Below are 56,787 nucleotides of genomic sequence, written 5' to 3'. Positions count from 1 at the left end.
ATGACCGACACAAGTTTAATCTTTTAAATTTATCATCACTTTTCTTTCCACCAAGAAACCGTGGAATAGAATGTTCCAATGACATTTCAACATTATCTTTTTCACACAAAAAGCATTTCATACTTAGCTCACTATTATAAGAAAAACGTTATTTACTCCCCAAACAACCCCGCCACATACCCTACCGACCTATCCCTCTCCATCAACTTCGGCTGACAAACCTCCACCAACGAACAGGCTTTGCAGCGTTTACCATATTCGGGCAGCGGGGTGATGCCGCTTTCCAAAAGCTCGCGTACTTCACCAATCACCGTAAGCGTTTGTGCCCGCAGGCTACCTGAAAAGACAACCGGCACGCGGTGGCAGGTTTGCCCGTACCACAATACGCCCTCTTCCACCGCTTGCCCTGTCATTTCCTCCAAGCACAAGGCTTGGGCGCAGAGCTGGATTTCGTCGAACGGTTCGGGCTTGGGTTTGCCGCGTTTGTATTCGACGGGTTTCAGACGGCCTGTCTGAATATCGCGCTCGACCATATCCAATACACCATGCACGCCCAAGTTCTCCGCCGACACATGCACGCTGCGCTCGAAGCGCACGCCCTTGCGCGTTTCCGGCTCGCCGCCGTCCACCCGCTCATGCAAAGCACGGCCTTGTGCGGTCAAAAAATTCTCCGCCCATACTTGCTCGTTATGAATCAAGGCACACTGACGCGGACAAAAGGCGTAGTGTTGCAGGGCGGAGAGTGGGATACTTGTCATGGTATTTTTTCTCATCCATAAGCGCTTATATTGATAAAAAACCTCTATATAAAGCGCTTTATAAGATCTGTTTTTATCACCAATAAGCGCTTATTACGAGAATTTTTATCACAACAGTTCTTCTACGGTTACACCCTTCAGGCCGTCTGAATCCACGCTGATGCGGTAATCGCTGAATGCGGCAGCGGGTGTGCCGCTTTCGCCGTGGATGCGCTCGACTTTGACGGCTTCAAACAGTTTATGCGCCGGTTCATTGCCGAGTGCGCTGTCGTGCTTGAAGACGATGAGTTTCCGGGCGGCCATTTCGCCACGGGCGGCGGAGCGGTCGTGCTCGAACATGAGCTTTAAGGCGTTCCACAGCTGTTGCAGGTCTTCATCGGAGAAACCGGTTTTGGCGGCAAGGTTGGCGGAAACGAAGCCATGTACGCGGTAGAGTGCGTAGGGGACGATGTATTTGCGCCCCATGGTGCGCTCTTTTTCGAGGTCTTTTTCGTTGGTTACGGCCATGCGGGTGATGGATATTTCCAGCGGCACGATAGGGTCGATGGATTGGGCGAAAGCGAGCTGTACGGGGCCGCGCACTTGGCCGCTGTTAACTTCGGTGGTCATCACTGCGCCGAAGGTGCGGATATCGAAAAAGTTTTTGCACATCCATGCGGTGATGTCGCGGGCTTTGGCTTCGTCTTTGGGCAGTTTTTTCTCTTTAGTATTAGGCTCAATACCGAGGGCTTCGTAAGCGCGTTTGTTTTGCAAGTTGAGCACGCTTTTTTCTTTCACATAAATTTCATAGCCTGCTTGGTTTTCGTTGGCCAGTTCGACAAAGTTGCGGATTTTGCGTTTCAGGCACACATCGGTTACCAAGCCTTTGCTGGATTCGGGATCGAGGCGCGGCATATTGCCTGCATCGGGGTCGCCGTTGGGGTTGCCGTTGCTTACGTCGAAGAAAAACACGAATTCATAGCGGTTTTGAATAGACATTTTCATTCTCCTTCATGTGATTGGGTTTCTGCGGAATCTTTCTTGGCGAAATAGCTTTGTTTTTGGTGGTAATAGCCGATGGCGAAGCGGCCTTGTTCTTCTATGCTCAAATGGCGCGGAAAGGTTTCAGGTAGCCCTGCGATGATGCCGCCCAAATCTTTATCCAAGTTCACGGCCATGCCTGCCTTGTCTTTGCGCAGGCGCGACAGATGATGTTTTGCGCCGCTCAATAAACGCGGAAATACGGAAAACGGTACGGCGGAAGCGGAGCCGTAATAACGGTCGGCAATACCGGCATTCAAATCGCCCAATGCCTGATTTTGAATGCGCTCCAGCACGGCAAACAACCTGCCGAGCAAATAAGCCGTGTTGCGGTTTTCGGTTTCCAAACTCATGGGAATCTCCTCTTTAATCAAACATTTTCTGAAACGCCGCTGCAACACAGCCTTAATCATGGCAACGCGCAGGCTGTTGGCATCGCCGTCGGCACGGATGCGGGCAATCAGTTGTGACAACAAACTCATGGGATAGGGTGTGCCGCCGATCACGGCGCGGGTCATCTCGCCGGCCAACACGGGAGATATGTTTTCGCTCTTACCCAAAGGAGCCGTCTGAACCAGCAAACGCCAAATCGACGGCGGCGTTTTCCATGCACGCGGCTCAAGTGCCAAATCCCGCCAGTGCTGCTCCAAATGTTCCGCCAGCTTGCCAAACGTGGTATCCAGCCAAAAACGGATGGAAATGCGCGAGGCATTGAGTGCCAAGCCCAGAATGTAAAAGCGGGTTTGGTCGTCCAAATTCGGATCGATTTCCCGAAGCGGGCGCCCTTTGGCCACTTGCGCCAAAATATTGAAGATTTTTTGGTTTTCTTGCTCGTCGTCAGGCGGATCAAGCATATCGGCAAAACAGGCTTCGGCAGCGGCGGCTTGTTCGGGGGTATTGGCCTCCGCCCAAAAAACGGTGCTAGCATCGCCGATGGTCAGGCAATGGCCGTTTTCACGGCGCAACAAGTAATTGAGTGCGGTGGTATAGGCAAAAGCAGACACTTCCGACACCGGCGCATTTGCGCCCTGCTCTTTACCGAAAGAAGTGAACGATTCTTTATTGAACGAGATAATCGAGCCGCCCGAACTCTGCCCGCCGAACACGCCCTTAATCGCCGGATGCAGCCGCGCAATCGGCGCTGACTCGCCGCTAATCAAACACAAGCCCTGCTCCGCTTCATCGTTTTTCAGACGGCCTGCCCACAATGCCTGTGCCGCTTCGCGCTGATGGATATAGCCGTGCGTGCCATCCAACCTGAATACCACGTTGGCATCCAGCATGTCAGGCTGGCACGGCGGATGGACAAACTGCTCGGGCTGCCAGCGCTCCAAAAAACGGCGCAAGGCCAGCAAGCCCTCATCCTGCGTGTCTTTCAGGGCTTCCAAATGCAGCTCGCGGAAAGCGGCAAAGGTTTTTTCAGACGGCCTAAACGGCTGCTCTTTGGCCGTGGCTTTATCTTTATTGGCTTCTACACCCAGCGCATAGGCGGTTTTGTCCCACAAAAAATTGGGCTTCACGCCCGACGTGCGCTTTTCAGGACGCGGTACACTCATCAAGCGGGGCTGCGTCTTTTTGCCCTCAGTCGTAAAATGCGGCACCATATCCACCAACAGGCCGTCTGAATTGAGCACCAGCACCCAGCCGATTTTTTCCTCGCTAAACCCATAAGGCGGCACTTTCGGATTGCCCGCCACATCATTTTCAGCCGCCAAACGGCGGTAATAACGCACAAGAGAGGTCAAAATCATCTTTTCACCTCCTCCGCATCAAACGGCGGCACCTCAATCACCCCGTTTATCATTTCCGCACGAAAAAAATACGGCGTATTGCCGTGGTCGAAATCAATATCGTGCAACATCCAGCCCAAATCGCGGTCGCGCTCGTTTTCAGGTAGCTCCGACTCCGGCAGTGAATCCTCATCCACCCACGCAAAATGCGCCGGAAACTCACGCACACCCATGCAAGGTTGCTGGAAGCACTGCCCTTTTGTGGCGCGGCGCTTGAACATCTTGATATGCTTGGCAATCGTTTCGCCCTCGCCCGCCTGCGGCGTTAACACGGCATGCGCTTCAATCACATAGCCGACATCCTTCAACACCGTTGCCGCGCGCTGCTGACGTTCTGAAGGATCATCGGCTAATACATATAAGCCTTCCACACTTTTGCGTCGCATCGCCCCGCTGACCTTGCTGGCCGAAATCTTGCTGCCCAGCTCATTGCGCCGCACCGACTCAAAGCGAATCGGCTTCAACACATGAATGCGGTCAATCACCCAACGAATCGCCGGCTTCCAATGCACCGCCGCCAAAATCCCCCGCGCCGCCGACGGCGTGATCACATCGTAAGAGACACGCTCCACTTTCATTTCCGGTCGGGTAAAGCAGGCGTAATCGCCCCAGATGTGTAAGCGTATTTTGTTTGCCATAGATTCTCCGTTTTTCTTTGATTGATACACATCTTAATTTTTTAGACGGCCTCTAATCACACCACAACAATCCGATCATCTCTTCAATGGATTGCTTTAGCTCTTCTACTGTATAAGGTGTAGCCTGCATGGTTCTATTTTCAGGATGATGTATATGATTGCGGATAAATGTTTGTAGCGTTACATTTTGTGGGGTTTGTGCCTTTCCTTCTCTCTCGCGAATCCATTGTTTAGAACATGAGATATTTTGCCCATTAAGCCACTGTTCAAAATCCCTCTCAAAAAATTTGCCGCTTTTTTCCTGTAGTCGACCATACAATTCATTATGCAATTCTACTGTGGCCAATTTATACGCCTTAAAATTAATTTCCCCCCAAGTCGGACTCCATGGGAACATTGGCTCCAATGAAGCGTCCTCAACAACATTACTAATACCTTCTTTTCTAAAAATAAATAAACCAACATTTCTTAGATTTGGCGTAGCCAAGAAATATGGTGAATGAGTAGTTAAAAATACCTGTTTAGTTTTAGATATTTCCAGCAAAGCTTCAAGCAATTTTGTTTGTCCTTTCGGATGCAAGCAGATTTCAGGCTCATCAATAAACAAGTAAAAAGGTTTGGTTTGATTCTGCTCAGAATCATGAGCCAATTCTTCTGCATAAACTTGAAGCAATGCCAACGCAACCGAACGCTGCATTCCATTACCCTTCTCCGACATAGGAATATCAACACCATCATTGATAAATATTGAAGCATTCTTAAAGAATGAATCTATTTTTAACTCATCAAATTTAAAATAAATGTCTGCTTGGCCAAATTGCTCGGTAAAAATACGCTTAACTTTTTGTTCGACAACAGCAATCTGTTGGCGCAACTCTGATTCAGAAGAATTGAATACTCGATTAAAACTGTCTTGAAATTCTCTATATTCAGCTGAATCAATGTGAGCCTTAGCAATTTCTTTCAATAACATTCCGCAAAGTGTTGTAGAGCCAAACGCTGCCTCATCGCTAGGATTGGTATCTGCCCAAATAAAATTTGTTTCAAAAAGAGTTTTAAAAGGTGCGTCAATTCCACTAGGATTAGTATACGTTTGTGCATCGTCATCCCATAAGTCTAATTTCTTGAATGTAGCCGTATTCCGTTTAGCTCTTAACTCTTGGCTTTGATTAATTAAATTTACAAAAGAAGCCTGCTTATTTCCCGGAACAAAGCAAGAGATTGTATTTTGAATATTTCCACAAAAAGTTAACTCTACATAAGCATCATTAGGCTGCTCGCCGCTTTCTAACTTGCTTTTCACAAAATGAATCAAATCCTCCTTAATGCCATTACGCAAAAAATCAATAGCCTCAAAGATGGAGGATTTACCCGAATTATTTTCTCCAACAAAGATATTTAATCCACTACCCGCTGTTTCACCATCTGGAATCTTGAAGTTCATTTGATGGTTATCCCCAATAAAACCTTTAAAGTTGGATAAACAAAGACTTTTAATGAACATAACATTCTCCTTTTTAGTTAACTAATAGAAATAGATAAGTAAAGAGGCAATAAAAACATTTACCTTTTACTAAAATTACGAACAACTGATTCAATTCAAAACACCAATTCCTCCACCCTAAAAAACCCCACATCCTCCCAACTCAACCCCGCCACTTCATCATACAAATCCAACCCAATCAGGCTATAAAACTGTTTCCCAAACCGCTTTTCATTAACCGTTTCTATCCGCCCTGCTTTGAACAGGGCTTGCAAGGCGTTTTCGGGGATTTGTACGGTGTAATATTGAAGTTCACGCAAAATGCTGCCGATTTGGTCGGTGTGGCGCAGGCTGTCGATCAGGCGTTCGGCTTCTTGGTCGAACGGGATAATCAGCGGCTGCATATGGGTTTCGATCATGCGGAATTTTTGGGTGATGGTTTGGAAGGGGAAATCGAGGCTGTTGCCTGCCTTCTTGTGCATTTCAAGAATGCCTTTGCCATCTAACTCTTTGCCTTTTTCTTCGTAAACGCGCTGGAAATAGCGGCGGATGGCTTGTGGCGACAACAGGTCGTCCGCGTGGTGGCGAACGACTTCGCGCATGGCGGCGGAAAGCAGACCGATTTCGGACGGAGCTTTCCATTGTTCTTCGGGTTTGAATACCCAAACGAAGCTGCTTTCAGACGGCCTTTTGCCTTCGCGGTTGCAGCGTCCGGCGGCTTGGGCGATGCTGTCCAATCCGGCTTCGGCACGCATCACCAAGGGGAAATCGACATCTACGCCGGCTTCGATAAGCGATGTGGCGATCACGTGGCAGGGTTCGCCATTTTTCAGACGGCCTCTGATGGTTTCTAACACTTGGGAGCGGTGTTTGGCGCACATCAAGGTGGTGAGGTGGAAAACGCCCTCAAGCTGTTTGGCGCTGTCGTACAGGCTGCGGGCGTGGCGGCGGTTGTTGACGATAATGAGGATTTGCCTGTGCTGTGCGAGCTTTTCGAGCAAATCGGCATCGGTTTGTGTGCCGATATGTTGCACGGTGGTGCGGCGCAGCGTGTCGAACAGCTCGGTGGGATTGGGGGCAAGCTCGCGTGTGTTTTCCAAGCCTCGGTAAAAGCCGTGTTCGGCTTGAATGGCGGGCTGGGTGGCGGTACACATGACCACGGAGCAATGGTAGTTGCGCGCCAGCTCTTTAACGGCTTGCATGATGGGCAGCAAGAGTTGGAGCGGCAGCATTTGTGCTTCGTCGAGAATAATCACGCTGCCGCTGATGTTGTGCAGCTTGCGGCAGCGGGAAGAACGGTCGGCAAACAGCGACTCGAAGAACTGCACGGCGGTAGTTACGATAACGGGCATATCCCAGTTTTCGGAAGCTTGGCGCAGTTTGTCTTTGCTGTGTTGGTCTTTGAGTTTGCTGTCGTCAAATGTGCTGTGGTGCTCAAGCACGGAAGCTTCGCCCAAATCGCCAAAAGTCTTGCGGAACTCGGCGGCGTTTTGCTCGATGATGCTGGTAAAGGGAATCACATAAATCACGCGGCGCATACCGTGCTGCTTGGCATGTTCGAGAGCGAAGGCCATCGAAGTGAAGGTTTTGCCGCCGCCGGTGGGTACGGTAAGGGTAAACAGCCCCGGCGCTTGCTCCGCCTGACTCACGGCGTGGTCGAGAATGTCGCTGCGCAGGCGGTTTAGGGCGGCATTGCGCTTTTCTTCTTCTGTGTGCTGCGGCTTTTCGGCAATATGCCGTCTGAAATCGCCGATAAAGCGGTTAAAATGTTGTTGCAGTTGCAATAAATCGGGATGACCGCCGCGCTGCACGGTTTTGCCTTCCAGCCCCGCATAAAAGGCTTCGGTGTCGAGATAATCGGCATCGACCAAGCAGGAATACAGCATGCGGGTAAAAAAAGCCACGCTGAAGGACTTGGCATATTGATCTGCAGAATCGGCATCGCCAAACTTGACGCCCGGCATCGCCAATTTTTCAGGCAGTTGAATCTCTTGCCGCCATACTTCATCCGGCTCGGGAATATCGTGAATGCCTGTGCCGAACGGCACGGCCAAGCGTTGGGTTAAGGTGCGGCGGTTATCGCCCTCGCCGTCTCCGTTGGCCAAGCCTGCGTGATGGCCGGCGATGCAAAACGCCATCAATTTGCCCGACAACCCCCAACGCTCGAAAGCGATTTTTGCACCGGCGGTAGCATGGTCAACCGATGGGCCGCCATGCAGGCGGCGGTTGAATTGCGGCGTGTATTTGCCCAAATCGTGCAATTGGCCGGTATAACGCGCCATTTCCTGTGCGCCAAAAAAAGCGGCAAACCCTGCGGCCGCATTCACCCACATTGTGGGCATGGCTGCGCATGGTTTGCCAGTATTCGTAAGGTTGGTTTTCAGCGGAATGGGCGTAGTAAGTTTGGATAGTTTGATTATCCACAGACATTCTCCAATGTATTTTTTATTATTTCTGCATTAACTACCAAGTGAGAAATATATCATAACAATTGAGAAATTTGCACACCCTTTCACTGCAAAACAAAGGCCGTCTGAAAACAGCTTTCACCCGATTGGGAGCTGTTTTCAGACGGCCTCTGTTATAGGCAAAACCTAACAAATTAATGCTGCTGCCGGTAATGCTTTTTAACGATTTTCCGTACTGCGCGATACCAGCGTTTTTGGGTGCGCAATGTCGGGCGGTCGGCGGCGTAGAGCCAGTGTTCGTATTGTTTGAGCAGGCGGGTGAGTTCGGGGTTTTCGATGCCGTTGCCGTCGAGCAGTTTGTGCAGTTCGCCTGCGCTGACGGCGGGGGCGGTTTCGTCTTCTTCGCCCAGTAAGGCGGTTTTGAGTTGTGCGAAGCCTTCGTTTAGGTAATCGCGTTCGCGGTTGCGGTTGCCGAACCACCATTTCAGCAGGGGCAGCAATGCCAAGGCGATGCCCGCAGGCAGAACGAGCAGCAGGGTTTTCCAGTTGAATCCGCCCAATCTGAGCAGCTCGAAGAGGTTGTTTTGTTTGCTTTGGTCGTAATTCACCACCCATTGCTGCCAGTAAAATTGGCCGGTATCGCGCCAGCGGGCGAAGAGGCTGTGGCCGTCTGAAACCATATTGCGTTCGGCTTCGGGCAGGGCTTGGCTGATGCCGCTTTCGGCACGCACGGAGGATACGGCAGCGGTGGGGTCGACGCGCAGCCATGCTTGTTCTTGCGGCAGCCACACTTCCGCCCATGCGTGTGCGTCTTTGGAACGGATTTGCCAGAAGCCGGCTTGTTCGTTGTATTCGGCTCCTTGATAGCCGGTAACGACACGGGCAGGCAGGCCGACGGCGCGCATCATCACCACGAAACTTTGGGCATAGTGTTCGCAAAAGCCTTGCTGCGTGCGGAACATAAATTCGTCGATGCCGTTACGCCCGGGGGTGCGCGGCGGTTGCAGGGTGTAGCCGAACTTTTTGCTGCGGTAGTGATGCAGCACTTTGTCGATAAACTGGCGTTCGTTGGCAGACTGCTTGGCCAATGTGTCGGCGAGCAGGCGGGTTTGCAGGTTGCCTTCGGGCAGGCGGGTGTAGAAATCGTGTTCGTTTCGGCTGAGGGCATGCGGTAGAGTGTCGCTTAACGATGCCTGCAAGGTGATGCGGCGCAAACCTTCGAGGCTGCGGTGGGCGCGTACAATCTGCCCCATGCGTTTGGTGAGGCTGCCGTGCAGCTGGCCGACGGGGTAGTCCAAAGCGGGTAGCGCACCGTTTTGGTCGCGGATAATCATTTGATATTCAACGGTGCGCGCGGGGTTGGCTGCGCTGCGGGCTTCGTCTATATAGGTGTTGTCGAGTGCACGCCAACGCACGCCGTCAAAGTCGGCCATGATGATGGCGCGCCAATACATGTCGCTGCGCTGCGGCTTGAGGCCGTCTGAAAAGGTAATGTTCGCCACCCATTCGTCGCTCTGCACCAGATTGCTGATGCTGCCCGGCTCCATCGAGTCGGACAAACCGGTTTTGGCCTGCCCTCGCTGCGGCTGAGGAATGCGCCACAGCGGTTCGCTCAGGCGCGGCACGGCGGCAAACAGCACGGCGGCCAGCGGCAAGGTGAGCAGCAGGGCCAGGCCGGTTTGTTTGGCGGCTTCTTTCACATTCAGACCGCACAACACGGCAAAGCATACGCCCACCATCGGCAAGGCCAGCAGCAGCCACAGGCCGACGGCGAGGCTTTGGTCGAACAGCACCGACGAACCGATTAAAAACAGCATCGCCAACAGCAGCACCTGCCAATCACGGCGGGTATTGCCTTCAAAAGCCTTGAGCATCACCATCAGCAGCAGAAAAGACACCCCGCCGTCGCGCCCGATTACCGTACCGAGCTGCTGCCACACCAGCGCGCCGCCGATGACCATCAATAAAATCAATGCCGGCACGGGCAGCTTGGCAATGCCCAAACGCAGCAAAACCAAGCGCAGCAGCCACATGCCGCCGAACAACGCCATGATCACAACTGGCAGTGAAGACACCAGCGGCAGCGCAGTCCACAACAAAGCGAGAAGCACGGCGAAAGCAACAGCGCGTGGCGGCGGCTGTTTGAGAAAAGAAGGGGTAAGAATCAGCATGATGTGTTTGAACGTAATGTGAGCATTATGGATGGCGGATAGCCGGTGTTTGTATACACGGCATCCCGTATTCTATGTTGTGTATGTAATCACTTCTCTTCTAAAGAGGCCGTCTGAAAATATGTATGTGTCTTTTCAGGCGGCCTGCAAAGGTATCTCCAGTTTATTTCCATACTTTCAATGCCGGCTCGGGTGTAACCGTGTACCCTTCGCGACGCAGCAATTCGATCAAACCCTCTCGTGTCATCAAATGTGCGATACCCACGGCGATCAAGGTTTTCTGCCGTCGTGTAGCCTCTTTGATTTCCGGCAGCCACGCACGGTTGCGCACAACAATGCCGTCCTGCTCGATCCAACGGCGGATGGCGGCTTCATCTTCAGGCTTCATGCGCCCTTGCGAAAATGTTTGCGGCAGCCAGCCTTGCAATTCGCGAAAACGGCCTTCTGCATACAAACGATGTATTTTGCGTGTGTCGGCTTCACCCGCTTTTTGGTGCTTCAACATGCTTTTAACCGCTGCCAGCGCTAAATCGTCGGGCAATTTGCGGAAAAGGCGGCTGCTTTCCTGCATGCTTTCTAAGCTGCCGCGTGGTTTTCCGGCTTTTTGTGCGGTTTGGGAAAGCAGAATATCCACTCCGCTCTGATAGCTGTATTCCTCAGGTTGTAAATTCAGCGTCAGCATGACCACTGCCCACGGTTTCATAGAATCCAGCAACGGTTCCCAAACCGCCGTATGTTCCGATTTGCGGAAATATCGCGACAATGCGGCAAAATCTTTCTTACCCAGAGCGTTACGCAATGATTTCGGCGACATCATCTGCCTTGCCAGTTTTTCCGTTTCCGCTTTCATCCGGCTTTCATCCGATAGCATGTCTACTTCGGTAAGCAGCAAATCGGTTTTTCCTAACAAGGCTTGCGCCCGACTGCCCAGTTGATCGCCGCTGCGCCCGAGATGTATCGTGCCCAGCAAATAAGAATCCGGCTGCCCTGCTTTGCTGATTTTCCAAACATTGCTGCTCAATTCCGGCTGCCGCCAGTCAAGCAGTACTGCTTCACCAGCCCACGCTGGGAAAACGGCAATCCAACAACCGAAAAGGCATATACATTTGAATAAAAAATGCAGAAATTTTTTCAAAATTATCTTCCTTTTTCCGCGATAGGCTTTCAGACAGCCTCTTTGAAAACATCATCCAGACCGTCTGAAAAATCCTGATTACCACAATCCCAAGGCCGTCAGGCAGATTTCGCGCTGCCCTTTCTGAGGGGCAATCACCCGTTGCGGCAGTTCCAGCGTGTAAATCTGCCCGCGGCGTTCGGCCTCCAAAACGCGGAAACACAGCAACCCTGCCAAGCGGTCTTTAGATGTGCCGGCGGGGTAATCCAAATAAGAAATCACGGTATTGCGGACGGCGGTTTGCGGCTCTTCAAAGCGTTTATCCAGCATTTGGCCGGTTTTTGCATAGGTTTTCCAGGCCACATGCTGCAACGATGCTCCTTGCTGATGAGGCTGCAAATAAGACAAATCATCGCCGCCTTGCACGGGCGGGCGTTTGCGGTCGGTTTCACCGCCGTGCTCACGGCCGTTGGGTAACTCATGGGGAATCGGCGCGGGAAACACCACCGCATCACTCGGCCAATGCCACACACACTGCACCATGCTCATGCCGAACGGTGCAACGGCGGCGGTACGCAACGGCGGTACGCGCAAATAGCCTCGCATCAATGCAGGAATTGGCCATTGGTGCACAGAGAGGCCGTCTGAAACAATATGCCAAGGCTGCCAGAGTTTGTCGTCTGTTTTGTCTGCACGGAGAAAATCGTCTTCGCTGCACAGCCACAGCCAGCGGCGGCGGGTGTTGTTTGTGGCGGTGAGCGACAAAACTGCCGTGCCACCGGCAAACACTTCATCCGGCATGGAAACGTCTATCTGCATATCGAGCAGTTGGCGTAAATTAAGCAGCACGGCTACCGCCAAGAATCCTGCCAGCCAAAATGCGGCGGCGTAAGCCAGATTCGCCTGATAATTCAGCCCTACCAGCCACAACAGCAAAATCGTTACCAGCAGGCCGGTACCCAAACGGGTAGGACGGCAATGCAGTACAGCCAAATCTAGTGAACGTCCTATCGCTGCCGGCTGGGGCGGTTTACGCGACGGCCACATGATTGAGTAAATCCGCCAGAATCTGTGTGCTGGTCATGCCTTGCTGCACCGGCTGCAAACGGTGGTTCGCCACCGGCACCCACACGGCTTTGATGTCTTCCGGCAGCACATGCCCGCGCCCCTGCATGAACGCCCACGCTTTGGCGGCATTGACTACGGCCAAGCCTGCACGCGGACTTAAACCCAGCACAAAACGACCGGGTTGGCGTGTGGCATGTACCAAACGGTATACATAATCGGCAGCGGCTTGGGCAAATTTCACCTGCGCCGCCTGCTGCTGCCACTGTTGCAGCGTTTTCCCGTCGCACACCGCCTGTAAAGCGGGAAGCGCTTGACGGCGATCACCTTGAAAATAAAGCTGTTTTTCGGATTCAGCAATAGGATAGCCCATGCTCAGGCGCATCATGAAGCGGTCGAGTTGGGATTCGGGCAGCGGAAACGTACCCAACTGCTCGGTCGGGTTTTGCGTTGCCACCACGATAAACGGCTCGGGTAAAGCATAGGTTTTACCGTCCACCGATACCTGATGTTCCTCCATCGCTTCCAGCAAGGCGGATTGCAGCTTGGGGGATGCGCGGTTGATTTCGTCGGCCAGCAAGAGAGAGTGGAAAACGGGGCCGGGGTGAAACTCGAAGCGACCCTCGTTCGGGCGGAACACATTCACGCCGAGCAAATCCGAAGGCAGCATATCGTTGGTAAACTGCACGCGGCGGTAATCCAACCCCAACACCGCAGCCAAGCCGTGCGCCAATGTGGTTTTACCGACACCGGGCACATCTTCGAGCAGCACATGCCCGCCGGCCAGCACGGCGGCCATCAATTGTTTTAAAACGGTTTCCTTACCCAGAATCAGCGAGTTAAGCTGGTGTAATGCGTCTTGTACGGATGGATTCATGATTATATTTTCTATTAGGATTTCAGTGGTTTATCAGGCATAATCAGGCCGTCTGAAAAAGTTTTCAGACGGCCTTGCCCCTTTGGGTAGAATTTTAGCATAGGCTGTCCGAACTGCTTTGAAACACAGCCAAATAATCACTTTAGATAAAACAATTGTTGTGAAATGGTAAATAAACCAAGCACAAAAAAACATCCGACAAAAACACAAACGGCTATAAACCTGCCACCCTTACATTTTCAGACGGCCTTTAATATCCTTTAATGTTAAAATATCTATTTTACAGGCCGTCTGAAAAAACCAACCATGCAGAACATATCTCCCGAAATCCAATCCCGTGCCGCCAAAATCAAGCTGCTGATTATGGATGTAGACGGTGTACTCACCGACGGGCACATTTATATCCGCGACAATGGCGAAGAAATCAAACCTTTTCATACGCTCGACGGCCACGGCCTGAAAATGCTGCAAGCCAGCGGCGTTCAGACGGCCATTATCACTGGCCGCGATGCGCCTTCCGTCGGTATCCGCGTCAAACAGATCGGCATCAACCACTACTATAAAGGCATTCACGACAAGCGTGCTGCTTATGCCGATTTACGTGAAAAAGCCGGTGTGGAAGAGCACGAATGCGCTTTTATTGGCGACGATGTGGTCGACCTGCCCGTGATGGTGCGTTGCGGTCTGCCCGTAGCGGTGCCCGAAGCGCATTGGTTCGCCTTGCAACACGCCGCCTACGTTACCCGCAAAACTGCCGGAAAAGGGGCGGTGCGTGAGTTGTGCGATTTAATCATGCAGGCGCAAGGTACGCTTGAACCTGCTTTACAAGAGTACGTTAAATGACCAAGAAATGGCGTTACGGCTGGCTGTTCCCGCTTATCTTAGCGGTAAGCCTCGGCGGTTTGTCCGCATGGTTGGGGCGTATCAGCCAAATTGATATTGAAGAAGCTGCGCTGAATCCAAACGAGCCACAATATGCCATGCAAGGTATTGACGGCAGACGCTTCGATGAAAGCGGCCGTCTGAAAGAAAACCTGAGTGCGGAGTCGGCATGGCAGTTGCCCAAAAGCAATGATGTAACATTCAACAAACCGCAGCTATCACTTTACGGCAGCGGCAGGCTGCTTTATAACGTGAAAAGTGAAACCGCCCGCTACAACACAGACAACCGCCAAGTAATATTCCAGCAAGATGTTGTCCTAACCAAAGCCGCCGATGCCGAACGCCCCGCCGGTGTTCTGAAAACCGGTAACCTCACCGTCGACACCAACACCGAAACCGCCCGCACCGATGCTCCCGTGCATTATCAATACGGCGATTCGCACGGCACGGCGAACGGTTTGGTTTACGACCACAAAAAAGGATTCCTGAATCTGCCTTCACGAGTGAAAGCGACTATTTATGACCCGAAACATCATTAACACCGCCGCCCTTGCCGCCTTGATTGCCGCCGCACCCGCCTATGCGCTGGAGAGCGACCGCAAGCAGCCCATTCAGATCGAAGCCGATCAAGGTTCTCTTGACCAAGCCAATCAAGTAACCACCTTCAGCGGCAACGTCATCATCAAACAAGGCTCTCTGAACATACGTGCCGCAAGCGTGCGCGTATCGCGTAACGACAAAGGCGAACAGTTTATGTCTGCAAGCGGCAGCCCTGTGCGCTTCGGCCAAACACTTGACGGAGGCAAAGGCACGGTAAACGGGCAGGCCAACCAAGTGGAATTTTCATCCGCCACCGGCATCGTGAAACTGACCGGCAATGCCAAAGTACAACGCGGCGGCGACTTGGCCGAAGGAGCCAGCATCGTCTACAACACCCGCACCGAGGTTTATACCGTTAATGGCAGTAAGGGTAGCAAAGGCAAGGCCGGTAAACGTGTAACCGTTGTCATCCAACCCGGCAGCACCGGTAAAAGCAAATAACCTCGAGAGGCCGTCTGAAAACATTCTTCAGGCCGTTGAACGGATCGGACAACAGCCCGCCACCAAGATTTTTTCAGACGGTCTTTGCTTTATGTCAAATATTTACACATCATAATATAAACAATGAGTTGTATCATATTTGCCATATAAACACCGTTCAGGCCGTCTGAAAACACCTGCCTGCCTTCGAAACCGCAAACAACCTTTTCAGACGGCCTGCAAAAAGATTACAATAGTAACCATAACTCAAAGGCTATACCATGAATCACCACAGCCGCTTAAACGTACAAAACCTACAAAAGAGTTTCAAAAAGCGCCAAGTCGTCAAAAACTTTTCGCTTGATATCGAAAGCGGTGAAGTAGTTGGCCTGCTCGGGCCCAACGGAGCAGGCAAAACCACCAGTTTTTATATGATTGTCGGCTTGATTTCCGCCGATGCGGGCAGCGTAATGCTCGACGACAAAGAAATCCGCCACCTGCCGATTCACGAACGCGCTCGCTTGGGATTAGGCTATCTGCCGCAGGAAGCATCGATTTTCCGCAAAATGACGGTCGAGCAAAACATCCGCGCCATTCTGGAAATCAGCCTGAAAGACAAAAGTAAAATCGACAGCGAGCTGGAACGGCTACTTGCCGACCTGAACATCGAACGCCTGCGCAACAACCCCGCTCCGTCGCTTTCGGGAGGCGAACGCCGCCGTGTAGAAATCGCCCGTGTGCTTGCCATGCAGCCGCGCTTTATCCTGCTCGACGAACCGTTTGCCGGAGTCGATCCGATTGCCGTTATCGACATCCAAAAAATCATTGAGTTTCTGAAATCGCGCGGCATCGGCGTACTGATTACCGACCACAATGTGCGCGAAACCCTGCGCATCTGCGACCGTGCCTACATCATCAGTGAAGGGGCCGTACTCGCCTCGGGGCATCCTGAAGAACTGGTCAACAACGAACAAGTGCGGGCAGTATATCTGGGCGAAAACTTTAATTATTAACAGGCGGCAGACACACCTTACCGAACCGACACATTATGTATTACTCTCTATAAAACAATAATATGAGCCAAAATTTTGGACTAAAACTCAAACAAACCCAGCAGCTGAACCAACACCTTCAGCAGTCGTTGCGTATACTGCAAATGTCCGGGCTGGAACTTGAGCGCGAAGTAGACGACTGGTTGCAAGACAACCCTCTGCTGGAGCGCCCCGAGCCCGCCGATGATGCGGGCGATACCGAATTTTCTCAAATTTCCGCCTCTCTGCCGAGGAGCAACCAAATCGGCGGAGATGATGCCGAAGACGTATGGGCCACCATCGCCGGCGAAGACGACTTCAATGCTTTTCTGCACAAACAAGTTTGCGAACATCCCCTAAGCGAAGAAGAAGCTGCACGGATACATATCCTCATTGATTTTCTCGACGACCAAGGTTATTTCACCGACAGCTTGGGTGAGGTAATCGACCACACCCCGCTGGAATGGATGCTCAACGAAAACGATTTGCAGGAAGCACTCGATCTGCTGCAAACCTTCGATCCCGCAGGTGTAGGGGCCTCAAATTTAACCGAGTCTCTGATGCTGCAACTCTTACGCTTGCCCGCCTCTCCTGAACGCCAACTGGCTGCCAAAATCGTTCAACAGTCGCTGGACAGCCTAAGCAGAAGCCGCCAGCAAAATCTGGCCAAAGCCCGCAAAATGTTTCCTGATTCCGATATCGATACCATTCAGACGGCCTTAGACCTGATATCGAAACTCAATCCCTACCCGGCCTATGGATTTGCTTCCGCCGAGCCGACAGCCTATGTACAGCCCGATGTATGGGTGAAAGAAACCAAAACCGGCTGGACGGTCATCGGCAACGACAACGCATGGCCGAAAGTACAGCTCAATCGTGAATATTGCGACCTGTTGAAAGAAGCTGGAGAAGTCAGCCCGGAGTGGAAAGAAAAATTAAGCGAAGCGAGGCAGAAAATCGACAGCTTGGAACTGCGTAAAAGTACAGTAATCCGTTTGGCAGAGTACATTGTTGAAAAGCAGGAAGATTTTTTCGTATTCGGCGAAATCGGCCTGACACCCATGCTGCTGAAAGATGCCGCTGCCGAACTCGGGGTAGCTGAAAGCACCGTATCCCGTGCCGTCAACCATAAATATTTGTCTTGCCCGCGCGGAGTGTTTGCGTTACGCTATTTCTTCACACAGGCCGTTTGTGCTGAAGACGGCGAGGGGGTGAGCCAAAATGCGGTCAAAGCCGTAATCACTCAGTTGGTCGAGTCGGAAGACAAATTCAAACCGCATTCTGATGAAATGTTGAGTAAACTTTTGAAACAGCAAGGCATCGATATCGCCCGCCGCACCGTAGCCAAATATCGAGAATCATTGAACATTCCGTCTGCCACACAACGCAGACTATGATTAACCATTTTTCAGACTGCCTAAATCAGGCGGTTTAACTTAACCGAAGGAGTAAAGCCATGAACCTGAAAATCACCGGCCTGAATTTCGACGTAACCGAAGCCATCAAAAATCATGTCAATAGCAAGTTGGAGCGCATCAACCGTCATGCCGCCAATTTGATTTCTGTAGCCATCACCCTTTCGGTAGAAAAGCTGAACAACAAGGCTGAAGCTGATGTGCACTTGGCCGGTAAAGACCTGCATGTGGAAACTGTTGAATCCGATATGTATGCTGCGATTGATGTGCTCATGGACAAAGTTGACCGTGCCATCTTGAAACATAAAGAAAAAAGCAACGATGTGCGCGCCACTCCCAAACCGGAACCCGATACCGAATAATTTGTTTTAACAAGATTCAACACCCCGTTTTGCGGGGTGTTTTTTGTTTCTCCGTCCGGCTCTTGAAATAGCGTAGCCCGGCTAAAAACAACAGGCCGTCTGAAAAACCGGTTTTCAGACGGCCTTTGCACGGTTGCGGCTTTATTCATTTGATAAATCTGTTCATAATATCACTTATTCTATTTCAGGCCGTCTGAAAAACAATTTTCCAAAAACAATTTACGATAATAAACGAGCGGGTAAATGAAACGTACTCTTTCCTCTTTCGACCGTCTGATAGGACGGAAAATTTCCCATAAAATCAAACAGACTCAACGCCTTTCACGAAAAACGGCCGCATTCGGCTTTCTACTGGCCGGTGCGGCGCTGGTGACATTGGTGTCACTGGCATTTGCAAAAATGGCAGACTGGGCATTGGAAGAAAATGCCCGACTGGTGCAGCAATACCCGTGGTTCGCATGGGTGGTGCTGCCGCTCGGGTTGCCGCTGATTGTATGGCTCACCCGAAGGTTTGCCCCTTACACGGCAGGCAGCGGCATCCCACAAGTGTTAGCTTCCCTATCACTGCCTTTCGGTGCCCAGAAAACACGGCTTTTGCAATTACGGCAAACCATGTTGAAAATCCCCTTAACTTTTTTGGGCATGCTGGCGGGGGCCTCTATCGGACGGGAAGGGCCGTCGGTGCAAGTAGGAGCCGCAGTAATGGCAGCGTGGGGGGCATGGTGTAAAAAACACAATCTCGCCTTTAAAGGCATGCAGGAAAACGATTTGATTGCAGCAGGCGCGGCAGGTGGTTTGGCCGCGGCATTCAATGCGCCGCTGGCCGGCGTGGTGTTTGCGATTGAGGAATTGGGACGCGGCATTCTGCTGCGTTGGGAACGCCAGATTTTCATCGGTGTGTTGGCTGCAGGTTTTATCCAAGTGGCCATACAGGGCAACAACCCTTATTTTTCGGGGTTTAACGGAAGCGAATTGCCCGACATGCTGATATGGGTGCTATTGAGCGGTTTGGTATGCGGCGTGGCCGGCGGCTTGTTTGCCCGCTGCCTCTATAAAGGTACAGCGGCATTTGCGCCCGAAAAATACCGCAACTGGATACGCAATCATCCCGTTTTACTCGCTGGCACCATCGGCCTGCTGCTGGCTTTAATCGGTACGCTTTATCAAGGGCAAACTTTCGGTACGGGCTATCACGAAGCGTCTGCGGCACTGCGTGGAACACATGATGCGCCGTTCGGTGTGGCTGCGGCCAAATGGGGAGCAACCGTGTTGTCGTATTGGGCCGGCATTCCGGGCGGCATTTTCACCCCCTCTCTTACCATAGGGGCAATGATTGGACAGCATATCGCGCAAATTGCTGATGTTCAAACAGGTGTGAACGTATTGGTGCTAATCTGTATGACTGCCTTTTTGGCAGCTGCTACACAATCTCCCTTAACCGCCAGCGTGGTGGTAATGGAAATGACGGGCGGGCAGAATTTGTTGTTTTGGTTACTGATTGGTGCTATTTTCGCTTCTCAGGTATCGCGCCAATTTTCACCGAAACCGTTTTACCATGCGGCAGGAACACGCTATCGGCAACGGGTTCAAGAAGAAGCAGCCACACAGCAGGCAGATGCTGTTGATAAGGAGAAATAGATGGCAGTCAACTTACGAGAAAAAGATGCGGCGGAATTATTACCGATAGACGGTGTGCAAGTATTTGTCGGACAAGCGGGCATCAAAAAATCCGGCCACAACGACATCACACTGATGGTTTTCAACCCCGACAATACCGTCGGTGCCGTATTCACACAAAACCAATTCTGCGCCGCACCCGTGCATGTAGCCAAGCAGCACCTTTTCGATGAAGACGGCGTACGTGCGATGATTATCAACACTGGCAACGCTAACGCCGGCACCGGAATAAAAGGACGGGAGGACGCTCAAGCAGTGTGCGAAGCTGTAGCGAAACAAATCCGCTGCAAAACTTCACAAATACTGCCGTTTTCCACCGGTGTTATTCTCGAACCGCTGCCCGCACAAAAAATCATCGATGCCCTACCCCGTGTCAAACCTGCGTTTTGGAACGATGCCGCCCGTGCCATTATGACCACTGACACCGTACCAAAAGCTGCCAGTCGTGAAGGGAAAATCGGTAACCACCATATTGTACACGCCACCGGCATTGCCAAAGGAGCAGGCATGATATGCCCCAATATGGCAACCATGCTCGGCTTTATCGTATGTGATGCCAACATAGCACAACCGGTTTTACAGATGCTCACACAAGAAATCGCCGACCAATCGTTTAATGCCATCACGATAGATGGCGATACCAGCACCAATGACAGCTTTGTTATCGTCGCTACCGGCAAGTGCGGTCAGAATGAGATCGACAACATCGCTGATCCACGCTACGACCAACTTAAGACCCTGCTTGGCAGCCTCGCACTGGAGCTTGCCCAAGCCATTGTGCGCGACGGCGAAGGAGCTACCAAATTCATTACTGTTCAAGTCGAAAATGCAGGCGATCGTACTGAAGCGCGGCAAGTGGCCTATGCCATCGCCCACTCACCTTTAATTAAGACGGCCTTTTTTGCTTCCGACCCCAATCTCGGCCGATTATTGGCTGCTATCGGCTACTCAGGTCTCCCCAACTTCGACACCGAAAAAGTACGCATGTGGCTGGGTGAAGTGCTGGTCGCGGAAAACGGAGGACGGGCGGACAGCTACACCGAAGAAGCCGGCCAAATGGTAATGAATCAACCCGAAATCACTGTTCGTGTTGATTTGCAACGTGGTCGTGAACGTGCCGTTATCTATACATGCGATTTATCACATGATTATGTATCGATTAACGCAGATTACCGCAGTTGAATTACACCTTCTAAAAAGGCCGTCTAAAAAAGTTTTCAGACGGCCTGAGTATTAAAATTGAGGTACTTATACTTTCATACCTAAACAGGTGTTATAGAAATAAACTTATTTTTGATACAAAACGACAAGCTGCAAACAGTACAAGTAGTACGGAACCAATTTTGTTGCCCAGCGGCTCATAAGATCGTTCTCTTTGAGCTAAGGCTCAGCAACGCCGTAACAAGTTAAGTTTATTTGCTATATTTTTTTAAGGAATGATTTTATAAATTATCAAACATTATAGTGCTTCTTGATACTTTACGGCATTTGGGCAATCTCCTCCCCTAAGAAAGGATCTCTATACAAAAGAGAAAATGTACATGTCGCTGCTATTTCCGACATCAATCCCTACAAGCCTGCTAATAAAACAGCCGAAACGCTTTTTAGCATTTCGGCTGTTTTATTAGCAGGCTTGTAAAAATTCAATCCGCTTAATGTTCACGCAAAATCTTACGAATCGCAGCCAACTGGCGGCGGCTTACTGCAAGCGGTTTATCCACATCCAGCACCCGCGCGCCCCAAGTTGCATTGCTCTCATCTTCGTCTCCGCCATCCAAACGAATCAAACAGTCTAAAGTATGGCGGAACACCAAAGCATTACGATGGATGCGGATAATTTTATCCCCCAACAGCTCTTCCCAATAAACCAAAGTTTTAGGTAATTCATAACTTTGGCCGTCTCCCGTGAATAGAAATACCGTTTTATGTTCAGCCAAGAGATAACGCACCTGCTGCCATGGAATCTCTACCATACGGTTACGGTTAAACACCTTAAAGTGTGTAAAATCATCAGCCTTTTCTTTATGTTTTTCATTCAACCGCTCCAAAGCAGTTTGCAGCCGCGATACTTTAATGGGCTTTAATAAATAATCGGCCGCAGCCAACTCAAATGCACGTAAAGCATGCTCTTCATAAGCAGTCGTGAAAATGACATCCGGCTGCTTTTTGGCAATGCGTTTAATTCGCTCAACCAAATCCAATCCGGTAATTTCCGGCAGACCAATATCAGCAAATACAATATCTACTTCATGCACACTCAGCCAATCCAAAGCCGGCTGCGCATGATGGAATATTTTTAATAATACGACGTTGCACTCTTCCAGCAGAACCCGCAAACGCTCTGCTGCCAACACTTCGTCTTCAACAATAATGGCACTCAGCATATCTTGTCAGTCTGTTGGTTGTTATTAGCCGTATCGTATCCTGAACAATTACTTATATCAATATTAAGCCATGAAAAAGTAAGGAGAAACAAAACGGATGCCAATAAATTATTATTATAATTTGCTACTTTTTGGGTTTTTAATTTCCAGAAAAGATATATTTTTAAAATTAAAAACTAAATATACTAAAAATTAATCTTAAAAAAATTAAGAGAATAATAATATAAAAAATATGACAAATGTAATTTAAATTATAATTTTGTAAGATTAATACAACGTATGTTTATTTTTGAAAAAAATAAGCACCCACTAATGATGGATGCTTTATTTTATATTTTGGTTGCGGGGGCAGGATTCGAACCTACGACCTTCGGGTTATGAGCCCGACGAGCTACCATGCTGCTCCACCCCGCGTCAGAAGATTAAACTATACAGATTGATTTACATCTTGTCAATCATTTTTCCCAAATAAACCCTCTGCATAAGAATCAGCTCTATCTCCTCTACTATTCTTGCTTTTACGTAGTGCTTACATCTATCAACAGATACACCGAATTATGATATAACTCCAAAACCATACATAACATAAAATATTTATCTCATCTTTTTATTTTCCTAACTCTCATGTCCCGTATCGTTATTGCCTCCATACTAGCACTATTATCACTCGGCTTTTTAGCCGTGATGGTCATTGCTCCTCTTATTGCGCTGGCTACCTATGAAAATGAGAGTTTGGCATGGGCGGTACTGCAAGATGACTATATTCAAATAAAGATTGGCTGGACAACACTCCAAGCCGCCATTACCTGCATTTCTACCCTTATCCTCGGCGTGCCGATAGCTTGGGTATTAGCCCGTGTCGATTTCCGTGGAAGGCTCTGGATTCTCCGTTTAATAATGCTACCATTCGTGATGCCCACATTAGTTGCGGGTATCGGAGTATTAGCATTATTCGGCCCTCATGGGCTATTATGGCCCGGCTGGGAAGATTCTCCATATTTACTGCTCTACGGCAATATTTTCTTCAATCTCCCCGTATTAATACGTTCGGCGTATCAAGGTTTTCTACAGGTTCCTGCTACTCGTTTGTACACGGCACAAACGCTGGGAGCAGGAACATGGCAACGTTTTTGCCATATCGACTTGCCTGTATTGAAACCTTGGCTGGCAGGAGGACTGTGCCTGGTATTTTTGTATTGTTTTTCGGGCTTTGGCTTAGCCTTGCTGCTTGGCGGCAGCCACTATACTACTATCGAAGTAGAAATCTACCAATTGGTTGCATACGAACTGGATATGGCACAAGCGGCCGTTTTAGTATGGATAGTACTAGCAATTAATGCTCTGGCAGGATTTCTATATGCATACCTTAGCCGTCGCACCGCTTCCGATAAAAACATTTATCCCCTCTCTCCCAAACCGGCTCAAACCTATATAGAAAAAATCTTATTGACGGTTGCCTTAGTATTACTATTCGCTTGCTGTGGGCTACCACTGATTGCCATATTGTTACAAGCTGCACGGGCTGGTAACTCATGGGGTGTTTTACTGGAAATCGACACCTTGCTCGCAGTTTGGAACACCTTGCGGTTTACATTTTTTGCCATGCTGATTGCACTCTTACTCGGTATTCTACACACCTGCCTTGCCCGTTTAGTTCCTTGGGTTCGCAGCCTGACATTTTTACCATTTATGGTCTCACCGATCTGTATTGCTTTCGGTGTCTTACTACTCTATCCGGAATGGACAGCTTCGTTACCGCTACTTATTTCTACTTATGCCTTACTTGCATATCCTTTTATTGCTAAAGATTTAATTTCAGCATGGGATGCGTTACCGCAGAGTTATACGTCAGCCGCCAGAAGCATAGGAGCAACACCTTTTCAGACGGCCTTATACGTAACCATTCCATTATTACTTCCTGCTTTACGTCGCGGCCTTACCCTAGCCGCAGCAACCTGCGTTGGTGAATTTGCCGCCACTCTATTTCTATCTCGCCCTGAATGGCAAACACTTACCACCTTGATTTACCGCCATCTCAGCACAGCAGGCTCTGATAATCACGACAGAGCAATGGTTCTAACCGTTTCCTTAATGATTTTGGCATTATCCGTGTTTATGTTATTAGATAACGCGGATAGAACAAACAAGGTATCCACAAAAATCATTTGATTTCAATATTCTTCTTTTCAGATGGCCTCTGATAGGCCAACCGTAAAGGAATTATTACTATGCTCGAATTGAAAAATATCCATAAACAGTTTGGTAACAAGACCGTTTCCGACAATATCAACTTATCTATAGAAAACGGTAAGATTCTTGCAATCCTTGGCCCATCAGGCTGTGGTAAATCAACTCTACTTAATATTGCTGCAGGCCTTGTGCAGCCGGATAGAGGTGAAATATGGATAAATAGACAAAACCATACTTTTACACCGCCAGAAAAACGAAATATCGCTATGGTTTTTCAAGATTATGCCCTTCTACCTCATCTTAACACTTTGGATAACGTTACTTTTGGTTTAAAAATGAGGGGTATAAATGCTCAGGAAGCAAAAAAACGTGCCGAAGCGGCATTGGAAGAAGTAGGTTTATCTGGGGAAAATATACGGAATATTAATAATCTATCCGGAGGAGAACAACAGCGCGTCTCCCTCGCTCGCGCCCTAGTCACAGAACCAAAGCTCCTTCTACTGGATGAACCATTTTCAAGCCTCGATACAGGATTAAGGCAACAATTACGACAACAAACCTCACAACATATACAAAGGCACAATATTCCTGCCATATTGGTCACACACGATCCGAAGGAAGCTTTTGATATAGCCGACCATTTAGCCTTAATGCAGGGAGGACGTATCGTTCAGTACGGCACATCTAACGAATTACTCACTGCACCCACTAATGCTTGGTCCGCCCGCTTAATCGGGGCAATTAACGTTAAGGAAACATACTATATCCCTCAACAGGCGTTGCATTTTCAACATTCTCAAGGTGCTCTTTCCCGCATTCTTCATATTTTTCGACAACCCGAATACTGTCGCTTTACCTTACTTCATCCTGAACATGGGGAAATCATATTAAATTTGACTTGGGAGTTCGCTATGCAATATAACTTACAAATAAATGATGAGCTAAATCTATTAATTGACGAAGATAAAATAATATATTTTAAATAATAATATTACTATTTTTATCCTCTCCAAATCTCAAATAAATTATCCTAAATCATTGATTTTAAAAAAACATCAAAAGCATCTATTTAATCAACTGAGTATTGGTCTATTTAAACATTCCCTATCGGCGTACTTATCTATTATGAAATCCACTAAACTTTAAATCACAATGTAGCTTATACATAACTAATATTTTTTAAAGTTTTAACTGATAAAAAATACTTTACCCTTACATACAAAATCAAACAAAAAATAAGCTAATAATTTTCAACCTCTTAAAGAGATATAAGGAAACTTATATAATTATTATTGGCAAACTTAATTCTTGTTTCCTCTCTTCTACAAAAATACTATGTCTACTCGGAAAATTCATACCAACAGAGAAATAAATATTTTAAATATTCGTAATTTCTACCATTATTAACTGAATTAAAACCAATTAAAAAAATGTATTTATGAGACAAGGCCGTCTGAAATTTATTTTCAGACGGCCTTTTCAAGATATAAACATATCCGTGTAACAAACTACTCCAACACCTCACTTAAACTTATTTTTCAGCAGCAGATTCAGCTTTTTCAACAAGTTCAACTAGAGCTAATGGAGCATTATCACCTTTACGGAAGCCATATTTTAAAATACGTACATAGCCACCGTTACGAGCTGCAAAACGCGGACCTAATTCGTCAAACAATTTCACAACAACTTCACGATCACGAGTGCGGTTAAACGCCAAGCGACGATTTGCCAAAGAAGGCTTTTTACCTAAGGTAATCAACGGTTCCACAACGCGACGCAGTTCTTTAGCCTTAGGCAGAGTAGTTACGATAGTTTCATGGCTTAGCAAAGAATTCGCCATATTACGTAACATTGCAGCACGATGGCTGCTTGTACGGTTCAATTTACGATTACCATTACGATGACGCATGTCATAATCCTTTAATGTTCAAACTTACGGCTTTTCTAAGCCCACCGGTGGCCAAGCTTCCAATTTCGACCCTAATGTTAATCCTTTAGAGGCCAATACTTCTTTAATTTCATTCAAAGATTTACGGCCTAAATTAGGAGTCTTTAAAAGCTCAGTTTCAGTACGCTGAATTAAATCGCCAATATAATAAATATCTTCAGCTTTAAGGCAATTAGCTGAACGCACAGTCAATTCCAAATCATCCACTGGACGAAGCAAGATCGGATCAATAGGAGGTGCTTTCTCTTCAATTTCCTCAACTGGTGTGCCTTGCAAATCAGCAAAAATGGACATTTGGTCAATCAAAATACGTGCAGCACTGCGAACAGCTTCCTCTGGTTCAATGGAGCCATCTGTTTCAATATCTAAAACAAGACGATCCAAGTCCGTTCGCTGCTCTACACGTGCAGGCTCAACCTCAAAGCTCACTCGATTAATGGGCGAAAAGCTCGCATCCAACTGAATTGCACCAATCTGTTTGTTTTCATCTCGCATCACGCGACGGCCAGAAACAGACTGATAGCCACGACCTTGTTCAACTTTAATTTCCATCTCAATCTGACCATCATCAGAAAGATGGCAAATTACATGTTCAGGGTTAATAATTTCCACATCGTGTGGCAAGCTAATATCACTAGCCAACACAGGACCTGACCCTGATTTTCTCAACGTTAATTGAACCTGATTCCGACCATGCAATTTAAATACTACCCCTTTAATGTTCAAGAGAATATCAACAACATCCTCTTGAACACCATCTACAGTGGAATATTCATGCAATACACCGGTAATAGCGACTTCAGTAGGTGCAAAACCATTCATGGATGACAGTAAGATACGACGCAAAGCATTACCAAGAGTATGACCGAAACCACGTTCAAATGGTTGCATAGATACTTTGGCACGAGTAGCCGAGAGTGTATCCACATCAATTTGACGAGGTTTCAAAAATTCGGAAGTGCTATTTTGCATTTAACTGTCCCTCACTGAGCTAGTATTATTTAGAGTAAAACTCTACCACCAGCTGTTCATTAATATCGCCAGTCAATTCTGAACGATCAGGCATATTTTTAAATATACCTTCCATTTTGTTTACATCAACTGAAACCCAGCCAGGTAAACCAATTTGTGTTGCTAGTCCCAATGCTTCTTGAATTCGGACTTGTTTTTTTGCCTTCTCACGAACGCTTACAATGTCGCCCGCTTTAACTTGATAAGAAGGAATATTTACTACTTGACCATTCACAACAATTGCTTTGTGAGATACCAATTGACGTGCCTCTGCACGAGTAGAACCAAATCCCATTCTATATACTACATTATCCAAACGAGATTCCAAAAGTTGCAATAGCAATTCACCTGTAGAACCTTTTCTACGCGCTGCTTCAGCGAAATAACGACGAAATTGACGCTCTAAAACACCATAAATACGACGAATTTTCTGTTTTTCTCGCAACTGCAAACCATAGTCTGATAATCGGGGCTTTTTAGAACCATGCTGACCAGGAGCAGAATCCATTTTACATTTTGATTCCAAAGAGCGGCGTGCACTCTTTAAAAATAAATCTGTACCTTCACGACGTGCCAATTTACATTTTGGGCCAATATAACGTGCCATATCTTAAATCACTCCAAATATTAAATACGACGTTTCTTAGGTGGACGGCAACCGTTATGAGGCAACGGGGTAACGTCGGTAATACTAGTAATTTTGAATCCAAGAGCATTAAGCGCACGTACAGAAGATTCACGACCTGGACCTGGGCCTTTAATACGAACCTCTAAATTTTTAACGCCATACTCTTGGGCAACTTTACCAGCGGCTTCCGCTGCTACTTGAGCAGCAAAAGGTGTACTTTTACGAGAACCTTTAAAACCAGCACCGCCAGAGGTAGCCCAAGATAATGCATTGCCTTGACGATCGGTAATAGTTATGATGGTATTATTAAAAGATGCATGCACATGCACAATACCTTCACTCACGGTTTTACGTACTTTTTTGCGTACACGTGAAGCTGTGTTTGCTTTAGCCATTAATCAAATCCTTAAAAATTATTTTTTACCGGCGATTGCTTTGCGCGGACCCTTACGAGTACGTGCATTAGTGCGAGTACGCTGACCACGACAAGGTAATCCACGACGATGTCTAAAACCGCGATAGCAGCCCATATCCATCAAACGTTTAATACTCATTGTTACTTCACGACGTAAATCGCCTTCTACTTCATAATTAGAAACTTGTTCACGCAAAGCTTCTAACTGAGACTCGTCTAAATCTTTTACTTTGATACTTGGCGCAATATTTGCAGCCTCACAAATTAATCTAGCACGAGTAGAACCAATACCGTAAATAGCTTGTAAACCAATTACGATATGGGCATTATTAGGGATATTTACCCCTGCAATACGAGCCATATTTTTTCCTTTACGGGCAAAATTTCGTCACTATACCACAAAATCAAATCTAAATAAAATACAAACTACCCTTGACGTTGCTTATGACGAGGATCAGTACAAATTACACGAACTACACGATTACGACGAATAATTTTGCAGTTACGGCAAATTTTCTTTACAGAAGGTTGCACACGCACTTTATTTCCTTTCTTAATTTATCTTGCTCGAAACACAATGCGTGCACGAGTCAAATCATACGGAGTTAGCTCAACAGTTACCTTATCTCCAGGAGAAATACGAATATAATGCATTCGCATTTTCCCTGAAATATGCCCTAAAACAACATGGTCATTTTCAAGCTTTACTTTAAAGGTTGCATTTGGCAAGGTTTCAAGAATCTCTCCCTGCATCTGTATGGTATCTTCTTTAGCCATAATTTTTTACTTACGTGATAATGATTTCATATCAGGTTGCTTAATTAAATGTTCATACTGCTGAGTCATCCGATATGATGCAATTTGAGTACTAAAATCCATAGTAACAACTACAATAATGAGCAAAGAAGTGCCTCCTAAATAAAAAGGAACATTCAATGCAGTAGTCAAAAACTCTGGAATTAAACAGATAATAGTAATATATAAAGCTCCAAAAAAAGTTAACCTTAATACTACTTTTTCCAAATACCTAGATGTTTGCCCTCCTGGTCTTATACCAGGTACAAATGCACCACTTTTTTTTAAGTTTTCTGCCATTTCTTTAGGACTAAATACTAGAGCTGTATAAAAATAACAGAAAAATATAATAGAAGTTGCAAATAATAAAATATAAATAGGCTGACCATGCTGTAATAAACCAGAAACCTTATGCAACCAACTATCTATATCCCCAGAACCAAACCAACTCAATAATGTAGATGGGAATAAAATAATGCTAGAAGCAAAAATAGGAGGAATTACCCCTGCCATATTTAACTTAAAAGGCATGTGAGTGTTTTGTCCATGAACCACTCTATGCCCTAATTGACGCTTAGCATAATGAATTGGTATTTTGCGTTGAGCACTTTCAAAATATACAACAACATAAACGAGTAATAATGCCCCTAGCACTATTGAAATAGCTGTAAGCATACTCATAGAACCCTGACTGATTAATGTCAGTAACTGAGCAATTCCAGACGGAATACCAGCCGCGATACCTGCAGTAATGATTAAAGAAATGCCATTACCCACCCCACGCTCAGTCATCTGCTCACCCAGCCACATCAAAAACATGGTGCCAGTTACCAAACAAACTACTGTTGAAATATAAAACTCTAATTGAGCAACAACCACAATATTTTGTTGATAAACAAAAGTGGCAACACCAAAGCTTTGGAGAATAGCTAATAAAACCGTACCGTAACGGGTATATTTCGTAATAATTTTTCGTCCAGCTTCACCTTCCTTCTTTAAGGCTTTTAAAGAAGGAAGAATTTCTGAGGCCAATTGAACAATAATTGATGCTGAAATATAAGGCATAATACCAATAGCAAATATACTAAAGCGCTCCAGCGATCCTCCAGAAAAAATATTCAGTATGCCTAGAATACCACTACTGGCGCTTTCATATAGTTTAGCCAAAGCAATTGCATCAACACCTGGTACAGGAATATGTGCACCAATACGAAAAACAATTAATGCACCCAACAAAAACAGCAAACGCTTTCTTAAGTCACCCAATTTTGTCAGTCCTGATAAAGATTGTTGATTAGCCACTTTAATTCAAGCCTTATTCTTCTATTTTTCCACCTGCAACTTCGATAGCAGCTCTAGCACCTTTGGTAGCTTTTATACCCTTTAAAATAATTGCCTTTTCAATAGAGCCAGAAGCAATTACTTTAACATTCAGTACATTAGCACCCACCAACTCTAATTGTTTCAAGACCAATAGGTCAATCTCATTCACAGCAACTAAAGCCAGTTCACTTAAACGAACCTCTACGTTGTTAGCAGACGACAATGATTTAAAACCTCGCTTAGGAAGACGACGTTGCAAAGGCATTTGTCCTCCTTCGAAACCTACTTTATGGAACCCACCTGAACGGCTTTTTTGTCCTTTATGACCACGACCACCTGTTTTACCTAAACCACTGCCAATACCACGGCCTATACGACGTTTGATATGTGTAGCACCCTCAGCAGGCTGAATAGTATTCAAATACATTTTATACCTCCACTCTCAAAAGGTAGCTGATTTTATTAATCATGCCTCGATTTTGAGGAGTATCCAATACTTCTACCGTATGCTCACGGTAACGTAAACCCAAACCACGAGCACAAGCTCGATGGGATTGAAGAGTACCAATTAAACTCTTAGCTAAGGTTACTTTAATTTTCTTCTGCTCAGTCATTGTTGACTCCCAAAATATCTTCAACCGTCAAACCGCGTTTAGCAGCAATATCGGACGGAGTATATAATTTTGCTAATCCATCCAAAGTAGCACGCACAATATTGTATGGATTAGTAGATCCGTGAACTTTTGCAGATATATTATGAATACCCATTGCATCAAACACTAAACGCATTGGACCACCTGCTTTTACGCCGCTACCTTCTTTTGCTGGTTGCATAAATACGCGAGTAGCACCATGACGACCAATTACTTCATGATGAATAGTACCTTTTTTTAATGGTACTTTAATCATAGATCGACGAGCTTGATCCATTGCCTTTTGCACTGCAACAGGAACTTCTTTGGATTTCCCCTTGCCCATACCAATACGGCCATCACCATCACCAACCACAGTCAAAGCAGAAAAAGCCATAATACGACCACCTTTAACTACTTTTGTTACACGATTAACAGCAACCATTTTTTCAATAAAGCCATCACCGCGTTCTTCAATTTCATGTTTTGCCATCTGAAGTCTCCGAAATTTTTAGAAGCTTAAACCATTTTCACGTGCAGCTTCGGCCAAAGCTTTCACACGACCATGATATTGAAAACCAGAACGATCGAAAGCAACTTTTTCTATACCGACAGCCTTTGCCTTTTCAGCAATACGCTTACCTACTACAGCAGCAGCTTCAACATTACTACTTGATTTCAAATTATTACGAACCTCTGCTTCCAAAGTAGAGGCTTGTGCCAAAATTTGATTGCCTTCCGCATTAATAACCTGAGCATAAATATGGTTATTTGAACGGAATACACACAATCTAACCATTTTTAAATCCGCAATACGTGCACGAGTTTTACGAGCACGACGAAGTCGGGTTATATGTTTATCCATGAGTAAACCTCAATTATTTTTTCTTAGTTTCTTTCATTACTACTACTTCGCCCACATAACGAACGCCTTTACCTTTATAAGGTTCTGGTGAACGGAAAGAACGGATTTCAGCAGCAACTTGACCAATAACTTGTTTATCAGCACCTGTCAAAATAATTTCTGTTTGACTAGGTGTCTGAACGGAGATGCCTTCAGGCATTTCATAGACAATCGGATGAGAAAAACCCAAAGATAAGTTCAATATTTTACCTTGAGCCTGAGCACGATAACCAACACCAATTAACTGCAGCTTCTTCTCAAAACCCTCAGCAACACCTTTAACCATATTATTAACTAATGCACGCACAGTACCAGACATAGCACTAGCATACTTAGTATTATTTCTTACAGTAAAAGTCAATTGGTTATCATTTAATTCAATAACCACATCAGATGTCAATGGAAGTGATAACTCACCATTTTTACCTTTGACAGTCAACAAATCTGTTCCAAATTTAACTTCAACCCCAGCAGGAACAGTCACTGGATTCTTAGCTACGCGTGACATAATATTCTCCACTAGGAAACAATGCATAATAACTCACCACCCACTCCTTCAGAGCGAGCTTTACGATCAGTCATTACACCTTTAGAAGTACTCACTATTGCAATACCCAGCCCATTCATTACACTAGGAATTTCACTTGAAGCTTTATAAATACGCAAACCAGGTCGAGAAACACGCTTAATTTGCTCAATTACCGGGCGCCCTGCGTAATATTTTAATTGAACTTCTAATAGAGGTTTCACATCAGTGGAAACTGCAAAATCTTCGATATAACCCTCTTCCTTCAAAACTTTTGCAATTGCACACTTCAATTTAGAAGAAGGCATAACAACGGAAACTTTATTTGCACGTTGCGCATTTCGGATACGAGTCAACATATCGGAAATAGGATCATGCATACTCATAATTATTACTCCTATTACCAGCTAGCTTTAACAACACCTGGAATTTCACCACGCATAGCAATTTCACGGATTTTAGTACGACCCAAACCGAATTTACGGAAAGTGCCACGGGGACGACCAGTCAATGCACAACGACGACGTTGACGAACTGGAGCAGCATTACGAGGAATCGCTTGAAGTTTTAAACGCGCCTCAAAACGTTCCTCATCTGAAGAATTTGTATCATTGATAACAGCAAAAATGGCCTCACGTTTAACGGCATATTTTTTCGCTAATGCAATGCGTTTCAATTCGCGATTAATAAGTGCTTTTTTAGCCATGATTATCCTTTAAACGGAAATTTGAACAATGATAATAATGCTTTTGCTTCTTCATCTGTTTTAGCAGTAGTAGTGATCGTAATATTTAAACCACGCAAAATGTCAATTTTATCATATTCAATTTCTGGAAAAATTATTTGTTCGCGAACGCCCATATTGTAATTACCACGACCATCAAATGATTTACCACTTACACCACGAAAATCACGAACTCGAGGCAACGCAATAGTAACCAATCTATCCAAAAATTCGAACATTTGATTGCGACGTAAAGTCACTTTACAACCTACTGGATAGTTATCACGAATTTTAAAACCTGCAATCGATTTACGAGCCACTGTTACAACAGGTTTTTGACCTGCAATTTTTTCCAAATCTGCAACTGCATGCTCCATTACTTTTTTATCAGCAACAGCCTCACCAACACCCATATTCAAGGTAATTTTTTCAATCCGAGGCACTTCCATAATTGACTTATAACCAAACTGTTTCATTAACTCAGGAACCACAGTATCGTTATAAAACTGTCTCAAACGAGCCATACTACCTCCCTATACACCAATAACAGAGCCGTTAGATTTAAAAAAGCGAACACGTTTTACTTTGCCTTCACTTTCTACCAACTTAATACCCACACGGTCTGCTTTATTTGTTTCAGGATTAAGAATAGCCACATTTGAAATAGCCAAAGGCATATTTTTTACAATGATACCACCCTCAACACCACGCAAAGGATTAGGTTTTTGATGGCGTTTTACAGTATTCACGCCTTCTACGATAACCTTATCACCCAAAACTCTTAAAATCTGACCCTGCTTACCCTTATCTTTACCGGCAATAACTACTACTTGATCGCCTTTAATAATTTTGTTCATCGCCGTTATATCCTTATAAAACCTCAGGTGCTAATGAAACAATCTTCATAAAGCGCTCTGTACGCAACTCACGAGTAACCGGACCAAAAATACGAGTCCCCAAAGGTTCAAGTTTGTTATTTAATAACACTGCCGCATTATTATCAAACTTAATCAATGCACCATCAGGCCGACGAACACCTTTAGCGGTACGCACCACAACAGCGTTATATACATCGCCTTTTTTTACACGACCACGAGGAGCCGCATCTTTAACTGCAACTTTAATAATGTCGCCAACCGAAGCATAGCGACGCTTAGATCCGCCTAAAACTTTGATACACATCACACGACGGGCACCAGAGTTATCAGCCACATCTAAGATGGTCTGCATCTGAATCATGTTATTACCTTTAAATAAACCAACTTAATTTACCCTTTTCAGAGATGACCTACAATAATTTTCAATTATTGCAAACCAATTCTGAAACCTACAATAAGGTTCTAGCAAACCAGTCTTGGATCCCGAAGGGAAGAAACTTTCAAAGAGAAATTGAAAGATAAGAAACGAAGTTTACATGCAAATCCTCTTTGCTGCAAGACTTCGTTTCTTTAATAAGCAACTATACTGTACCAAAATTTAAACAGTACGTGCTTTTTCCACCAACTCTCTTACTACCCAAGATTTGGTTTTTGACAATGGCCGAGTTTCTGCGATAACTACCACATCACCAGCACCATATTGATTTTGCTCATCATGAGCATGGATTTTAGTCGAACGACGGATGATTTTACCATAAAGCGGATGTTTAACTTTGCGTTCTACTAAAACAGTTACTGTTTTATCCATTTTGTCGCCAATAACTTTGCCTTGCAAAGTACGAACATTTTTTACTTCGCTCATTACTTGGCACCCTTTTCAGTTAGAATGGTCTTAATACGAGCAATATCACGACGTACACGTTTCAACTCGCTAGATTTACCTAATTGACCAGTAGCATTTTGCATGCGTAGGCCAAATTGAGTTTTCAACAAATTAAGCAAATCTGCATTTAATTGCTCAATAGATTTGTCTTTTAATTCATTCGCTTTCATTATTGACCTACCTGTCTTACTACAAATACCGTGGGAATAGGCAGTTTAGCAGATGCAAGTTCAAATGCTTCACGAGCCAAAGTCTCAGGAACTCCATCCATTTCATACAACATTTTACCCGGTTGAATTTCGGCAACGTAGTATTCAGGAGAACCCTTACCGCCACCCATACGAACTTCTGCAGGCTTAGATGTAATCGGTTTATCAGGGAATACTCGAATCCAAATGCGGCCACCACGTTTAATATGACGAGTCATTGTACGACGTGCTGCTTCAATTTGACGCGCTGTCAAGCGACCACGACCAACGGCTTTTAGCCCAAACTCACCAAAACTAACTTTATTGCCACGTGTAGCAATTCCTGTATTACGTCCTTTGTGCTGTTTACGGTATTTAAGTCTAGTTGGCTGCAGCATGACGACCACCTGCCTTTCTCTGTTTCTTTTCTTGTTCGGATTTTACTTGTGAAGTTTTTTCATTTCCCTCACCTGTGTAAACCCAAACTTTCAGACCTAAAACACCATAAGTTGTATGTGCCTCACTAGTAGCATAATCAACATTAGCACGCAATGTATGCAGGGGAACACGGCCCTCACGATACCATTCACTACGAGCAATATCAGCACCATTCAAACGACCTGAAGTCATGATTTTGATACCTTTTGCACCAACACGCATCGCATTTTGCATTGCACGTTTCATAGCGCGGCGGAACATAACGCGTTTTTCCAACTGAGATGCAATGCCATCAGCAATAATTTGCGCATCCAGCTCAGGCTTACGAATTTCTTCAATATTAACATGAACAGGAACCCCCATCAGAGCTTGCAAGTCACGTTTTAATATTTCGATATCTTCTCCTTTTTTACCAATCACAACCCCTGGTCGAGCCGAGTGAATGGTAATGCGCGCAGATTTGGCAGGGCGTTCTATAACCACTCGACCTACAGAAGCATTTGCCAACCGTTTACGCAAATAGTTACGAACATCAATATCTTGTTTCAATACAGTCGAAAATTCGTTGCTTTTAGCAAACCATTTTGAAGACCAGTCTTTAGTTACCGCCAAGCGAAAGCCGGTAGGATTAATTTTTTGTCCCATAGCTTTTCCTTAATTACCTACTGTCACATTAATGTGGCAAGTTTGTTTTTCAATGCGGTTACCACGACCTTTGGCACGAGCTTGAAAACGCTTCAAACTTGGACCTTTGTCAACAAAAATGGTCACCACTTTCAACTCGTCAATATCAGCACCTTCGTTATGCTCTGCATTTGCTATTGCAGATTCCAGCACTTTCTTAACAAGCTCAGCGCCTTTTTTAGGGCTAAATGCCAAGATATTCAAAGCTTGGGCAACGCCTTTACCACGAATCAAATCTGCCACTAAGCGAGCCTTTTGTGCAGAGATACGGGCATTTTTATGTTGTGCACTTACTCTCATGATTCACCTTATTTCTTTTTAGCCTTTTTATCAGCCAAATGGCCTTTAAAGGTACGGGTCAATGAGAACTCACCCAATTTATGACCAACCATATTATCACTGATAAAAACAGGAACATGAGTACGTCCATTATGAACAGCGATGGTTAAACCGATAAAATCAGGCAAAATAGTAGAACGACGCGACCAAGTTTTAATCGGACGCTTATCATTACTTGCACGAGCCACATCTACTTTTTTCAGCAAATGCAGGTCTACATATGGACCTTTTTTTAATGAACGAGCCATATTAATTAACCTTTATTTGAGTAACGGCGGCGAACAATCATATTGTCCGTGCGTTTATTGTTACGAGTACGGTAGCCTTTAGAAGGTGTACCCCATGGGCTAACAGGTTCGCGAGCTTCACCAGTACGTCCTTCACCACCACCATGCGGGTGATCTACAGGATTCATTACAACACCTCGAACAGTCGGGCGAATACCACGCCAGCGGTTTGCACCAGCCTTACCAATTTTCTTCAGACTTTGCTCTTCATTACCAACTTCACCAATGGTGGCACGACAGTCAACATGAATCTTACGAACTTCACCTGAGCGTAAACGCACTTGGGCGTAGATTCCTTCTTTAGCCAACAATACCGCAGATGCACCGGCAGAACGGGCAATTTGAGCACCCTTGCCAGGCTTCATCTCAATGCAATGAATCGTAGTACCAACAGGAATATTACGAATCGGAAGAGTATTACCTACTTTAATTGCAGATTCAGCTCCGGAAACCAATACCGTACCGGCTTTAATACCACGCGGAGCAATGATGTAACGGCGTTCACCATCCGCGTAGCATAACAACGCGATATGCGCAGTACGGTTTGGATCGTATTCGATGCGCTCTACTTTAGCAGGGATACCGTCTTTATTACGTTTGAAGTCTACGATACGATAATGATGTTTATGCCCACCGCCTTTGTGACGGGTAGTAATATGACCATTATTATTGCGACCAGCAGTAGAATTTTTCTTTTCCAGCAGTGCAGTGTACGGAGCACCTTTATGCAAACCTTCAGTGGTTACACGAACCATGCCGCGGCGACCAGCAGAGGTTGGCTTCATTTTTACAATAGCCATGTCACTTATTCCTTATCTGCAGCTGCAGCAGCGGCTTCCAAATCTAATTCTTGCCCGGCAGCCAAGCTTACATAAGCTTTTTTAACATCACTGCGGCGACCGATGGTACGACCGAAACGTTTGGTTTTACCTTTAGTGGTAACAGTAGTTACAGAAGCAACTTCTACACCAAACAAAAACTCCACAGCAGCCTTAATTTCCTGTTTAGTTGCATTAGGCAATACTTTAAAAGTCATCTGATTGCGTTTTTCTGCCAACAGATTACTTTTCTCAGAGACAACAGGAGCCAAAATCACTTGTGTTAAACGTTGTTGATTCATACCCATTGCTCCTCTAACTGCGCTACCGCTTCTTTAGTGATGACTACTTTTTTATAACGCAGCAAGCTATATGGATCAATTTGCTGAGCTTCCAAAACTAGCACATTAGGCAGGTTGCGCGAAGCCAAATAAACATTTTCATCTAACTGCTTAGTTACAAACAAAACTTGTTCCAGACCCAAATTTTTCACTTGTTCAGCAAATTCTTTGGTCTTAGGCGTTTGTGCGTTAAGCGTCTCAATAACAAACAAACGTTCGTCACGAACCAACTGAGACAAAATGGTTGCCATGCCGGCACGGTACATTTTGCGGTTTACTTTTTGAGTAAAGTTCTCATCTGGTTTATTAGGGAACGCGCGACCACCCTTTCTCCACAGCGGAGAAGAAGTCATACCTGAACGGGCACGGCCTGTACCTTTTTGACGCCATGGTTTTTTAGTTGAGTGATTAACTTCTGAACGTGTTTTTTGAGCACGATTGCCTGAACGGGCATTCGCCAAAAATGCAGTAACCAGCTGATGAACCAAAGATTCATTGTATTCACGGGCAAACAATGCATCAGAAGCAGCCAAGCTGCCTGAAACCTGCCCTTTAGCATCAATTACTTTTAATTCCATTACGCACCTACTTTCACGCTAGGACGCACCACAACATCACTGTTTACCGCACCGGGAACAGCACCCTTAACCAGCAGCAGCTGACGCTCAACGTCTACACGCACCACTTCTAAGTTTTGAACAGTAGATTTGGTGTTGCCATATTGACCAGCCATGCGTTTACCAGGAAATACGCGACCAGGATCTTGAGCCATACCGATAGAACCGGGAACACGGTGTGAACGCGAGTTACCATGAGAAGTACGTTGCGCACCAAAATTGTGGCGTTTAATCGTACCAGAGAAACCTTTACCTTTTGAGGTACCGGTTACATCTACCAACTGACCAGCTTCAAACATATCAACAACGATTTGATCGCCAGCTTTCAGTTCGCTCAGCTTTTCTTCAGTTAAAGCAAATTCAATCAAACCACGACCGGCCTCAACACCTGCTTTCGCAAAGTGCCCAGCTTCGGCTTTATTAATGCGATTTGCTTTTTTCTGACCAAAGGTAACCTGTACTGCTGTATAGCCGTCGGTATCTTTGGATTTCACTTGAGTGACGCGATTAGCAGACATATCCAACACAGTTACCGGAACAGAAGCACCCTGCTCGTTAAACACGCGTGTCATGCCAACTTTGCGCCCAACCAGACCTAAAGTCATGATTTTTTCCTTATGAACAAAGGGGCTGATTACGATTGATCAGCCATTAATTACACAAAAATGGACTTGGCAAAATTGCCAAGTCCATTACTATACAATATTTTTCCAAATTAAATCAAGAAAATCTTTTAATCTGGCGTAAATTATTGTACTTTAATTTCAACATCAACGCCTGCAGGCAAATCTAATTTCATGAGTGCATCAGTTGTTTTATCTGTCCAATCCACGATATCCATCAAGCGAAGATGTGTACGGATTTCCAACTGCTCACGTGAAGTTTTATTTACATGAGGAGAACGAAGAATATTGAAACGCTCAATTTTAGTAGGCAACGGAATTGGACCTTTTACGACAGCTCCTGTACGCTTTGCCGTTTCTACGATTTCCTGTGCAGAACGGTCAATCAGGCTGTAGTCATATGCTTTCAAGCGAATGCGGATTTTTTGATTAGCCATTTATTTAAGTATCCTTCTATTAAGACCATTAAGATTAAGCGATAACAGAAGACACCACACCGGCACCTACCGTACGACCACCTTCACGAATCGCAAAACGCAGACCTTCTTCCATCGCAATCGGCGCAATCAATTCAACAGTAATCGCCACGTTCTCACCAGGCATTACCATTTCAACTCCCTCTTCCAGTGTAACCGCACCAGTAACGTCAGTTGTACGGAAGTAGAATTGAGGACGGTAGTTTGCAAAGAACGGTGTATGACGACCACCTTCTTCTTTACTCAACACATACACTTCAGCTTTAAATTTAGTGTGCGGAGTGATGGTACCGGGTTTTGCCAATACTTGACCACGCTCAACTTCTTCGCGCTTAGTACCGCGCAGCAGTACGCCCACGTTATCACCTGCTTGGCCTTCGTCCAGCAGTTTGCGGAACATTTCCACACCGGTACAAGTGGTTTTTTGAGTATCTTTCAAACCAACGATTTCAATCTCGTCACCTACATGAATGATACCGCGCTCTACACGACCGGTAACTACCGTACCACGCCCAGAAATCGAGAATACGTCTTCAATCGGCAACAGGAACGGTTTGTCTACTGCACGCTCAGGAGTCGGAATGTAGCTGTCCAATGCATCAGCCAATTCGAAGATTTTTTCTTCGTAAGCAGCATCGCCTTCCAACGCTTTCAATGCAGAACCTTGTACGATCGGGCAATCGTCACCGGGGAAATCGTAGCTTGACAGCAAGTCACGAATTTCCATCTCAACCAATTCCAGCAACTCAGCATCATCAACCATATCACATTTGTTCATGAATACGATGATATAAGGTACACCTACTTGGCGGGCCAACAGAATATGCTCGCGGGTTTGCGGCATAGGACCGTCTGCAGCCGAACATACCAGAATAGCACCATCCATTTGGGCGGCACCGGTAATCATGTTTTTAACGTAGTCGGCGTGCCCCGGACAGTCTACGTGAGCGTAGTGGCGGGTTGCCGTTTCGTACTCTACATGCGAGGTGTTAATGGTAATACCACGGGCTTTTTCTTCCGGGGCATTGTCAATTTGGTCGTAAGCTTTGGCCGCACCACCGAATTTTTTTGACAAAATTGTTGTCAGTGCAGCTGTCAAAGTGGTTTTACCATGGTCAACGTGACCAATGGTGCCAACGTTTACGTGCGGCTTGCTCCGCTCGAATTTCTCTTTAGCCATGAGCTAATTCCTTTATAAAGAACACAATTAAGTAAAGAACATCAACGGAGGCCATCTGAATCTTTCAGACGGCCTGATCATACATTAGCCTTTACGGGCCTCTGTTACTTGTGCAGCTATATGCGCAGGAGCTTCAGCATATTGCTTGAATTCCATTGAGTAAGTTGCACGACCTTGGGTGGCAGAACGTAAGTCAGTAGAGTAACCAAACATCTCTGCCAAAGGTACTTCGGCGCGAATCTTCTTACCGCCAATACCGTCATCATCCATACCCTGAACAATGCCGCGACGACGATTCAAATCACCCATCACATCGCCCATGTACTCTTCTGGAGTTTCTACCTCTACAGCCATCATCGGCTCAAGCAGAACCGGAGAGGCTTTTTTCATACCTTCTTTGAAAGCCATAGAAGCTGCCAATTCAAAGGCGATTTGCGAAGAGTCAACATCATGGTATGAACCGAAAATCAAACGAACACGCACATCCACAACAGGGTAACCTGCAACAATACCATTTGCCAATGTATCGCGAATACCTTTATCACAAGACGGGATAAATTCACGTGGAATCACACCACCTTTAATCTCATCGATAAACTCGTAGCCTTCACCACCCGGTTCCATCGGCTCCATTTTAATGACAACGTGGCCATACTGACCCTTACCGCCAGATTGTTTAACGTGTTTGGCTTCAGCTTCGACTTCTTTACGGATGGTTTCACGATAAGCCACTTGAGGTGCGCCTACGTTTGCATCCACTCCGAATTCACGCTTCATACGGTCTACAATAATTTCCAAGTGCAGCTCACCCATACCGGAAATAATTGTTTGGCCTGATTCTTCATCAGTACGCACTCGGAAAGAGGGGTCTTCTTTTGCCAAACGGTTCAAAGCAATACCCATTTTTTCTTGGTCTGCTTTAGTTTTGGGCTCGACAGCAACGTGAATAACCGGTTCGGGGAACTCCATGCGCTCCAAAATAATCGGAGCATCTTCTGAACACAAAGTTTCACCGGTAGTTACATCTTTCAGACCGATAGCCGCAGCAATATCACCCGCACGCACTTCCTCGATTTCAGTTCGGTCGGCAGCAGTCATTTGCACCAAACGACCAATACGTTCACGCGTACCTTTTACTGAGTTGATTACGGTATCACCAGATTTAACGACACCAGAATAAACACGGATGAAAGTAAGCTGACCTACATATTTGTCATTCAACATTTTGAATGCCAATGCAGAAAACTTCGCTTCATCGCTGGCTTCACGGCTGGCTTTTTCGCCATTAGGTGTTTCACCTTGCACAGGAGGAATATCTACCGGAGATGGCAACAATTCCACTACGGCATCCAACATACGTTGAACACCCTTGTTTTTGAAAGCGGATCCACACAACATTGGCTGAATTTCACCTGCCAACGTGCGCTGACGTAAACCGGCAATAATCTCTTCTTCAGTCAGCTCTTCACCGCCCAAATATTTATCCATCAGCTCTTCGCTAGCTTCCGCAGCGGCCTCAATCATGTTTTGACGCCATTCTTCAGCAGTAGCAAGCAAATCAGCAGGGATTTCACCGTATTCAAATTTGGTACCTTGAGAAGCATCATCCCAAATGATTGATTTCATTTTGAACAAATCAATCACACCACTGAAGCTATCTTCTGCACCGACCGGAATAACAATAGGCACAGGATTGGCACGCAGGCGGGTTTTCATCTGCTCAACTACACGGAAGAAATTTGCACCTTGACGGTCCATTTTATTCACAAAAGCCAAGCGCGGAACTTGGTATTTGTTAGCTTGACGCCATACGGTTTCAGACTGAGGCTGAACACCGCCTACTGCACAGTAAACCATTACCGCACCATCCAACACACGCATAGAGCGCTCCACCTCTACGGTAAAGTCAACGTGCCCCGGGGTATCAATAATGTTGAAACGGTGTTCTTTAAACTGACCGCCCATACCTTTCCAGTAAGAAGTTACGGCAGCAGAAGTAATGGTAATACCGCGTTCTTGTTCTTGCTCCATGTAGTCGGTAGTTGCCGCACCATCATGCACTTCACCAAGTTTGTGGGTCAAACCGGTATAGAACAAAATACGTTCGGTCGTAGTTGTTTTACCTGCATCGATATGGGCTGAAATACCGATATTGCGATACAGTTGAATAGGAGTTTTACGAGCCATTTTGGTCGCCTTTCTAAATCTGGATTAGAAGCGGAAGTGAGAGAATGCTTTGTTGGCTTCGGCCATGCGGTGTACTTCTTCGCGTTTCTTCATTGCACCGCCGCGACCTTCGGCTGCATCGATCAATTCACCCGCCAAACGCAAATCCATTGATTTCTCACCGCGTTTACGGGCAGCATCACGCACCCAGCGCATTGCCAAAGCCAAACGGCGTGAAGGACGAACCTCAACAGGAACTTGGTAGTTGGCACCACCGACACGGCGGCTTTTCACTTCCACGATGGGTTTGGCGTTAGCAATGGCTTCGTTGAATACTTCGATAGCTGCTTTACCGGTTTTTTTCTCGATTTGCTCAAGTGCACCGTAAACAATGCGCTCGGCTACTGATTTTTTACCGTCAACCATCAAAACATTCATGAATTTAGACAACTCAACGCTACCGAATTTCGGATCCGGCAATACGTCGCGCTTGGGGACTTCTCTACGTCTTGGCATTTTAATTCCTTAATATCTATTCAGTTGGGCATTTCCCATGAATATCCAAAAAGATATTCACTTACTCGACAGCTTATTCGGCTGCCTACGTGCCTAATCAATCCTAATAAATTACTTAGGACGTTTTGCACCGTATTTAGAACGGGCTTGTTTACGGTCTTTAACACCTGCGGTATCCAAAGAACCGCGAACAGTGTGGTAACGCACACCCGGCAAGTCTTTTACACGACCGCCGCGGATCAGCACCACGCTGTGCTCTTGCAGGTTGTGGCCTTCACCACCAATGTATGAAATGACTTCAAAACCGTTGGTCAGGCGTACTTTACATACTTTACGCAATGCAGAGTTCGGTTTTTTCGGAGTAGTAGTGTACACACGGGTGCACACGCCGCGTTTTTGCGGGCACGCTTCCAACGCGGGTACTTTATTAACGTACACGGGCTTTTGACGGCCTTTGCGTACTAATTGGTTAATAGTTGGCATATTTTCTCGTCCTGTTGAGTGAAATACTTGCCGACACCATGTCGACAAGAGCGGAATTATAGTTTTCATGCAACTATCCAGTCAAGCCGAGAATATAAAAAACCGTTTTGTGTGCGGCATTTATGTTTCTTCATATTGCTTATTAAACCGGGTAGAAGGCCGTCTGAAAACTGAAACCGGATTTCATTGAAGTAAGTTCTGCCAACTATCAATTTTCGGCTACATTACAGCCCAATTACAATAAAGTTCCCTGATAAACGCTATAAAATGCCGATTATTTGACCAACATGAAAGAAAACAACATTTATACAAATTGTTATATTACAGTCTTTGGGGCTGGTGGGGCTGTCAGGTATAATCCTGATTTTATTAGCTCTGTTGCGAGCACAGCCATTGTTCAGAAAGCGGCCTATGTTAGTTTGCAATCCTTATGAAATCGTGATTCATGGCACAACCAGTAAAGGCAAAATTTTCCGCCCGAGCGATTGGGCGGAGCGTTTGTGCGGCATTTTGTCTTCTTTCGACAAAGGGAACCGGCTTTCCTACCATCAATGGGTGCGTCCTATTTTGGTGGATAAAGTGCGCTGTGTGGCGGTTGATAAGAAACTTGAAGAAATCAACCCGTCGATGTTCCGTTTTTTGATGGATTTTGCTGCCGATAACGATCTGCGTGTGATGGACTGCAAATCACTGTTGGATGAGCGCAGCAACCAAGACAGCACGCCCGAGGCAACTTTGCAGGAACGTGTTTTGCTGGCAAAAGCCATCGAAGAAAAACAGGCGGCGGAGCAGCGTTCCCGGGTTGAAGCGGCCGATATGATTGAAAGCGTGTTACGGGAAATCGGTGCGGACGAAACGGCCACTGCTTTTGCAGCTTTAAGTGTATTGCGCCCTACTATTACTGATGTCAGCCGTTTTGTTGAACAGGTAAACACACTTCAACGCAATCAAGGATACCGGTTGTTGGGTGTCTTTGAAGAAGGCAAAGCCAATGCCGTGGCTGTATGCGGCTTTCGGGAAGAAGTCAATTTGGCCAGCGGCCGCCATATCCACATCGACGATATCGTAACCATTCCGCAAGCCCGCAACAGAGGTTATGCCGAGCGGCTGCTTGCCGAGGTACAAAAAATTTCAAAAGCAGCCGGCATCCGCCAAATTCATATCGATGCTAATGTAGGCTGCGAACGCACACCTGCCCACCGCCTGTATTTTAAAAACGGCTTTGAAATCGGTGCACATCATTTTGTAAGGAAATTCGAACCATTCTGAGTTTGGTAGAATCGTAATATTAGGAGGCCGTCTGAAAAGTTTTCAGACGGCCTCTTGGCTTTTGCTCAAATAATCAGGCAGCGATTCCCTCTCAACCGCAAATGCAAAACAAAACGTAACAAGATGCAAGCATAGACATCACCTCACGTTAAACACCGCAAACAAACACTAACACCCAAACGCACGGCAAATAGTGATTTATCAAAAGCAATGACTCATCAATCTGTTACTACCGTTTGTAAACAAGCTACGGTATGGGTGGATGTGCCTTGCAGCACGGGTTTGGTTTCGGCGCAGCCGTTGTCGGCCTGCGGGCAGCGTGTGCGGAATACGCAGCCGCTGGGCGGGTTGATGGGGCTGGGCAGGTCGCCGGGCAGAAGTTGGATGACTTTGTTGCGCTCGGCTTCCGGGTCGGGCAGCGGTGCTGCAGACATTAGGGCGCGGGTGTAGGGGTGGGCGGGGCGGTCGTACACGGCTTGGTCGGTGCCGAGTTCGACGGCGTTGCCCAGATACATTACCAGCACGCGGTCGGAAATGTGTTTGACTACCGATAAATCGTGGGCGATGAAAATCAGCGTCAACCCCATTTCTTTCTGCACTTCTTTCAGCAGGTTGACGACTTGTGCCTGAATGGAAACGTCGAGTGCGGACACGGGTTCGTCGCAAATAATCAGCTTGGGCTTGAGTATCAGCGCGCGGGCGATGCCGATGCGTTGGCATTGGCCGCCTGAAAATTCGTGCGGGTAGCGGTTGATGAGGTTGGGCAGCAGGCCGACTTTGGCCATCATGTCTTTAACCTGTTGTTCGATTTCGGCTTTTTTGAGCTTGGGGTGAAAGGTTTTCAGCGGTTCGGCGATGATGTCGCCTACCGTCATGCGCGGGTTGAGCGAGGCCAACGGGTCTTGGAAAATCATTTGGATTTCGCGGCGTTTCAGGCGCATGGCGGCGGGGGAAAGGGCGGTTAAGTCTTCGCCCTGCCAGATGATGTTGCCGCTTTTGGCTTTGACGAGGCCGATGATGGCGCGGGCAAGAGTGGATTTGCCGCAGCCGGATTCGCCGACGACACCGAGAGTTTCGCCGGCTTGAAGGTCGAACGATACGCCGTTGACGGCTTTTAAGGTGGCGGGTTTTTGCCAAAACCAAGCGTTGTCGGCTTTAACGTCGAAGGTAACGTGTAAATCGCGTACGGATAATAGGGTTTCGCTCATGCCTGTGCTCCCTGTAAATATTCAGACGGCCTGTGGCAGGCGCGTTTGCGGTGGTCGTGCAGGATTTCTAATGCCGGTGCTTCGCGGCGGCAGATGTCTTCGACGTGCAGGCAGCGGTTTTGGAAGGGGCAGCCGGGCGGCAGGCTGGTGAGGTTGGGCGGGTTGCCGGGAATGGTGGACAGGATGTCGGCGGTTTCGTCCATGCGCGGCACGGCACCGAGCAGGCCGATGGTGTAGGGGTGGCTGGGGCGATAGAAGATGTCGTCCACTTTGCCGTATTCCATGGTGCGGCCGGCATACATCACCAACACTTGGTCGCAAATGCCGGCGACAACGCCTAAATCGTGGGTAATCATGATGATGGTGGTGCCGAAATCGCGTTTCAAATCATTGAGCAACGCCATGATTTGCGCCTGCACGGTAACGTCGAGCGCGGTGGTGGGTTCGTCGGCAATCAACAGTTTGGGGCGGCACAACAAGGCCATGGCAATCATCACGCGCTGGCGCATGCCGCCTGAAAATTCGTGCGGATACATGCCGATGCGCTTTTTGGCTTCGGGGATTTTCACGGCTTCGAGCATACGCACGGATTCGGCCCATGCTTCGCTTTTGCCCATGCCTTTGTGCAGGCGCAGCACTTCGCTAAGCTGGTCGCCCACGCGCATATAGGGGTTGAGCGAGGTCATTGGGTCTTGGAAAATCATGGCGATTTGCTCGGCGCGGATTTTATTCAACTCTTTAACGGGCAGGCCGAGGATTTCGCGGCCGTTAAACAGCGCCGAACCTGAGGTTTGGCCGTTTTTGGCCAGCAAGCCCATGATGGCGAAGGCGGTTTGCGATTTGCCGGAGCCGGATTCGCCGACGATGCCCAGCGTTTCGCCTTCGTGCAGATCGAAATTGAGTTTGTTGACCGCGGTAACGAGGCCGTCTTCGGTTTTGAAGCGGACTTCGAGGTCTTTTACTTGCAGTAAGGGTGTGCTCATTGTTTTTTCCTTTTCAGACGGCCTCAAGCATCAAGAGGCCGTCTGAAAATATTGATTTTTCTTGGATTTATCTGTCTTTCGGGTCTAACGCGTCGCGCAGGCCGTCGCCGATGAAATTGAAGCAGAACAGTGTAACCACCAAAAACACGGCGGGCACGAGCAGCTGCCACGGCGCAATCTGCATGGTATTCGCGCCGTCTTGCAGCATCGCGCCCCAGCTTGTCATCGGCTCTTGCACGCCCAAGCCCAAGAAACTTAAAAACGATTCAAACAGAATCATGCCCGGCACCAGCAGCGAGGCGTAAACCACCACTACGCCCAGCACGTTGGGCACGATGTGGCGGAACACGATGTGGCGGTTGGATACGCCGCACACATGGGCGGCTTCGATAAATTCTTTACGTTTCAGGCTCAAGGTTTGGCCGCGCACGATCCGCGCCACATCGAGCCACGACACCATGCCGATGGCCACGAAGATGAACGCCAGATTGCGGCCGAAAAACGTAACCAGCAGAATCACGAAAAACATAAACGGAAACGCGTTCAGAATTTCCAAAAAGCGCATCATCAGCATATCGGTTTTGCCGCCGAAAAAGCCTGACACCGCGCCGTACACCACGCCGATAATGACGGCCACCAGCGCACCGGCCACGCCTACCATCAACGAAATGCGTCCGCCCACGGCCACGCGGGTAAACAGGTCGCGGCCGAGCGAATCGGTGCCGAAATAGTGTTTGTTGGCCCATTCGGGCGGCATCTGCATCGCTCCCCAGTCGGTGTGGGCATAGTCGTAAGGCGCAACGAGCGGCGCAATCAATACGAACAGGCAGATCAGCAGCAACACCAACCCGCTTGCCAGCGCGGCGCGGTTATGGCGGAAACGCCGCCATGCGTCCTGCCACAGGCTGCGGCCTTTTACATCGGGCAGGTTTTGGTCTTCCAGGGCGGCGGCTAATGCGGCTGCCTGTTTTTTACTTACCATCATGGTTGTGTGCCTTATGGTTTTTTTATTGGATAGATCAACACATCAGGCCGTCTGAAAACCTTTATGCTGTTTTCAGACGGCCTCTCAAATCAATAACGGATTTTCGGATCAATCACCGCATACAGAATATCGACCACGGCGTTGAACACAATCGTGAGCACACCCACGAGAATGGTCAGGCTCAACACCATGCCGTAATCACGGTTGAGTGCGCCGTTCACAAAAAGCTGGCCGATACCGGGCAGGCCGAAAATGGTTTCAATTACAATCGAGCCGGTGATGATGCCCACAAACGCCGGGCCGAGATAAGAAATCACCGGCAGCATGGCGGGGCGCAGGGCGTGTTTCCACACGATATAGCGGGTAGGCAGCCCTTTGGCGCGGGCGGTGCGGATAAACGGGCTGTTCATCACTTCGATCATCGAGCCGCGCATAATCCGTGCAATGCTCGAAATATAGGCAATCGCCAACGCCGCCACCGGCAGCACCAGATTGCTCACGGCTCCGTCGTTCCAGCCGCCGGCGGGCAACCATTTGAGCCAGATGGCAAAAATCAATACCAACAGCGGTGCTTTCACAAAGCTGGGAATCACCACGCCCGTCATGGCCACGCCCATGGTGAGATAGTCGAGCCATGAATTTTGCTTCAAGGCGGCCAGCACGCCGAGCAGCACGCCGACAACCAGCGCGATGATGAAGGCGTACAGGCCGATTTCGAGCGACACGGGAAAGGCTTGCGAGAGCAGCTCGTTAACGGTGTAGTCTTTGTATTTGAACGACGGCCCGAAATCGCCGTGGGCAAGCTGTTTCAGATAATTGAGATATTGCAGCCAGATGGGGTCGTTGAGATGGTATTTGGCTTCGATGTTCGCCAGCACCGCGGGCGGCAGGTTGCGCTCGCCGGTAAACGGGCTGCCCGGAGCCAAACGCATCATGAAAAACGATACGGTAATCAGAACCAGCAGCGTGGGTATGGCTTCCAACACGCGCCTGATGATGAATTTCAACATAAGCGAACTCTAACGGTGGTTTGTACTTTCGGCCCGGCCGTTTCAGACGGCCTGTGGTTGTTATCTCTGTATCTATAATGGTGTATTTAAGCAGAGGCCGTCTGAAAACAAGCATATTCTGTTTTCAGACGGCCTCTCCGGTTTAGTGTTTTAAAACTTTCCAGTGCTTAATCTGCCAGTTGTCCATCGGGTCTTTTACAGAGTAATTGCCGACATACGGCTTCACCAAACGGGCATTTACATAGTGGAAAACGAAAATGGTTGCCGCATCTTTATCCATCACGGCTTCTGCTTGACGGTAAAGCTCGCCGCGCTGTTCGGGCGTAATATCGCTACTGAGGGTTTGCAGCATCAACTTGTCGAATTCGGCACTCTGATATTTGCCGTAGTTGCTGCTGTTTTCAGACTTGAACGCATTCAGAAAAGAAGAAGCCTCATTGTAGTCGGCACACCAGCCGCCGCGCGCCATTTGGTGTTTTTGGTTGCGGCGGGTATCAAGATAGGTTTTCCACTCTTGGTTGACCAGACTCACATTCACAAAGCCCAATGCCTCTTTCCACAACGCAGCGGCAGCCACGGCATTTTTCTTGTGGTTTTCGTTGGTGTTGTAGAGCAGTTCGAAATTCAAAGGCTTAGACTCGCTGTAACCAGCTTCGGCCAGCAGTTTTTTCGCCTCTTCAATGCGTTTGGCCTTATCCCATGCTTTCCATTCCGGCACAAATTCTTTCATACCCTGAGCGGCAGGCGGCGTGAACTGGTAAGCCACGGTTTCGCCGCGTCCGAGCACTTTTTCCACTAGCGTATCGCGGTCTAACGCAAGTTGGAGAGCCTTGCGTACTTTTTCATTGTCAAACGGCGGTTTGTTGTGGTTGAACTCGTAGTAATAGCTGCACAGATAGGGCGCAACTTTCATTTGATCACCCATTTCTTGTTTCAGCGACTTAAACTGCTCGGTCGGAATATCGTTGTAAGTGAACTCCACCTCGCCGGCTTTGAAGCGGCTCATATCGGTAGGCGGTGAAGAAATCGGCAACAAAGTGGCTTTAGTGATGGTGGTGTTGGCATCGTCGAAATAATTCGGGTTGCGCTCCAACACGATTTGGCTGTTTACGTCCCATGCTTTCACTGTATAGGGACCGTTTACGACGATATTGGCGGGAGAAGTCCATTTGTCGCCGAATTTTTCCACTGTGGCTTTATGCACGGGTTTCACGGAAGTGTGAATCAACATGTCGGGGAAGTAAGGCACCGGCTCTTCCAGCGTGATTTCCAGCGTTTTCGCATCCACGGCTTTCACACCCAAGCTGTCGGGCTTGGCTTTACCTTCGACGATTTTGGCTGCATTGGCTACTTTGGCATCAGCCAGATAGCTGGCATAAGGCGATGCGGTGGCCGGGTCGGTAACGCGGCGGAAACTGTACACAAAATCCTCAGCGGTTACAGGGTCTCCATTACTCCACTTGGCATCACGTAGCGTGAATGCCCATACTTTGTTATCGGCACTTTCCCATTTTTCAGCCATGCCCGGAACGGTATTGCCGTCGTTGTCGGTAGAAGTGAGGCCGACCAAAATCTGGCGGATAATGCCTGATTCGGGTACGCCCGATACTTTATGCGGATCAAGCGATTCCGGCTCGGCACCGTTATTAATAACGATCTCCTGTTTTTCAGCCGGTTCGTCGGATTGAACACGGCTGATATTTGAAGTATTTTCCCCGCCGCCGCAGGCAGTTAACCCGAACGCCACTCCTAAAGACAAAAGCAAGACACTTCGCGTGAACATCACTCGCTTAGACATAGTTAATCCATCTCCTTAACCGGAATCTTATTTGTTTCAGTACTTTCAGACGGCCCGGTTGTTGTTAATATTTTTCAAAAATAAGATTGTTGCATTGCAACTATGTAAACAAATGCAATGACGGTCTATTTTTTAGAAGATTCTACGCTTCTGTCAAGCAATTTTATGGCAGCAGGAAAAATGTGAACCGCACCTAAAAATATTGAAGGAAAAATTGGCTTAGCATTTACCGTACGAACTTGATGTTATCGTATTCTGCTTCGTCGAATATTTAAAAAGCATTTCCCCGGTTATCAAGGCCAGAAAACCTTTCTATTGATTTCAATCAATTTCCATCATGCCATGTAAGAATATAACTTCATGAAATAAATAAGATTTGGTCTTTTTTGATAGTGTTGTTATTCTTTTCTATATTTTAAAAAAAGGAGCAGCCGTTAGAATAAGTTTCACAAAAATCCCAATCCGAAACAGTATTGGTTTATGTATTTATAATTATGCATATATTGTTTGATTGGGTGGGGTTTGTGAAAAGCGATGAAAGCGTTGTTTTAGTTTTCCGTCATTGTTAAGGAGATGAATCATGGCAAAAATCGTAAATTCCTGGAATGACTTTGACCCGCTGAAACGGGTAATTGTCGGTGTTGCCGACCATAGTTGTATTCCTCCCGAAGAACCGGCTACTTCTGAAAAAGTGCCCATTGACAGCAAAATGCGCGGTATGTGGGGCCCACGTCCGTTGGAAACCGTAGAAAAAGCCAATGACCAATTGAATTATTTGACCAAAGTGCTCGAAGAACGCGGTGTAATCGTTGACCGTCCTACTCCTTTGCAATGGAACCAACCAGTAATCACTCCCGATTTCCGCACAGGTTCGATGATGACTTGTATGCCGCCGCGGGATATTTTATTAACTATCGGTAATGAAATCATGGCATCGGCCAACTCTTTCCGCTGCCGCTACTTCGAATATCTTGCCTATTGGCCGCTGATGAAAAAATATTTCGAAGAAGACCCGGAATTCAAATGGACCCAAGCGCCCCGTCCGCGTTTGACCGACAAGTCTTACAAACATAACTACTACGACGAGCAAATCTCTTTGGAAGAGCGCTTAATCCGTACCGCCAACAAAGACTTCGTAACCACCGAAGAAGAGCCAATGTGGGATGCCGCCGACGTTCTGCGTCTAGGTAAAGACTTGTTCATCCAACACGGTTTGACCACCAACCGCACTGCAATGGAATGGTTCAAACGCTACTATCCGGAATTGACCGTCCATGCCGTGAACTTCCCGGGCGACCCATATCCGATCCACATTGACGCTACTTTCGTTCCGCTACGTCCGGGTTTAATCATCAACAACCCTGTACGTCCGCTGCCGAAAGAGCAACGCGCCATCTTCGAGAAAAACGATTGGCAAATCGTGGAAGCCGCACAACCGGCACACACCGAACCGCCTCCACTGTGCTATAGCTCTGTATGGCTGTCTATGAACTGTCTGGTTCTGGATCACAAAACAGTGATTGTGGAAGCATCCGAAGTGCATCAACAAGAACAAATGGATAAATTAGGCATGAACGTAATTCCTGTTCCGTTCCGTGATGCTTATCCGTTTGGCGGTGCGCTGCACTGTGCTACTGCAGACGTATATCGCGAAGGTGGTTGCGAGGACTACTTCCCGAACCGTAACTTTGATGATTTGACGCTTGTTTAAGGCTGTAAATCAATAAAACTGCAAACGGCGGCGGCGTGATTTTCCTAAATCCATAACCGCTGCCGTTTTTTCAATCTTCAGGCAAATATAATGAAAAGTGAAAGGGATTTACAAAAGAAGAAGTTCTTTGTGGTTCCGTAACTTGTTTGTAATGAAAGGGGAAACGAGAAGAGTGAAACTTCATGCTGTTTGCAGGAAGTATAAGCCGTATACATATAGAAATATTGCATAGTCAATTTCTATTTTACGTTGTTTAAATTTAATCCTCACATTTAACACATTTCGGGAAAGGCTCATTCCATTCACCGTAAAGGATGTTGAAAAAGGAGTGTGAGATGAACCAAGAGTCATTAACGAAACTGAAAGGTTTCGGCTTCATGTTTCTGTCTTCGTCGCTGATGGGGGGTATTGGAGCATTTGCCCGCTATATCAGTGCTCCGGGAGACTTCATTGCATTCTGTAGGAGCTTTGCTGGCCTCATCGGAATGACATTGATTTTCCTATGTGTTGGTGGATTTAAAACCGTAAAGGCGCAAAAATTTTCGCCGGCTATCTTGTTTTCAGGTATTTTTCTCGGCCTGCTGTCTTCGCTTTATGTTATTTCAACGCAGTACACTACGCTTGCCAATGCTTCGTTCCTCATCTATACCGGTCCGATTTATTCAACCGTATTGGCATCTATTTTCCTGAAAGAACCATTTAAAATTCCCATGCTGGGTTCGCTGTCAGCGGTAATTCTCGGCACGCTTTTAATTGTCGGAATCGTTTCCGAAAAAGGTTTCGGACTGGATCTTGATCCCAAATACACTACGGGCAATATGATTGCGCTCCTTTCTGGGGTTGCATACGGACTCTATCTTTTCGTATCCCGTTACCGCACCGATTTCAATTCCAACGTAAGGTCTTTCTACAATTTCCTATTTGCCGTGATGACCATAGGTCTGATGCTTGTTTTCCGTTGGAACAATTTGGAATACGCAGTTAAAGACGCGGAAGGTCGGAGCATTTCAATTCCGTGGGATATTGCAACAATGCCGATGGATTCTTGGATTGTACTGATTGTTGCTGCATTGGTTACAGGATTCGGAGCATTCTACTTCCTGACCGTTGCTTCCAGAATTCTATTGGCGGGAGAGCTGGCAACCATTTCATATCAGGAAACCATCATGGCTTCAATACTCGGAATGGTACTTTTCTCTGAGCATTTGACTACGATGCAGTATCTCGGCGGTATCTTAATCGTCGGAGGAGGATTATCACAGGTTTATCTGTCTACCAGAGGTTCGAAGCCCACCGGAATTCCGACACCTATACCCCCTGCCAAATAATGGGTTAACGAAGATATTGGAGAGGTAACATTATGGCTAATATCAATATGAAGCAAATGAATGCTTTTGAATATCGAAACCGTGTAAAAGAAAACCCTGTTGTCGTTGTTCCCGTAGGTGCGCTTGAGCAGCACGGCCCGCATATGCCGATGAATGTAGACGAACTTTTATCCACCGATGTGGCGACAGCCGTGGCAGAGCGTATCGGCGGACTTGTCGGCCCTGCCCTTTCTTTCGGTTATAAATCCCAGCAACGCTCGGGCGGCGGTTACCATTTGGCCGGTACGACTTCTCTAAGCGGCACGACGTTCATTGCCCTTGCTCGTGAAATTACATTGGAATTAGCTGCCCACGGCGTGCGCAGGTTTGTTTTCTGCAATGGGCATTACGAAAACTACCAATTTCTGTTTGAAGGTGTCGATACGGCAATCCGTGAACTCAAGCGCGATGGCATTGAAGTAAAAGCCTTGTTGATGTCGTATTGGGATTTTGTAGACGATGCCACGATTGCACGCCTGTATCCTGAAGGCTTTACCGGCTGGGACTTGGAACACGGAGGTGTTCTGGAAACTTCACTGATGTTATTGCTGCATCCTGAAATGGTAGATATGAATGCCGTGATGGACGGCCCGCCTGCAGAATTGCCGAACTACGATATTCTGCCAATTAAACCGGAGCTGACCCCGCCTTCCGGCTGCTTGTCTTCGGCAGCGAATGCCACAAAAGAAAAAGGCCAAATTTTACTGGAAACTGCTTCATCAAAAATGGCTGAGGCTATCCGTACTGAGTTCAGCTTAGGTGCTTGATTTTAGGGCGGGTTATCTCGCCCGCCCAAATTATTTTAGAAATAAGAGCATAAATCCAAAATGGGACGGTAAAGATTTCCCCCTTATATTTTTAATCTTTGGAGAAGCAACCATGAGCACACAAGTAAGCTCGCCGATTAACAAAAAAATCGGCTTTGTAAATGCCTTTATCGCTGCCACATTGATGGGCTTTGTCGGTTTTTTCGCACGCCATATTAATGCACAAGGAGATTTTATCGCCCTCTCGCGCATGGCTTTCGGTGCCATCTTGTTTTTAATGATTATCGGAGCGAGAGGCAAGTTATCAGATTTGAAGACGTTTAAACTTTCTTGGCACATGGTTGCCAGCGGTTTCTTTATGGGTAACTGCTTGTCGGCATACGTTGCGGCAACCCAGCTTACTTCGATTGCCAATGCCGTATTCTTTATTTATATCGGCCCAATCATTTCTACCTTGCTGGCCGTTATTTTCCTGAAAGAGAAAATGCGCTGGGTTACATGGGCATCGGTGGCTGCGGTATTTGCCGGTATGCTGTTGATCGTCGGACTGGTAAGTTATGACAGTGTAAACGGTTTGCAATTTGACATGAAATTTTCTTCAGAAACTTTCGTAGGGGATATGTTGGCCCTTTATTCCGGTCTTGGTTACGGTCTGTTTCTATTTTTTAACCGGTTCCGTACCGAAGTGCCCGGAGATACCCGTGCATTTTGGAATTTTATTTTCGCTTTAATCGGTATTGTGATTCTATTTGTCTTCACAAAACCGACTGTAAGCCAAATGACGAGTACCGACTGGTTATGGTGGATCGGCATCGGTTTCGTATGCGGTTTCGGCGCGTTAGGTACCTGCACCATCGCCACACGCCATCTGAAAGCGGTAGAGTTTGCATGCGTATCTTATTGGGAATGCGTTGTAGCCGCCGTTTTTATCGGTTGGATGGTGTACGGCGAAGCCATGAGCCCCGCACAATTAACCGGAGGAGCCTTGATTATTATCGGCGGTATGAGTGAAGTGTTGGTAAGCCTTTTCTCCCGCAAAGGCAGTCAAGCAACTGAAATCACAAGGGTGAAGGAAGTAGGCTGACTGACTCAATCCGGTTGTCATGCATTTACACAATATTTTCATACACTTTCGCTTTATAAAAATTTAATGTGTAAATGGAATTTTCATACCTGATAACTTTCTGATTAGTGAATGTTATCGGTAAGTGCATAACAACCGGCACTTCCTTCTGTTCGGAATTAAATAACGAAACCAAGGAGAAAATCATGCCTGCCATCAACCCTTCCCATCATACTGCACAGCTCTCGGAAAGCGAACGTAGTGCTTTGCGCAAAGCGGCGGTTTCAAGCTTTATCGGTAATTTTGTCGAGTGGTTCGATTATGCCGCTTACGGCTATCTGGCCGCCATTATTGCCGTTGTATTTTTCCCGTCTGAAGATAAAACCATCGGTTTGATTGCCGCGTATGCCGTTTTTGCTATTTCATTCATCATCCGCCCGATTGGCGGTATCGTGTGGGGACAATGGGGAGACAGATACGGACGCCGTACAGCATTGTCATGGTCGATTTTAATTATG

General features: G+C 46.8%; 65 protein-coding genes, 1 tRNA gene and 1 pseudogene (2 of these 67 running past the window's edge). 16 read left to right on the top strand and 51 right to left on the bottom strand.

Annotation, left to right across the window (positions count from 1 at the left end; genetic code table 11):
* From EL216_RS08380 to EL216_RS08330, 11 genes and pseudogenes are all read right to left on the bottom strand, one after another.
* Positions 1-121, bottom strand: partial view of an HNH endonuclease gene (locus tag EL216_RS08380; RefSeq protein ID WP_085391317.1) — the 5' portion only. 1,127 nt of this gene lie to the left of the window's left edge; only the first 121 of its 1,248 coding nucleotides appear in the window; it begins with the start codon at positions 119-121; its stop codon lies off the left edge, out of view.
* Positions 122-152: 31 nt separating this feature from the next.
* Positions 153-758: a CRISPR-associated protein Cas4 gene (gene cas4 / locus EL216_RS08375; RefSeq protein WP_085391336.1), complete on the bottom strand. Its 606-nt coding sequence runs from the start codon at positions 756-758 to the stop codon at positions 153-155.
* Positions 759-866: 108 nt separating this feature from the next.
* The gene (cas7c, locus tag EL216_RS08370; protein ID WP_085391318.1) at positions 867-1,736 is read right to left on the bottom strand and encodes a type I-C CRISPR-associated protein Cas7/Csd2; all 870 of its coding nucleotides are present in this window, start codon (positions 1,734-1,736) and stop codon (positions 867-869) included.
* Between the two features lie 2 nt (positions 1,737-1,738).
* Complete coding sequence (gene cas8c / locus EL216_RS08365; RefSeq protein WP_085391319.1) at positions 1,739-3,529, bottom strand: type I-C CRISPR-associated protein Cas8c/Csd1; 1,791 nt, start codon at positions 3,527-3,529, stop codon at positions 1,739-1,741.
* Positions 3,526-4,206, bottom strand: a complete 681-nt coding sequence (gene cas5c, locus EL216_RS08360) for a type I-C CRISPR-associated protein Cas5c (protein ID WP_085391320.1) — start codon at positions 4,204-4,206, stop codon at positions 3,526-3,528. Before cas5c ends, cas8c begins: the two co-directional genes overlap by 4 nt.
* A gap of 52 nt (positions 4,207-4,258) precedes the next feature.
* Positions 4,259-5,710: an AAA family ATPase gene (locus EL216_RS08355; RefSeq protein WP_085391321.1), complete on the bottom strand. Its 1,452-nt coding sequence runs from the start codon at positions 5,708-5,710 to the stop codon at positions 4,259-4,261.
* Between the two features lie 95 nt (positions 5,711-5,805).
* A pseudogene (gene cas3, locus EL216_RS08350) lies at positions 5,806-8,119 on the bottom strand (CRISPR-associated helicase Cas3').
* Positions 8,120-8,291: 172 nt separating this feature from the next.
* Positions 8,292-10,268, bottom strand: coding sequence for a transglutaminase family protein (locus tag EL216_RS08345; protein ID WP_085391322.1), 1,977 nt, complete (start codon positions 10,266-10,268; stop codon positions 8,292-8,294).
* A gap of 163 nt (positions 10,269-10,431) precedes the next feature.
* Positions 10,432-11,289, bottom strand: coding sequence for a TraB/GumN family protein (locus EL216_RS08340; protein ID WP_158087750.1), 858 nt, complete (start codon positions 11,287-11,289; stop codon positions 10,432-10,434).
* 192 nt (positions 11,290-11,481) lie between these two features.
* The gene (locus EL216_RS08335) at positions 11,482-12,429 is read right to left on the bottom strand and encodes a DUF58 domain-containing protein (protein WP_085391324.1); all 948 of its coding nucleotides are present in this window, start codon (positions 12,427-12,429) and stop codon (positions 11,482-11,484) included.
* Positions 12,413-13,324 (bottom strand): AAA family ATPase, encoded by a 912-nt coding sequence (locus tag EL216_RS08330; RefSeq protein ID WP_085391325.1) that lies wholly within the window; start codon positions 13,322-13,324, stop codon positions 12,413-12,415. The genes EL216_RS08335 and EL216_RS08330 overlap by 17 nt, the downstream gene beginning before the upstream one ends.
* 306 nt (positions 13,325-13,630) lie before the next feature.
* Here EL216_RS08330 and EL216_RS08325 point away from each other — a divergent pair, with 306 nt between their 5' ends.
* From EL216_RS08325 to argJ, 8 genes are all read left to right on the top strand, one after another.
* Positions 13,631-14,167 carry a KdsC family phosphatase gene (locus tag EL216_RS08325; RefSeq protein ID WP_085391326.1) on the top strand — a complete coding sequence of 179 codons (537 nt, stop codon included), beginning with the start codon at positions 13,631-13,633 and terminating at the stop codon, positions 14,165-14,167.
* On the top strand, positions 14,164-14,745 hold the full coding sequence (lptC, locus tag EL216_RS08320; protein ID WP_085391327.1) for an LPS export ABC transporter periplasmic protein LptC: 582 nt from the start codon (positions 14,164-14,166) through the stop codon (positions 14,743-14,745). Before EL216_RS08325 ends, lptC begins: the two co-directional genes overlap by 4 nt.
* Positions 14,726-15,247: a lipopolysaccharide transport periplasmic protein LptA gene (lptA, locus tag EL216_RS08315; RefSeq protein ID WP_085391328.1), complete on the top strand. Its 522-nt coding sequence runs from the start codon at positions 14,726-14,728 to the stop codon at positions 15,245-15,247. Before lptC ends, lptA begins: the two co-directional genes overlap by 20 nt.
* A gap of 260 nt (positions 15,248-15,507) precedes the next feature.
* A complete protein-coding gene (gene lptB, locus EL216_RS08310; protein ID WP_085391329.1) occupies positions 15,508-16,239 on the top strand; it encodes an LPS export ABC transporter ATP-binding protein in 732 nt (243 codons plus the stop codon).
* Between the two features lie 62 nt (positions 16,240-16,301).
* The gene (gene rpoN / locus EL216_RS08305) at positions 16,302-17,654 is read left to right on the top strand and encodes an RNA polymerase factor sigma-54 (protein WP_085391330.1); all 1,353 of its coding nucleotides are present in this window, start codon (positions 16,302-16,304) and stop codon (positions 17,652-17,654) included.
* 59 nt (positions 17,655-17,713) lie between these two features.
* Entirely contained in the window at positions 17,714-18,034 is a 321-nt protein-coding gene (hpf, locus tag EL216_RS08300) for a ribosome hibernation-promoting factor, HPF/YfiA family (RefSeq protein WP_085391331.1), read from the top strand.
* A gap of 243 nt (positions 18,035-18,277) precedes the next feature.
* Positions 18,278-19,672, top strand: a complete 1,395-nt coding sequence (locus EL216_RS08295; RefSeq protein WP_085391332.1) for a chloride channel protein — start codon at positions 18,278-18,280, stop codon at positions 19,670-19,672.
* Positions 19,673-20,893, top strand: coding sequence for a bifunctional glutamate N-acetyltransferase/amino-acid acetyltransferase ArgJ (gene argJ / locus EL216_RS08290; RefSeq protein ID WP_085391333.1), 1,221 nt, complete (start codon positions 19,673-19,675; stop codon positions 20,891-20,893).
* A 470-nt stretch (positions 20,894-21,363) separates the two neighbouring features.
* Here the strand turns inward: argJ and EL216_RS08285 are convergent, their stop codons facing one another.
* Together EL216_RS08285 and EL216_RS08280 are read right to left on the bottom strand one after the other, a co-directional pair.
* Positions 21,364-22,095, bottom strand: a complete 732-nt coding sequence (locus tag EL216_RS08285; RefSeq protein WP_085391334.1) for a LytR/AlgR family response regulator transcription factor — start codon at positions 22,093-22,095, stop codon at positions 21,364-21,366.
* Between the two features lie 337 nt (positions 22,096-22,432).
* Positions 22,433-22,509: transfer RNA gene (locus EL216_RS08280), tRNA-Met, on the bottom strand.
* A 210-nt stretch (positions 22,510-22,719) separates the two neighbouring features.
* On the opposite strand from EL216_RS08280, the gene EL216_RS08275 reads away from it, so the two are divergent.
* Together EL216_RS08275 and EL216_RS08270 are read left to right on the top strand one after the other, a co-directional pair.
* Positions 22,720-24,264, top strand: a complete 1,545-nt coding sequence (locus EL216_RS08275; protein ID WP_085391338.1) for an ABC transporter permease — start codon at positions 22,720-22,722, stop codon at positions 24,262-24,264.
* Between the two features lie 59 nt (positions 24,265-24,323).
* Positions 24,324-25,271, top strand: coding sequence for an ABC transporter ATP-binding protein (locus EL216_RS08270; RefSeq protein ID WP_085391337.1), 948 nt, complete (start codon positions 24,324-24,326; stop codon positions 25,269-25,271).
* Between the two features lie 545 nt (positions 25,272-25,816).
* Here the strand turns inward: EL216_RS08270 and rplQ are convergent.
* The 33 genes from rplQ to rpsL form a co-directional block, all read right to left on the bottom strand.
* On the bottom strand, positions 25,817-26,194 hold the full coding sequence (rplQ, locus tag EL216_RS08265) for a 50S ribosomal protein L17 (RefSeq protein WP_085390844.1): 378 nt from the start codon (positions 26,192-26,194) through the stop codon (positions 25,817-25,819).
* A 24-nt stretch (positions 26,195-26,218) separates the two neighbouring features.
* The gene (locus EL216_RS08260) at positions 26,219-27,205 is read right to left on the bottom strand and encodes a DNA-directed RNA polymerase subunit alpha (RefSeq protein ID WP_085390843.1); all 987 of its coding nucleotides are present in this window, start codon (positions 27,203-27,205) and stop codon (positions 26,219-26,221) included.
* Positions 27,206-27,230: 25 nt separating this feature from the next.
* On the bottom strand, positions 27,231-27,851 hold the full coding sequence (gene rpsD / locus EL216_RS08255) for a 30S ribosomal protein S4 (protein ID WP_085390842.1): 621 nt from the start codon (positions 27,849-27,851) through the stop codon (positions 27,231-27,233).
* A gap of 20 nt (positions 27,852-27,871) precedes the next feature.
* Entirely contained in the window at positions 27,872-28,267 is a 396-nt protein-coding gene (gene rpsK, locus EL216_RS08250; protein WP_002216249.1) for a 30S ribosomal protein S11, read from the bottom strand.
* Positions 28,268-28,285: 18 nt separating this feature from the next.
* Entirely contained in the window at positions 28,286-28,648 is a 363-nt protein-coding gene (gene rpsM / locus EL216_RS08245) for a 30S ribosomal protein S13 (protein ID WP_085390841.1), read from the bottom strand.
* Between the two features lie 65 nt (positions 28,649-28,713).
* Positions 28,714-28,827 (bottom strand): 50S ribosomal protein L36, encoded by a 114-nt coding sequence (gene rpmJ, locus EL216_RS08240; protein WP_003697674.1) that lies wholly within the window; start codon positions 28,825-28,827, stop codon positions 28,714-28,716.
* An 18-nt stretch (positions 28,828-28,845) separates the two neighbouring features.
* Positions 28,846-29,064, bottom strand: a complete 219-nt coding sequence (gene infA / locus EL216_RS08235; RefSeq protein ID WP_003684714.1) for a translation initiation factor IF-1 — start codon at positions 29,062-29,064, stop codon at positions 28,846-28,848.
* A gap of 6 nt (positions 29,065-29,070) precedes the next feature.
* A complete protein-coding gene (gene secY / locus EL216_RS08230) occupies positions 29,071-30,384 on the bottom strand; it encodes a preprotein translocase subunit SecY (protein WP_085390840.1) in 1,314 nt (437 codons plus the stop codon).
* A gap of 13 nt (positions 30,385-30,397) precedes the next feature.
* Complete coding sequence (gene rplO, locus EL216_RS08225) at positions 30,398-30,832, bottom strand: 50S ribosomal protein L15 (RefSeq protein ID WP_085390839.1); 435 nt, start codon at positions 30,830-30,832, stop codon at positions 30,398-30,400.
* 1 nt (position 30,833) lies between these two features.
* On the bottom strand, positions 30,834-31,019 hold the full coding sequence (rpmD, locus tag EL216_RS08220; protein WP_085390838.1) for a 50S ribosomal protein L30: 186 nt from the start codon (positions 31,017-31,019) through the stop codon (positions 30,834-30,836).
* Positions 31,012-31,530 (bottom strand): 30S ribosomal protein S5, encoded by a 519-nt coding sequence (rpsE, locus tag EL216_RS08215; protein ID WP_085390837.1) that lies wholly within the window; start codon positions 31,528-31,530, stop codon positions 31,012-31,014. The genes rpmD and rpsE overlap by 8 nt, the downstream gene beginning before the upstream one ends.
* Before the next feature lie 18 nt (positions 31,531-31,548).
* Positions 31,549-31,902, bottom strand: a complete 354-nt coding sequence (gene rplR, locus EL216_RS08210) for a 50S ribosomal protein L18 (RefSeq protein WP_085390836.1) — start codon at positions 31,900-31,902, stop codon at positions 31,549-31,551.
* Positions 31,903-31,915: 13 nt separating this feature from the next.
* Positions 31,916-32,449, bottom strand: coding sequence for a 50S ribosomal protein L6 (gene rplF / locus EL216_RS08205; RefSeq protein WP_085390851.1), 534 nt, complete (start codon positions 32,447-32,449; stop codon positions 31,916-31,918).
* An 11-nt stretch (positions 32,450-32,460) separates the two neighbouring features.
* Positions 32,461-32,853 carry a 30S ribosomal protein S8 gene (rpsH, locus tag EL216_RS08200; RefSeq protein WP_085390835.1) on the bottom strand — a complete coding sequence of 131 codons (393 nt, stop codon included), beginning with the start codon at positions 32,851-32,853 and terminating at the stop codon, positions 32,461-32,463.
* A gap of 14 nt (positions 32,854-32,867) precedes the next feature.
* A complete protein-coding gene (rpsN, locus tag EL216_RS08195; RefSeq protein WP_085390834.1) occupies positions 32,868-33,173 on the bottom strand; it encodes a 30S ribosomal protein S14 in 306 nt (101 codons plus the stop codon).
* A 2-nt stretch (positions 33,174-33,175) separates the two neighbouring features.
* Positions 33,176-33,715 (bottom strand): 50S ribosomal protein L5, encoded by a 540-nt coding sequence (gene rplE / locus EL216_RS08190; RefSeq protein WP_085390833.1) that lies wholly within the window; start codon positions 33,713-33,715, stop codon positions 33,176-33,178.
* A 9-nt stretch (positions 33,716-33,724) separates the two neighbouring features.
* On the bottom strand, positions 33,725-34,048 hold the full coding sequence (gene rplX / locus EL216_RS08185; protein WP_085390832.1) for a 50S ribosomal protein L24: 324 nt from the start codon (positions 34,046-34,048) through the stop codon (positions 33,725-33,727).
* 13 nt (positions 34,049-34,061) lie between these two features.
* On the bottom strand, positions 34,062-34,430 hold the full coding sequence (rplN, locus tag EL216_RS08180; protein WP_002215434.1) for a 50S ribosomal protein L14: 369 nt from the start codon (positions 34,428-34,430) through the stop codon (positions 34,062-34,064).
* A gap of 237 nt (positions 34,431-34,667) precedes the next feature.
* Positions 34,668-34,931, bottom strand: a complete 264-nt coding sequence (rpsQ, locus tag EL216_RS08175; protein ID WP_085390831.1) for a 30S ribosomal protein S17 — start codon at positions 34,929-34,931, stop codon at positions 34,668-34,670.
* Positions 34,931-35,122: a 50S ribosomal protein L29 gene (gene rpmC / locus EL216_RS08170; protein WP_085390830.1), complete on the bottom strand. Its 192-nt coding sequence runs from the start codon at positions 35,120-35,122 to the stop codon at positions 34,931-34,933. The genes rpsQ and rpmC overlap by 1 nt, the downstream gene beginning before the upstream one ends.
* Positions 35,122-35,538: a 50S ribosomal protein L16 gene (gene rplP / locus EL216_RS08165; RefSeq protein WP_085390829.1), complete on the bottom strand. Its 417-nt coding sequence runs from the start codon at positions 35,536-35,538 to the stop codon at positions 35,122-35,124. Before rplP ends, rpmC begins: the two co-directional genes overlap by 1 nt.
* Complete coding sequence (rpsC, locus tag EL216_RS08160) at positions 35,522-36,223, bottom strand: 30S ribosomal protein S3 (protein WP_085390828.1); 702 nt, start codon at positions 36,221-36,223, stop codon at positions 35,522-35,524. The genes rplP and rpsC overlap by 17 nt, the downstream gene beginning before the upstream one ends.
* 9 nt (positions 36,224-36,232) lie before the next feature.
* Complete coding sequence (gene rplV / locus EL216_RS08155) at positions 36,233-36,562, bottom strand: 50S ribosomal protein L22 (RefSeq protein ID WP_085390827.1); 330 nt, start codon at positions 36,560-36,562, stop codon at positions 36,233-36,235.
* Positions 36,563-36,570: 8 nt separating this feature from the next.
* Complete coding sequence (rpsS, locus tag EL216_RS08150) at positions 36,571-36,849, bottom strand: 30S ribosomal protein S19 (RefSeq protein ID WP_085390826.1); 279 nt, start codon at positions 36,847-36,849, stop codon at positions 36,571-36,573.
* Positions 36,850-36,854: 5 nt separating this feature from the next.
* Positions 36,855-37,688: a 50S ribosomal protein L2 gene (rplB, locus tag EL216_RS08145; protein WP_085390825.1), complete on the bottom strand. Its 834-nt coding sequence runs from the start codon at positions 37,686-37,688 to the stop codon at positions 36,855-36,857.
* 5 nt (positions 37,689-37,693) lie between these two features.
* Positions 37,694-38,008 (bottom strand): 50S ribosomal protein L23, encoded by a 315-nt coding sequence (gene rplW, locus EL216_RS08140; RefSeq protein WP_197697455.1) that lies wholly within the window; start codon positions 38,006-38,008, stop codon positions 37,694-37,696.
* Complete coding sequence (rplD, locus tag EL216_RS08135; RefSeq protein ID WP_085390824.1) at positions 38,005-38,625, bottom strand: 50S ribosomal protein L4; 621 nt, start codon at positions 38,623-38,625, stop codon at positions 38,005-38,007. Before rplD ends, rplW begins: the two co-directional genes overlap by 4 nt.
* Entirely contained in the window at positions 38,625-39,269 is a 645-nt protein-coding gene (gene rplC / locus EL216_RS08130) for a 50S ribosomal protein L3 (protein WP_085390823.1), read from the bottom strand. Before rplC ends, rplD begins: the two co-directional genes overlap by 1 nt.
* Before the next feature lie 143 nt (positions 39,270-39,412).
* Positions 39,413-39,724 (bottom strand): 30S ribosomal protein S10, encoded by a 312-nt coding sequence (rpsJ, locus tag EL216_RS08125; protein WP_002642322.1) that lies wholly within the window; start codon positions 39,722-39,724, stop codon positions 39,413-39,415.
* 34 nt (positions 39,725-39,758) lie between these two features.
* Positions 39,759-40,943 carry an elongation factor Tu gene (tuf, locus tag EL216_RS08120; protein WP_085390775.1) on the bottom strand — a complete coding sequence of 395 codons (1,185 nt, stop codon included), beginning with the start codon at positions 40,941-40,943 and terminating at the stop codon, positions 39,759-39,761.
* Positions 40,944-41,027: 84 nt separating this feature from the next.
* A complete protein-coding gene (fusA, locus tag EL216_RS08115) occupies positions 41,028-43,130 on the bottom strand; it encodes an elongation factor G (protein ID WP_085390822.1) in 2,103 nt (700 codons plus the stop codon).
* 24 nt (positions 43,131-43,154) lie between these two features.
* A complete protein-coding gene (gene rpsG / locus EL216_RS08110; RefSeq protein WP_085390821.1) occupies positions 43,155-43,625 on the bottom strand; it encodes a 30S ribosomal protein S7 in 471 nt (156 codons plus the stop codon).
* A gap of 111 nt (positions 43,626-43,736) precedes the next feature.
* Complete coding sequence (gene rpsL, locus EL216_RS08105; protein ID WP_002218431.1) at positions 43,737-44,108, bottom strand: 30S ribosomal protein S12; 372 nt, start codon at positions 44,106-44,108, stop codon at positions 43,737-43,739.
* Positions 44,109-44,519: 411 nt separating this feature from the next.
* Between rpsL and EL216_RS08100 the strand changes: the two genes are divergently transcribed.
* Positions 44,520-45,377 carry a GNAT family N-acetyltransferase gene (locus EL216_RS08100; RefSeq protein WP_085390820.1) on the top strand — a complete coding sequence of 286 codons (858 nt, stop codon included), beginning with the start codon at positions 44,520-44,522 and terminating at the stop codon, positions 45,375-45,377.
* A gap of 218 nt (positions 45,378-45,595) precedes the next feature.
* On the opposite strand, the gene oppF is transcribed toward EL216_RS08100, so the two are convergent.
* The 5 genes from oppF to EL216_RS08075 all read right to left on the bottom strand — a co-directional run bounded on the left by oppF (position 45,596) and on the right by EL216_RS08075 (position 51,346).
* On the bottom strand, positions 45,596-46,585 hold the full coding sequence (oppF, locus tag EL216_RS08095; protein WP_085390819.1) for a murein tripeptide/oligopeptide ABC transporter ATP binding protein OppF: 990 nt from the start codon (positions 46,583-46,585) through the stop codon (positions 45,596-45,598).
* Positions 46,582-47,568, bottom strand: coding sequence for an oligopeptide ABC transporter ATP-binding protein OppD (oppD, locus tag EL216_RS08090; RefSeq protein ID WP_004286177.1), 987 nt, complete (start codon positions 47,566-47,568; stop codon positions 46,582-46,584). The genes oppF and oppD overlap by 4 nt, the downstream gene beginning before the upstream one ends.
* Before the next feature lie 67 nt (positions 47,569-47,635).
* Positions 47,636-48,553 (bottom strand): oligopeptide ABC transporter permease OppC, encoded by a 918-nt coding sequence (oppC, locus tag EL216_RS08085; protein ID WP_004283975.1) that lies wholly within the window; start codon positions 48,551-48,553, stop codon positions 47,636-47,638.
* An 89-nt stretch (positions 48,554-48,642) separates the two neighbouring features.
* On the bottom strand, positions 48,643-49,563 hold the full coding sequence (gene oppB / locus EL216_RS08080; RefSeq protein WP_004283974.1) for an oligopeptide ABC transporter permease OppB: 921 nt from the start codon (positions 49,561-49,563) through the stop codon (positions 48,643-48,645).
* Positions 49,564-49,705: 142 nt separating this feature from the next.
* Positions 49,706-51,346 carry an ABC transporter substrate-binding protein gene (locus tag EL216_RS08075; RefSeq protein ID WP_197720425.1) on the bottom strand — a complete coding sequence of 547 codons (1,641 nt, stop codon included), beginning with the start codon at positions 51,344-51,346 and terminating at the stop codon, positions 49,706-49,708.
* 595 nt (positions 51,347-51,941) lie between these two features.
* On the opposite strand from EL216_RS08075, the gene EL216_RS08070 reads away from it, so the two are divergent.
* The 5 genes from EL216_RS08070 to EL216_RS08050 form a co-directional block, all read left to right on the top strand.
* Positions 51,942-53,072: a serine/threonine protein kinase gene (locus tag EL216_RS08070; RefSeq protein ID WP_085390817.1), complete on the top strand. Its 1,131-nt coding sequence runs from the start codon at positions 51,942-51,944 to the stop codon at positions 53,070-53,072.
* Positions 53,073-53,407: 335 nt separating this feature from the next.
* Complete coding sequence (locus EL216_RS08065) at positions 53,408-54,400, top strand: DMT family transporter (protein ID WP_085390850.1); 993 nt, start codon at positions 53,408-53,410, stop codon at positions 54,398-54,400.
* Positions 54,401-54,432: 32 nt separating this feature from the next.
* Positions 54,433-55,206, top strand: coding sequence for a creatininase (locus EL216_RS08060; protein ID WP_085390816.1), 774 nt, complete (start codon positions 54,433-54,435; stop codon positions 55,204-55,206).
* Between the two features lie 112 nt (positions 55,207-55,318).
* Positions 55,319-56,290, top strand: a complete 972-nt coding sequence (locus EL216_RS08055; protein WP_085390815.1) for a DMT family transporter — start codon at positions 55,319-55,321, stop codon at positions 56,288-56,290.
* Positions 56,291-56,475: 185 nt separating this feature from the next.
* Positions 56,476-56,787, top strand: the 5' end (the start) of a protein-coding gene (locus EL216_RS08050) for an MFS transporter (protein ID WP_085390814.1). It continues 1,065 nt past the right edge of the window; the window shows 312 of its 1,377 coding nt (coding positions 1-312); it begins with the start codon at positions 56,476-56,478; the stop codon falls past the right edge of the window.

Source organism: Neisseria animaloris, from assembly GCF_900637855.1.
GTDB classification, from domain to species: Bacteria; Pseudomonadota; Gammaproteobacteria; order Burkholderiales; family Neisseriaceae; genus Neisseria; species Neisseria animaloris.
This window is presented reverse-complemented; position numbering and strand designations above follow the sequence as displayed.

Excerpts from the sequence above, each read along its gene's own strand:
- EL216_RS08285 (WP_085391334.1), bottom strand. The coding sequence starts at position 22,095 with ATGCTGAGTGCCATTATTGTTGAAGACGAAGTGTTGGCAGCAGAGCGT.
- rplE (WP_085390833.1), bottom strand. The coding sequence starts at position 33,715 with ATGGCTCGTTTGAGACAGTTTTATAACGATACTGTGGTTCCTGAGTTA.
- cas7c (WP_085391318.1), bottom strand. The coding sequence starts at position 1,736 with ATGTCTATTCAAAACCGCTATGAATTCGTGTTTTTCTTCGACGTAAGC.
- EL216_RS08330 (WP_085391325.1), bottom strand. The coding sequence starts at position 13,324 with ATGAATCCATCCGTACAAGACGCATTACACCAGCTTAACTCGCTGATT.
- rpsL (WP_002218431.1), bottom strand. The coding sequence starts at position 44,108 with ATGCCAACTATTAACCAATTAGTACGCAAAGGCCGTCAAAAGCCCGTG.
- rpsK (WP_002216249.1), bottom strand. The coding sequence starts at position 28,267 with ATGGCTAAAGCAAACACAGCTTCACGTGTACGCAAAAAAGTACGTAAA.
- rplX (WP_085390832.1), bottom strand. The coding sequence starts at position 34,048 with ATGAACAAAATTATTAAAGGCGATCAAGTAGTAGTTATTGCCGGTAAA.
- rpsN (WP_085390834.1), bottom strand. The coding sequence starts at position 33,173 with ATGGCTAAAAAAGCACTTATTAATCGCGAATTGAAACGCATTGCATTA.
- hpf (WP_085391331.1), top strand. The coding sequence starts at position 17,714 with ATGAACCTGAAAATCACCGGCCTGAATTTCGACGTAACCGAAGCCATC.
- rpmC (WP_085390830.1), bottom strand. The coding sequence starts at position 35,122 with ATGAAAGCGAATGAATTAAAAGACAAATCTATTGAGCAATTAAATGCA.
- rpsG (WP_085390821.1), bottom strand. The coding sequence starts at position 43,625 with ATGCCAAGACGTAGAGAAGTCCCCAAGCGCGACGTATTGCCGGATCCG.
- cas4 (WP_085391336.1), bottom strand. The coding sequence starts at position 758 with ATGACAAGTATCCCACTCTCCGCCCTGCAACACTACGCCTTTTGTCCG.
- rplD (WP_085390824.1), bottom strand. The coding sequence starts at position 38,625 with ATGGAATTAAAAGTAATTGATGCTAAAGGGCAGGTTTCAGGCAGCTTG.
- EL216_RS08260 (WP_085390843.1), bottom strand. The coding sequence starts at position 27,205 with ATGCAAAATAGCACTTCCGAATTTTTGAAACCTCGTCAAATTGATGTG.
- rpmD (WP_085390838.1), bottom strand. The coding sequence starts at position 31,019 with ATGACTGAGCAGAAGAAAATTAAAGTAACCTTAGCTAAGAGTTTAATT.
- rplO (WP_085390839.1), bottom strand. The coding sequence starts at position 30,832 with ATGTATTTGAATACTATTCAGCCTGCTGAGGGTGCTACACATATCAAA.
- rplV (WP_085390827.1), bottom strand. The coding sequence starts at position 36,562 with ATGAGAGTAAGTGCACAACATAAAAATGCCCGTATCTCTGCACAAAAG.
- rpsD (WP_085390842.1), bottom strand. The coding sequence starts at position 27,851 with ATGGCACGTTATATTGGCCCAAAATGTAAATTGGCACGTCGTGAAGGT.
- EL216_RS08335 (WP_085391324.1), bottom strand. The coding sequence starts at position 12,429 with ATGTGGCCGTCGCGTAAACCGCCCCAGCCGGCAGCGATAGGACGTTCA.
- rpsM (WP_085390841.1), bottom strand. The coding sequence starts at position 28,648 with ATGGCTCGTATTGCAGGGGTAAATATCCCTAATAATGCCCATATCGTA.
- argJ (WP_085391333.1), top strand. The coding sequence starts at position 19,673 with ATGGCAGTCAACTTACGAGAAAAAGATGCGGCGGAATTATTACCGATA.
- EL216_RS08275 (WP_085391338.1), top strand. The coding sequence starts at position 22,720 with ATGTCCCGTATCGTTATTGCCTCCATACTAGCACTATTATCACTCGGC.
- EL216_RS08295 (WP_085391332.1), top strand. The coding sequence starts at position 18,278 with ATGAAACGTACTCTTTCCTCTTTCGACCGTCTGATAGGACGGAAAATT.
- rplN (WP_002215434.1), bottom strand. The coding sequence starts at position 34,430 with ATGATTCAGATGCAGACCATCTTAGATGTGGCTGATAACTCTGGTGCC.
- EL216_RS08065 (WP_085390850.1), top strand. The coding sequence starts at position 53,408 with ATGAACCAAGAGTCATTAACGAAACTGAAAGGTTTCGGCTTCATGTTT.
- EL216_RS08270 (WP_085391337.1), top strand. The coding sequence starts at position 24,324 with ATGCTCGAATTGAAAAATATCCATAAACAGTTTGGTAACAAGACCGTT.
- oppB (WP_004283974.1), bottom strand. The coding sequence starts at position 49,563 with ATGTTGAAATTCATCATCAGGCGCGTGTTGGAAGCCATACCCACGCTG.
- rplF (WP_085390851.1), bottom strand. The coding sequence starts at position 32,449 with ATGTCACGCGTAGCTAAGAATCCAGTGACTGTTCCTGCTGGGGTTGAA.
- EL216_RS08345 (WP_085391322.1), bottom strand. The coding sequence starts at position 10,268 with ATGCTGATTCTTACCCCTTCTTTTCTCAAACAGCCGCCGCCACGCGCT.
- cas8c (WP_085391319.1), bottom strand. The coding sequence starts at position 3,529 with ATGATTTTGACCTCTCTTGTGCGTTATTACCGCCGTTTGGCGGCTGAA.
- lptB (WP_085391329.1), top strand. The coding sequence starts at position 15,508 with ATGAATCACCACAGCCGCTTAAACGTACAAAACCTACAAAAGAGTTTC.
- rplW (WP_197697455.1), bottom strand. The coding sequence starts at position 38,008 with ATGAATCAACAACGTTTAACACAAGTGATTTTGGCTCCTGTTGTCTCT.
- lptA (WP_085391328.1), top strand. The coding sequence starts at position 14,726 with ATGACCCGAAACATCATTAACACCGCCGCCCTTGCCGCCTTGATTGCC.
- rpsS (WP_085390826.1), bottom strand. The coding sequence starts at position 36,849 with ATGGCTCGTTCATTAAAAAAAGGTCCATATGTAGACCTGCATTTGCTG.
- rpsE (WP_085390837.1), bottom strand. The coding sequence starts at position 31,530 with ATGGCAAAACATGAAATTGAAGAACGCGGTGATGGCTTTATTGAAAAA.
- fusA (WP_085390822.1), bottom strand. The coding sequence starts at position 43,130 with ATGGCTCGTAAAACTCCTATTCAACTGTATCGCAATATCGGTATTTCA.
- EL216_RS08355 (WP_085391321.1), bottom strand. The coding sequence starts at position 5,710 with ATGTTCATTAAAAGTCTTTGTTTATCCAACTTTAAAGGTTTTATTGGG.
- rplC (WP_085390823.1), bottom strand. The coding sequence starts at position 39,269 with ATGACTTTAGGTCTGGTTGGGCGCAAAGTTGGCATGACACGCGTGTTT.
- EL216_RS08075 (WP_197720425.1), bottom strand. The coding sequence starts at position 51,346 with ATGTTCACGCGAAGTGTCTTGCTTTTGTCTTTAGGAGTGGCGTTCGGG.
- rpsQ (WP_085390831.1), bottom strand. The coding sequence starts at position 34,931 with ATGAGCGAAGTAAAAAATGTTCGTACTTTGCAAGGCAAAGTTATTGGC.
- oppF (WP_085390819.1), bottom strand. The coding sequence starts at position 46,585 with ATGAGCGAAACCCTATTATCCGTACGCGATTTACACGTTACCTTCGAC.
- rplB (WP_085390825.1), bottom strand. The coding sequence starts at position 37,688 with ATGGCTATTGTAAAAATGAAGCCAACCTCTGCTGGTCGCCGCGGCATG.
- rplQ (WP_085390844.1), bottom strand. The coding sequence starts at position 26,194 with ATGCGTCATCGTAATGGTAATCGTAAATTGAACCGTACAAGCAGCCAT.
- EL216_RS08060 (WP_085390816.1), top strand. The coding sequence starts at position 54,433 with ATGGCTAATATCAATATGAAGCAAATGAATGCTTTTGAATATCGAAAC.
- tuf (WP_085390775.1), bottom strand. The coding sequence starts at position 40,943 with ATGGCTAAAGAGAAATTCGAGCGGAGCAAGCCGCACGTAAACGTTGGC.
- rplP (WP_085390829.1), bottom strand. The coding sequence starts at position 35,538 with ATGCTGCAGCCAACTAGACTTAAATACCGTAAACAGCACAAAGGACGT.
- rpoN (WP_085391330.1), top strand. The coding sequence starts at position 16,302 with ATGAGCCAAAATTTTGGACTAAAACTCAAACAAACCCAGCAGCTGAAC.
- oppC (WP_004283975.1), bottom strand. The coding sequence starts at position 48,553 with ATGATGGTAAGTAAAAAACAGGCAGCCGCATTAGCCGCCGCCCTGGAA.
- rplR (WP_085390836.1), bottom strand. The coding sequence starts at position 31,902 with ATGGATAAACATATAACCCGACTTCGTCGTGCTCGTAAAACTCGTGCA.
- EL216_RS08100 (WP_085390820.1), top strand. The coding sequence starts at position 44,520 with ATGTTAGTTTGCAATCCTTATGAAATCGTGATTCATGGCACAACCAGT.
- rpsC (WP_085390828.1), bottom strand. The coding sequence starts at position 36,223 with ATGGGACAAAAAATTAATCCTACCGGCTTTCGCTTGGCGGTAACTAAA.
- EL216_RS08325 (WP_085391326.1), top strand. The coding sequence starts at position 13,631 with ATGCAGAACATATCTCCCGAAATCCAATCCCGTGCCGCCAAAATCAAG.
- cas5c (WP_085391320.1), bottom strand. The coding sequence starts at position 4,206 with ATGGCAAACAAAATACGCTTACACATCTGGGGCGATTACGCCTGCTTT.
- rpsJ (WP_002642322.1), bottom strand. The coding sequence starts at position 39,724 with ATGGCTAATCAAAAAATCCGCATTCGCTTGAAAGCATATGACTACAGC.
- EL216_RS08070 (WP_085390817.1), top strand. The coding sequence starts at position 51,942 with ATGGCAAAAATCGTAAATTCCTGGAATGACTTTGACCCGCTGAAACGG.
- rpsH (WP_085390835.1), bottom strand. The coding sequence starts at position 32,853 with ATGAGTATGCATGATCCTATTTCCGATATGTTGACTCGTATCCGAAAT.
- lptC (WP_085391327.1), top strand. The coding sequence starts at position 14,164 with ATGACCAAGAAATGGCGTTACGGCTGGCTGTTCCCGCTTATCTTAGCG.
- oppD (WP_004286177.1), bottom strand. The coding sequence starts at position 47,568 with ATGAGCACACCCTTACTGCAAGTAAAAGACCTCGAAGTCCGCTTCAAA.
- infA (WP_003684714.1), bottom strand. The coding sequence starts at position 29,064 with ATGGCTAAAGAAGATACCATACAGATGCAGGGAGAGATTCTTGAAACC.
- EL216_RS08055 (WP_085390815.1), top strand. The coding sequence starts at position 55,319 with ATGAGCACACAAGTAAGCTCGCCGATTAACAAAAAAATCGGCTTTGTA.